Below are 57671 nucleotides of genomic sequence, written 5' to 3'. Positions count from 1 at the left end.
CTTCACAGTATAACCAGATTGCTTGGGGTTATATGGTCAAGTGAAGAAGCGCATACGGTGGATGCCTTGGCAGTCAGAGGCGATGAAAGACGTGGTAGCCTGCGAAAAGCTTCGGGGAGTCGGCAAACAGACTTTGATCCGGAGATGTCTGAATGGGGGAACCCAGCCATCATAAGATGGTTATCTTAAGCTGAATACATAGGCTTAAGAAGCGAACCAGGGGAACTGAAACATCTAAGTACCCTGAGGAAAAGAAATCAACCGAGATTCCCTTAGTAGTGGCGAGCGAACGGGGACTAGCCCTTAAGTGGCTTTGAGATTAGCGGAACGCTCTGGAAAGTGCGGCCATAGTGGGTGATAGCCCTGTACGCGAAAATCTCTTGGTCATGAAATCGAGTAGGACGGAGCACGAGAAACTTTGTCTGAATATGGGGGGACCATCCTCCAAGGCTAAATACTACTGACTGACCGATAGTGAACTAGTACCGTGAGGGAAAGGCGAAAAGAACCCCGGAGAGGGGAGTGAAATAGATCCTGAAACCGTATGCGTACAAGCAGTGGGAGCCCACTTTGTTGGGTGACTGCGTACCTTTTGTATAATGGGTCAGCGACTTATTTTCAGTGGCGAGCTTAACCGAATAGGGGAGGCGTAGCGAAAGCGAGTCTTAATAGGGCGTCTAGTCGCTGGGAATAGACCCGAAACCGGGCGATCTATCCATGGGCAGGTTGAAGGTTGGGTAACACTAACTGGAGGACCGAACCGACTACCGTTGAAAAGTTAGCGGATGACCTGTGGATCGGAGTGAAAGGCTAATCAAGCTCGGAGATAGCTGGTTCTCCTCGAAAGCTATTTAGGTAGCGCCTCATGTATCACTGTAGGGGGTAGAGCACTGTTTCGGCTAGGGGGTCATCCCGACTTACCAAACCGATGCAAACTCCGAATACCTACAAGTGCCGAGCATGGGAGACACACGGCGGGTGCTAACGTCCGTCGTGAAAAGGGAAACAACCCAGACCGTCAGCTAAGGTCCCAAAGTTATGGTTAAGTGGGAAACGATGTGGGAAGGCTTAGACAGCTAGGAGGTTGGCTTAGAAGCAGCCACCCTTTAAAGAAAGCGTAATAGCTCACTAGTCGAGTCGGCCTGCGCGGAAGATGTAACGGGGCTCAAACCATACACCGAAGCTACGGGTATCACTTAGGTGATGCGGTAGAGGAGCGTTCTGTAAGCCTGTGAAGGTGAGTTGAGAAGCTTGCTGGAGGTATCAGAAGTGCGAATGCTGACATGAGTAACGACAATGGGTGTGAAAAACACCCACGCCGAAAGACCAAGGTTTCCTGCGCAACGTTAATCGACGCAGGGTTAGTCGGTCCCTAAGGCGAGGCTGAAAAGCGTAGTCGATGGAAAACAGGTTAATATTCCTGTACTTCTGGTTATTGCGATGGAGGGACGGAGAAGGCTAGGCCAGCTTGGCGTTGGTTGTCCAAGTTTAAGGTGGTAGGCTGGAATCTTAGGTAAATCCGGGATTCTAAGGCCGAGAGCTGATGACGAGTGTTCTTTTAGAACACGAAGTGGTTGATGCCATGCTTCCAAGAAAAGCTTCTAAGCTTCAGGTAACCAGGAACCGTACCCCAAACCGACACAGGTGGTTGGGTAGAGAATACCAAGGCGCTTGAGAGAACTCGGGTGAAGGAACTAGGCAAAATGGCACCGTAACTTCGGGAGAAGGTGCGCCGGTGAGGGTGAAGCATTTACTGCGTAAGCCCATGCCGGTCGAAGATACCAGGCCGCTGCGACTGTTTATTAAAAACACAGCACTCTGCAAACACGAAAGTGGACGTATAGGGTGTGACGCCTGCCCGGTGCCGGAAGGTTAATTGATGGGGTTAGCTAACGCGAAGCTCTTGATCGAAGCCCCGGTAAACGGCGGCCGTAACTATAACGGTCCTAAGGTAGCGAAATTCCTTGTCGGGTAAGTTCCGACCTGCACGAATGGCGTAACGATGGCGGCGCTGTCTCCACCCGAGACTCAGTGAAATTGAAATCGCTGTGAAGATGCAGTGTATCCGCGGCTAGACGGAAAGACCCCGTGAACCTTTACTATAGCTTTGCACTGGACTTTGAATTTGCTTGTGTAGGATAGGTGGGAGGCTTTGAAGCGTGGACGCCAGTTCGCGTGGAGCCAACCTTGAAATACCACCCTGGCAACTTTGAGGTTCTAACTCAGGTCCGTTATCCGGATCGAGGACAGTGTATGGTGGGTAGTTTGACTGGGGCGGTCTCCTCCTAAAGAGTAACGGAGGAGTACGAAGGTGCGCTCAGACCGGTCGGAAATCGGTCGTAGAGTATAAAGGCAAAAGCGCGCTTGACTGCGAGACAGACACGTCGAGCAGGTACGAAAGTAGGTCTTAGTGATCCGGTGGTTCTGTATGGAAGGGCCATCGCTCAACGGATAAAAGGTACTCCGGGGATAACAGGCTGATACCGCCCAAGAGTTCATATCGACGGCGGTGTTTGGCACCTCGATGTCGGCTCATCACATCCTGGGGCTGAAGCCGGTCCCAAGGGTATGGCTGTTCGCCATTTAAAGTGGTACGCGAGCTGGGTTTAGAACGTCGTGAGACAGTTCGGTCCCTATCTGCCGTGGACGTTTGAGATTTGAGAGGGGCTGCTCCTAGTACGAGAGGACCGGAGTGGACGAACCTCTGGTGTTCCGGTTGTCACGCCAGTGGCATTGCCGGGTAGCTATGTTCGGAATAGATAACCGCTGAAAGCATCTAAGCGGGAAACTAGCCTCAAGATGAGATCTCACTGGGACCTTGAGTCCCCTGAAGGGCCGTCGAAGACTACGACGTTGATAGGTTGGGTGTGTAAGCGCTGTGAGGCGTTGAGCTAACCAATACTAATTGCCCGTGAGGCTTGACCATATAACACCCAAGCAATTTGACTACTCGAACGAGCATCAGATTGTGGTGTGTGAAGACGAAATGAACCGAAAGTTCGACGCTCACAAAACACCGAAAGCTGTCACATACCCAATTTGCTGAAGCGCGGCCAACTGGCCACGACTCAGTACCCGAATTTCTTGACGACCATAGAGCATTGGAACCACCTGATCCCATCCCGAACTCAGCAGTGAAACGATGCATCGCCGATGGTAGTGTGGGGTTTCCCCATGTGAGAGTAGGTCATCGTCAAGATTAAATTCCGAAACCCCTATCTGCGTATGCAGGTAGGGGTTTTGTTTTAGTAGAAGTCACCATTTTTTGCTGGCACGTTACGGCTGTAACGGGCTGGTCACAGAATTTCTTGACGACCATAGAGCATTGGAACCACCTGATCCCATCCCGAACTCAGCAGTGAAACGATGCATCGCCGATGGTAGTGTGGGGTTTCCCCATGTGAGAGTAGGTCATCGTCAAGATTGAATTCCGAAACCCCTGTCTGTTAACGCAGACAGGGGTTTTGTCGTTTCAGGCCAACCCAATGTCGACGAACAAAAAAGCCAGCCCTGCAAATCAGGGCCGGCTTTCTCAGCAGGTGAGCCGACAGTTGATAACCGCTACAAGATCAGATTCAACCTGCGTTATCGATCAAACTCAGACTTATACAAACAGCTTCAATACATTACTCATCGCATCATCAGCAAACCCCTGCACAAACGCCTTGAACCCTGGCAGAGCCTCCACACCTCCCTGTGCCGGTTCAGCGATGATGGTCCAAGTCGCACGGGACTTGCCCACTCCCAGCGGCTCAACACTCATCGCCGCCCACAAATTGCCCACACCCAAGGTGTTGTAGATCGTGGTCCAGCTCATGTTCAACGCGCTGTCATCCCGCGAGTTGAGTTGCTCGACCACCAGGTTGCCGTCCTTGAAGAATTTCTTGCGCAAGGACGACACACCTTCGCCTGTCATCTCAATGTGCGACAGCGCCGGAATGAATTGATCGAAGCCGGCAAAGTTGCCGACAATCGCCCAGACTTTCGCAGCCTCGGCCGGTACGTCCACCGAGGACACCACGTGGCAGCCTTGAGGATTTTTGATCAGGGTATCGGGTTGCAGAGTGCTCATGGTTTTGCTCCGTTTGGGTTGAATCAGATGAAGTTGATTTCTTTCAGGTAGTCGCAGCCACGACGTAACAGCGCCGGGGTTTTTTCCGGGTAGTGCGCGCCCATCTGCCGCACGCCGGCCTGGGCGTTGGCGTGGCCGATCATCGAGATGTCGCCGATGTCTTCCTCAAAGCCATTGAGGTAAAAACCGAGTACGCCGAACAGCGCGTTGTCGGTGTCGACCCGGTTCAATTGCTGCTGCCAGTCCGCAACGCTGACCATCGAGAATTCCCGCCCAGCCTCGCGAAAGGACGCCACGTAGTCGTCCCAACTCAGTGGCTCGGGGTTATGCAGGTTGAACACCGCTTTTTCAGGCTGATAGCGACTGGCATGGAAGGCGATGAAGCGGGCGAGAAAGTCCACCGGCATCAGGTCGAAATTCAGCGCAAATTCCGGCACCTGGCCGAGCTGGATCGAGCCTTTGAGCATCAGCATCAAACGGTTTTTGTGTGGCTGGCAGACGCCGGTAAGACTGTTGAAACTGATGTTGCCGGGGCGATAGAGATTGACCCGCACCCCACGCTCGCGCGCCCTTTCAAGAATTCGTTCGCCGACCCACTTGGAGAGGTTGTAGCCATTCTTGATATAGATCGGCGGTGTCTGCGCCGCGGGCAATTCCAGCACTTGGCCATCTTCGGCAATCGTGCTGGAAGCCGAGAGCGTCGAGACAAAATTGAAGACCTTCTTGCTGCGCCCTTCACACAACCGAAGGCATTCGAAAATCGGCTCGACGTTGTCCCTCGCCAGTGATTCGTAATCGAGTACGTGATTGACGTTGGCAGCGTTGTGCACCAGCGCGCCGAACTCTCGATCGAGGCGTTCGTAAGCTTCAGCGGACAGTCCTAGAGATGGACGAGTGATGTCCGCCGCATACACCCGCACCCGGCTCTGGTCCAGATGCTCCAGACGGTTCTCGCGCAACGCATGAGCAAAGCGTTCAGACGCCGATTGCCCGCCGCCATCGCGCACCAGGCACGCGACTTCAGTGGCACCCCAACCCAGCAGTGCCTCGACGATATGCACACCGACAAAACTGTTGGCGCCGGTGACAATCACCTTATGCACATCGCCCATTTGGCTGACAGACAGCGGCTGAATATCCAACTCACGGAAGGCATCCGCCAAAGCCTTTTCGCTGAGCACTTCTTCAGTGCCAGAGCCGCGCACCAAGGTCGCCAACTTCGTAATGGTCGGCAGTTCAATGAAGCGGTTGATCGAAATACTGCGCCCGAACTTCTCACGCAATTGCAGCAACATGCGTGACAGCAGTATCGAGTGACCGCCCAGATTAAAGAAACTTTCATCGGTTGAAATGTCGCTGGCCGGCAGCTCCAGCAACTCGGCCCAGATCTCCAGCAGCAAGGCCTCATCGGCACTGACAGGCAAGCGCCGAGCGGTGGTTTTCAGGACGTTGACCGGCATGGCCAGTAACGCCTTGCGATCGACTTTGCCATTACTGGCAAAGGGCATGCTGTGCAGTTCGGTCCACGCACTGGGCTGCATGTAGTCCGGTAAAAACTGCAACGCGTGTGCCTTCAACGCCTCGCATGCGGCACCGGGCTGTACTTCCTGCGGCTGCGCGACGAAGGCCAGAATGCGTCGCTGACTGTCGATGACCACCGCCACCTGACGGTACAACTGGCTGTCGCGCAGGCAACGTTCGATCTCTTCCGGTTCTACCCTAAAGCCGCGAATCTTTACCTGGTTATCCCGCCGCCCACATAGCTCGATGCCGTCGCCGGTCCACTTCGCCATATCGCCGGTCCGATAGGCACGCAGGTGTTGGCCGCCTGGCAAACTCAGGTTCAGATAGCGTTCGGCCGTCTGCTGCGGGTTATTCAGATACCCCAGGCACACCCCCGGCCCGACAATGTACAACTCACCGACGGTATGGTCGGTAACGGGTAGAAAGTCCTCATCGAGAATCAGCACCTGACTGTTGGCAATGGGTGCGCCGAGGGACCGATTGTTGTCGCCGGGACGCAATTGTCGCGCGGTTATCAGCACCGTGGCTTCGGTGGGGCCATACAGGTTGTAGAGCTTGCCTTGGCGCGTCAGTTGCTCGATCACGTACGGTTCGCAAACGTCGCCGCCGGTCATCACGTGATCCAGACCCTGAAGCTGATCCAGCGGCAGAATGCTCAGCAGTGCCGGCGGCAAAAACCCGTGGCTGAGTCGCTGGTGGCATATCAGTTCGATCAGTTGTAAAGGGTCGCGGCGTTGGTCGTCGCTGGGCACGATCAGCTCGGCACCCTGCAGCAGGGTCGGGAAAATGTCGATCACCGACGAGTCAAAACTCAGCGATGAAAACTGCAGCACCCGACTCTGCCCGGTGAGTTGTACGTAGTCGGAATACCACGCGGTGAAGTGTGCAAGGTTGGCCTGACTGAGCAACACGCCTTTGGGATGCCCGGTGGTGCCCGAGGTATAGAGCGCCATGCACGGTGCATCAAGATCGGGCCGCAGATGCATCAAGGGTTGTTCGAGGTCCACGTCTTCGATGCCGATGCAGCTGATGTCCAGCCCCGGCATGTCCTCGGCGAGCGGATGATGGCCGTCATGCAGCAACAACACGGCCCCGGCATTTGAAAGTATGTACTGCTGACGTTGCAGCGGATGGCTGGGTTCCAGCGGCAGATACACCGCCCCGCTGCCGAGAATCGCCAGAATCCCTGCATACAGCGCATGGCATTTCGGCAGGCAGATCCCGACCACCAACGGCCCTTGATGCTGATCGAGCAGCGGCTGTAACTGCTGCTGGATAGCACGGCTCTGGGCATGCAGTTGGCGATAGCTCAGCGTCGCGCCGTCGATGGTCAGCGCGGGTCTTTCGGCGGATTGAACAAGGCGCTGTTCCAGGCGCTCGATCATCGGGATCTGCCCCAGTTCCAGCAGCCAGGGCTGAGCGGTGACGTTGAGTTGATGGACGAACGCCAAGTGTTCAAGCCGGACCAGATTGTCCACACGCTCAAAGTGAGCCGGCGCGGCCGGTTGTGCGTGCAGAAAATACTCGGCATCCCGGGAGAAGCGGCTGACCAGCAGCGCGACGTGATCCACCAGTTCCGCTACCGCTCGCAGGCGCAATGCCTGGCCATTGCCTGAAGGCTCGTCGGCGATCGGCACGCGCGTGAACAATTCGGAATTGTACGAGCACAACAGGTCCAGCGACGGCAAGCCACCAGCCTCCGTTCCGCCGATACCCAGTTGCAGCGTCAGTCGCGGTGTCTCATCAGAATGACCGAAAGGCATCGACGCGTCGTCGATCAGCAAATCAAACGACGGGTGCTCATCTACTGTGTCGAAAACCCTCATCAGCGAATGACCGTGTTGTTCAAGTTCCAGCGCCAGGTCGGTCAAGGCCTGGCTTTGCCCAATGAGCAAAATGTCGAGACGTCTCATGAATGTGTTCCTCGTTAAACCAGGTAGTCGCTGAGGGCGTCTTGCACGCACGGCGAATCGAGCAGAGAACTGCTGCGAAAAAACCGCACGATGTTGGCGACCAGTGGGTGATGGCGATTGATCGGGAAGGCCAGCCCCGAGACTTCGCTCTTGAGTGCCTGACGCGTCGAGTCGCTGATCTGCAAAGACTCAATCAACCGGAAGTCAAAGGACTTCTGAATGTCGTTGGTCAAGTAATGGCCGATGAACACCGGCAGGATCTGCGCGATGCAATGGCGGTCTTCTTCGCTCGCGGTGTGCCAGTAGATGCGTACCAGGCGCGCCCAGAAGCTGGAGTGGCGACCTTCGTCCAGCAAGTGATCGGCCATCAGGCCTTTGATCGATTGCTTGACTGTGTCGTCCTTGGCGAACGCCGCGACATCGCCGGTCACGGTGTTCTCGGCAATGGCCACGCAGATCAATTCGACGGCACTGCGCAAGTGTTCCGGTGCCAGCGCCACAGCCGTCGGGATGGCTCGGCTGAGCTCGATCTCGTCCGGCAACGCGATCGGTGTGATGCCGGTCATGGCGATGGTCTGCTGCATGAAGTCCATGGCCACCAAGGCGTGGTAATCCTCGTCCACTACCACGGTCATGGCGTCGTAACGACAGGCGAACGGGAACGTCACGGCGAAGCGATTCTTGGCGATACTGCGCGCGGTCTTGTCGACGATCTCGGTTTCGAAAATCACCACGTCGTTGATGAACTTGTAGAGCGTCTGCACCAGCGCGTAATCCCGTTGCTCGGGGCATTCGCGCAGGAAGGTTTCGCTCAGCACCAGTGGTTGGCGGCTCAAGGGATAAATCAGCTTGTTATCGTTTTCCACCACCCGCCGGGGGCGAGTGCGGATGGTCGCCCGGCTCTCCCAGGCGTCGGCGAAGGATTGGTAGTCGGCGGCGTTCATGCGGTCACCTCACGCAATGGCTCGCCCATGCTCTGGCGCAGGCCGTCCCACAGGGCGATGCGGCTTTCCACGGCGGCAATCGCGCTGGTGTAGACGTCTTCTTCGCGTTGCGGATCGCGATCGACCAACCGTGCGAGGAGTTGTTCCGCCGCCGGGCCGTGGTCTTCGGAGTCGACTTCGATGTGCCGTTCCAGGTAGTAACGGAAGGTCGGCGCTTGCTCGATGCCGATGCCCCAATCGTCGAGAATCCGCTGGAACATCTGCGGAATCACACTCTCACGGCCGTGCAAAAATGCCGCAGCAACGCTGTGTCCCGGCGCATGCAACGCCGTGTGCAAGGTGTGCCGCACGAACTGTGCGGCGGCCGGGTCGACGTCCACGCTTTGCAACGCGACGTCATAGCTCACGCCTTCTTGTTGCAACGCGACAAAGCGCTCTACGGCGACCGTGCTGGCCCCCACTTCGCGCATCGCATCCAGATACAACTCAAAGTGACTGTAATGGCCCTGGGCCGGACGATCATCGGATTCTTCACCCAGCACGATTTCGTTGATCAGTCGCGCAGCCTGCGGGTCTCGAGGCGGCAGCCAGGGCAGTTGAACGCAGGTCAGTTCCTGTTGCAGGCGCTTGGTCAGCGACATGAAATCCCACACTGCAAATACATGGGTTTCCATGAAACGTTGAAGTACCGATAGCGAATGTATTTCAGAAAAGATCGGATGAGCACTAAGTTCTGCTTTCTTCTGGGCGAGACAGTCTTTATACGTTTTCATGAGTGAGCCTATAAGTGATCTGATATGCCGTTAACGAAGTGGCGATCAATCAATGCATGGCATTTAAACTTTTCAGTGGGCATGCCAGTGCCTCAATCTAATTGATCGGTTCGCGCAGTGATGAATCCGCAGAGTAAGCCTTGCAGGCCTTTGTAAGTGCGGCGAACAAAAACTAATACACGAATAAAGTTTCCGGCAAGTCATTTTTTAATTAAATAAACGCTCAGGTTTTATTCGGCATGACAAGTTTCAATAAAACATTAACTTGAAGTTTTATTTGGGCGTAGTTGCTCCTTCCGACTAAGTAGAGTCAGAATTTATATGAAGAGTGAATGCCTCACTCGAAGCAACTTTCTTGGTGAAATCAGTGACATGACTTTAGAGGGCGGAAGTTGGCTGGGATCAACGCCGATGCTTCCTTTCCCGTGACAAGACTCCTTCCGTAGGTTCTTGTTGCGGGGACTGTTGCGCAGGTGCGCAGCGTCGCCCGTTCATTGGTTATTGGCAGTCCAAGAGTGAGCGTACATCACGACAGCCGCTATCACCGGAGCGTCATCTGCTCGGTGAAATTATTGGGCTCGGGAGGGGAAAATCGAGGGCACGGCTAATAGAGAGGGGCTGAGCGTCGTCGTGACCAGCGAAAACGAGCAGTCCGATCTGCTCGTTCTGGCTTGCCGGCATGGTTTACCGGGCGGTTTTCTTGTTCAGTGCTTCGGGGCTGGCGAGGTAGCGCGTAATGACTTCGACACCCCGGTTGAGGTGGTTCGCAAGCAGCCTTACCGCGCGCTCGATGTCGCGATCTTCCACGGCCAGCAACAGCGCCCGGTGATCATCCTGAGACAGTTTGCCCAAGCCCATCGCCTCCAGGTTGAAACGCAGGAAGCGCTCCTCCTCGATCAACCCTTCTTCGACCAGGCTCAACAGGCGACGGTTAGTTGCCTTGCAGTACAGCGACATGTGGAACAAGCGATTGAGACGGCCGATCTCGCTGTAGTCCTGCTCTGTTTCCATCTCATCGATATGACGGGCAGCGGCTTCCAGGTCTTCTTTTTCGAGCAATGGAATCGACAATCGCAGGGCTTCGGACTCCAGGAGAATCCGCAGCGTATAGGTTTCCACGGCATCGCCCTGAACCAAAGGGGCGACGACGGCTCCTTTATGGGCGACAACGTTGAGCAGCGCCTGGGCTTCGAGCTGGCGCAAAGCTTCGCGCACGGGCATGCGGCTGACGCCGAACAGGTCGGCCAGGTCTTGCTGGCGCAACGCGGTGCCGCAAGGGATGCGCCCATCGAGAATCGCCGAGCGCAGCGTTTCTTCGATCACGGAACGTGCGAGGTGAGCGGGAATCGGTCCGCTGACCTTGATACTGCTGAGAGGGTTGGTCTTGTGTTGCACTACTCGCACCCTATTGACTGAAATATTTGGATCCAAATGGACACTAGTGACTGCGATGAAGCTTGTCAAACGACTCAGGTTCTCAATCGCAAGCTTTTCATGTCATTCACAATACAAAGTCTAGCGCGTCGCCCGTGATTGCACCGTGCCATTGTCTTTTGCCGGGGTAACCGGCACCATCGGCCGAATTCCATTTGCCTGCTCTGGATGCTTCGCATTGGCGGTACGTTTCGCAATCCCACGGATATTTCGCTGGCTGTGCTGCGGACTGCTGCTAGCCGGCGTCATGCTGGGCGCCTTGCAGGCCGATTGGGACTTTTCGCTGATCAGCCGTCGCGCTCAAGCCCTGTACGGGCCATTGGGTGCAGGGCAGCAGCGGATAGACGCCTGGCAGCATTTGCTGGCCACGCAGAAGCAGGTGAGCGAGCTGGAACAGCTCAAAGTGGTCAACCTGTTCTTCAACAATCAGGTGCGCTACGTCGAGGATATCGACCTGTGGCACGAAGTCGACTATTGGGAAACGCCCATCGAAGCGCTGTGGAAGGGCGCCGGCGATTGCGAAGACTATGCGATTGCCAAGTATTTCAGCCTGCGCCACCTCGGCGTGTCCAGCGACAAGCTGCGCATCACCTACGTCAAAGCCTTGCGCCAGAATCGGGCGCACATGGTGTTGACCTACTATTCGAGCCCCGAGACCATGCCGCTGGTGCTCGACAGCCTGATCAACGAGATTAAACCGGCCAATCAACGAACCGATCTGTTACCGGTCTACTCTTTCAATGCGGAAGGTTTGTATTTGCCGGGCGCCAAGGGCAACAAAAAGGTGGGTGACACTAAACGCCTGTCCCGCTGGCAGGACGTGTTGAAGAAAATGCAGGCCGAAGGTTTCCCGGTCGAAACGACAAACTAGGAGCACGCGCTCAGATGTCTTTGTTCAAACAGCTGTTGATCGCTATCTGTCTGTTCCTCGTGGTCGCCTTCACCGGCAGCTTTATGGTCAGCCTGGAAAGCTCGCGGACCCAGTACGTCAACCAGTTGCGTTCCCATGCCCAGGACGCCGCGACGGCGTTGGCGCTGTCTCTGACTCCCAACATCGACGACCCGGCGATGGTCGAGTTGCTGGTCAGTTCGATTTTCGACAGCGGCTACTACGCCAGCATCCGGGTCGTTGACCTGAGCAACGACAAAACCATCGTCGAGCGCAGCGGGATTCCGGCGGTGAACAACGTGCCGGACTGGTTCGTCAAAATGATTGGCCTCGAAGCCGCCGGTGGCGATGCGATTGTCAGCCGTGGCTGGGAGCAGGCGGCGCGGGTCGAGGTGGTCAGCCACCCGATGTTTGCGTTGGCCAAGCTGTGGCAAAGCGCGCTGGGCAGTCTCGGCTGGTTGCTGGTCTGTGGCGCAGTGAGCGCGGTGCTGGGCGCGCTGTTGTTGCGTCGGCAATTGAAACCGTTGGACTACATGGTCAAGCAATCCCACGCTATCGCTCGTCGTGAATTTCTCAGCCTGCCGGAGCTGCCACGCACCCCGGAACTGCGCCGCGTGGTGCAGGCGATGAATCAGATGGTCGAGAAGCTCAAGGCACTCTTCCAGGAGCAAGCCGAACGCAGTGAAAAACTGCGGGTCGAGTCCTATCAGGACAACCTCACCGGGCTCGCCAACCGTCGTTATTTCGAGATGCAATTGAACGCCCGAGTGAGCAATCCGGAGCAGGCCAGTTCCGGTTATCTCCTGTTGCTGCGGGTCAAGGACCTGGCCGGTTTGAACCAACGCCTGGGCGGCCAGCGCACCGACCAGTTGTTGAAAGCGGTGGGAGAGCAGTTGTCCCGCGAGTGTGCCAAGTACCCGGAAACCCAGAACCTCGTCACGCGGATTCGCGGCGGCGAGTTTGCTGTATTGGCGCCGGGGCTGGTGCGCGAAGAAGCGTTGCAACTGGCGCGGAACCTCGACAGCGCCTTGTCCAGTCTGCATGCGACGGGCGCCACCGATGTGGCTTCGGTGGCTTCGATCGGGCTGGCGCCGTTCGTTCATGGCGACTTACCGCAGGCGGTGCTCAGCCTGGGCGACCAGGCGCTGGCGCAGGCCGAAAGTCAGGGCGAGCCGAGTTGGGCGTGCCTGGATCACAGTGCGTCGGCCAGTGTCGGCGATGACCATCACGCCTGGAACAACTTGCTGGATCAGGCGTTGAATCAGCGGCGGTTCCAGCTGTATTTCCAACCGGTGGTGGCCAGCCAGGACACGCAACTGGTACTGCATTACAAAGTGCTCTCGCGCTTGGTCGATGAGCAGGGTCAGACCATTCCTGCCGGGCGTTTCCTGCCGTGGCTGGAACGTTTTGGCTGGACCGCGCGACTGGATCGGCTGATGTTGGAGTTGGTGCTGGAGCAGATGGCGGGTCACGAAGAATCGCTGGCGCTGAACCTGTCGTCGGCGACGTTGGGCGATCCGCAAATGCTGAATAAAATCTTCGAAATTTTGCGCGCGAACTCCAATCTGGGGCCGCGCCTGACCCTGGAAATCGGCGAGGAACAGTTGCCCGAGCAAGCGATGCTGGAAGAGCTGACGCGGCGCCTGCGAGAACTCGGTTTCTCCCTGAGCCTGCAACGCTTTGGCGGGCGTTTCAGCATGATCGGCAACCTGGCTCGGCTTGGGTTGGCGTACCTGAAGATTGATGGCGGCTACATTCGGGCGATTGATCAGGAGAGCGACAAGCGCCTGTTCATCGAGGCGATCCAGCGCGCGGCGCACAGCATCGATTTGCCGCTGATTGCCGAGCGAGTCGAGACTGAAGGGGAGTTGTCGGTGATTCGGGAAATGGGGATCTATGGGGTTCAGGGGCAATTGTTTGGTGAGCCCAAGCCTTGGCAGTGATGCTCGCGAAGGCGTCAGTGCAGTCACCAAAAAATCTGAAGGAAGATTCCTGGGAGATTTCCTGCCATTGTTTTATGGCGGCTGTGCGTGGGAGATCTTTCTTCCAGGAATGATCTGCCGGGGGGGCGTCTGCCCGGTCTTGCACACTCGCGCGCAGCTGCCAACCCATTCGTGTGCGTTTTCACTGAAGATCAACGGTGGAAGCGAGCTTGCTCGCGATGGCGTTAACGCAGGCACCCACAATGACGGGACTTTAGATCAACCCCGTCTCTTCATCATTGATCAAATGACTCAACCCGCCCAACGCCTCACGTGCCTGGGTCCGGTCCATCAATTTGGCTTGTGCCGCCGGCGGCAGGTCGGTGACGCGGATCACGCCTTTGCTGGTCAGCACCTGAATCAAGTCGTCGAGTACCCGGATCATTTCCAGGTCGCTCTGCTTGAGCTGTTTGAGGCTGGTTTCCATCACCTCGTTGGCATACCAAGCCTGGATTTCATGGTGGTCGGCGGGTAGTGTTTCCGTGGCCTCGGCGTAGGCCGTGGCTTCCACACGCACTAACTGACCTTGCGCATCGCGTTGCACGTAGAACATGTGAGCATCCCTCAGAAATGAACCAGCCTCATGCTGTCAGCAGCATAGGCCAACTGGACGCGAGTATGCGGTGCGGCGACGAAATCGTCACCGTGGAGAAAGGCACAAACGTGACGGCCGCCCCATAAGGGCGGCCGTTTTTCGTGGGATCAGCTGTTGTTGTGGTCGACTTTGATGGTCGGGTCGCTGCCGGCAATCAACGTGTGGATGTTGGCGCTGGACCAATTGTTGCCTTCCAGTTTGATCGTCACGTCCGGAGTCGCGGCTGCCGCGTCGCCGGAGTTGAACTTGCCGCCGGAGCTGACTTGCAGCGACGACACGCCATCCACCGTGCTGATCTTCAGGAAGTTGTCGATGGTGCTGCCGGTCTCGCCCTGCAACAGATCACGCAGGTCGATGCGGTCGCCTTCGCTGGCCTTGAAGTCCTTGATCACATCGTTGCCGGTGTCGCCCGACTTCCACACAAAGGTATCCGCACCCGAACCGCCCATCAGGATGTCGTTGCCCGAGCCACCCATCAGCGTGTCGTTACCGGTGCCACCGAGCAGGATGTCATTGCCCTTGCCGCCGTCGAGACTGTCGTTGCCACCGGAGCCGAAGAGAATGTCATTGCCCGTACCACCCAACAGCGTGTCGTTGCCGTCATGGGCGCCGGACACGTCAAACGCGGTGTAATGCTCAGTGATGAACTGATGCACGTTGCTGGTGGTGACCTTGCTGACGTCCACACCGGTCTGCTGGGAGACGAACGCCTGCATCGCCTGATAACCCTCACCGGCAATGCCGTTGAAACTCACCAGGTCGCCGAACAGGATGTCGTTGCCGTCGCCGCCATTGACCGTGTCGGAGCCCGGTTGTGTCGCTTCGGTATGACCGACGATCGAGTTGGCCAGGTCTTTCGGATCGATGTTGGTTTGCGGCGCATGGTTCGAGTCGTATGGGCTCAAGTCGGCGAGGGTGACGCCCTTGTTCAGGCCAATGGCTTCAACGTTGGACACATTGCTCAGCAGCGCGAAACTGGAAGTGGAGTTATCAACAATCGTCTGATCACTGCCGCTGCCCGTCGTGTAGGACAACTCGTAAGTACCGTCGCCCTGCGCGTGTACGGTTCCCACGTCGCTGGCTTTCCAATTCTTGGAGCCGTTCAAGGTGTACAGCGTCGCGTTCCCGTCACTGTCGATGGTCAGTTTGTGAGTGCTGTCGATGGTCGTGGAGAAGGTATCCCCCGGTTTGTAATTGCTGGTTTTCACCACGTCATCGAGCTTCACGCTGCCGTACAGCGTCGGGTTGGCCTGTTCGCCACTCTGGTAATAGTTCGGCTGGCCGTCGGTGATGAAGTACGTGAGGTTCTTCGCCCCGGTGTTGGCCACCGCGTCAGCGCTCTGGAACCAGTTGGCCGTGGTTTTGAATACATCTTCGTAGTTGGTCACACCGCCGGACGACATCGAGTCCAGTACCGATTTGAGCGCGGTCAGGGCATTCGGATCGTTCAGGTTGACCGATACCGACTTGTTGACCTGGGTATCGAAGTCCACCAGGAAGATATTCACGGTGCCCGAGTTGCCACCCATGCTCTGCTTGAGGGTGTTGAACACCGACGTCAGCGAGTCTTTGGCGGCGCTGATCGACGACGAGCTCATGCTGCCCGAACTGTCGACCATGAACGCGATGTTGTAATTGGTACCCGGAATCACCGTCAGGCCACCGATATCAGCAATCATGATGTCGTTGCCGTCGGTGCCAGAGAAGGTGTCATTACCGGACGTTGCGGTAACGGCGTTGTAAGCCGCCGGGTAAACCGTGACCGGAATCGTCGCAGTGCTGACTGCCGATCCGCCCAGCGCCTCGGTGGATGTTGAGGTCACGGTCAGGTTGAACTGGCCGTTGTAGTACGGCGGCGGGGTCACGGTCAGGGTGCCGAGGTTCCAGCCGGTGACGTTGGCTTCGCCGGAGGTCGCGGTGGCGGTGAAGGTGTGGCCGGCGCCATCGGTGAGCACCGAGCCCGCCGGGATGCCGCTGATCTTCACACTCAGGCTTTCAGAGCCGTCGGTGTCGGTCAGCGCCGTGTTGATCGCGGTCAGGTGAACGCTGGTGCCTTCGGCGCCGGTGTTGAGTGTGTAACCGTCGTAGTAGCCTTCGCCGTTGGTGCCATGCAAATCGGACACGGTCACGCCGGCAGCGGCCAGGTCCGCCACGCCGGTGTACAGCGGCACGCCAGCGCTGCTCAGGTCGACTGCCGCACCGCCGTTGACCGACAGGTTGACGTCATAGCTGCCCGGGCCGCTCTGGTTGTGGTGGTAGATGTCCAGTGTGTAGTAACCACTGGTGGTCGGGATGAACGAACCGTTCAAATTACCGCCCGCGCCCCAGGTGATCGCCGCAACATTCTTGCCGCCGATGGTCACCAGCAGGCTGTCATCGCCGGTACCGCTGAAGGTGTAAGTCTTGCCCGCTTCGAGGTAGATCAGGCCGGAGGTTTTCGATGCCGTGCCCGCCGTGACGCTGCCGTCGGACTGCACGTTGGTCACGGTGCTACTGGAGTTCGGTGTGCCCGCGCCATCGATGATGCTTTTCAGCGTGCCCGTAGATGCGCCATTGCCATCGGTGCCGAGGCCCGACAGACCGGTCCAGACTTCCTTGATTAATCCTGTCGAGGTGACGTTGTTGCTCGCGACGTTCAGCGTTGGCGCGTCAGCCACCGGGGTGATGTCGATTTTGATCGTGCCGGTGTTGCCCTGCAGCGAGCCGTCGGTTGGCTGGAACTGGATCTGTGCGTAGTCCGCCTTGTTGTTGCCCATGCCGGCGCTATTGCCGTTGGCGCCAGACTCGTTGGCATCTGGCATAAAACGTACCTTACCGGCGTCGATATCCGTCTTGCTGAGGGTCTGGTTGGCCGTTACGTCGGTCCAGGTCGAACCGTTCAGGTACTGCAATTTGCCTTCGCCGGGCAGGCCGGTGATTTTCACACCGAGGCTGGCAGCCGGGCTGTCGACATCGCTGACGCCAAAGGTAGACCAGCTCAGGATCAGCGGGGTGTCTTCGGTGCCGGTGACGTTGACCGGTGCGGCGGTCGGTGCGTCATTCACCCCAACCACGGTCACCGTGGTGGTCGCGGTGTTGGAGTAGTTGCTGCCATCGGTCACGGTCACGGTGATGATCCGCGGCACGGTGCTCGGGTCTTCACTGCTGTTGGTGAAGCTGATGTTCTTGATCTGCTGCATGTAGTCGGCGAGCGTCGCATTGCCGGACAACGTCAGCGTGACCGTGCCATTCGTGCTGTTGGCATTGATGGTGATGCCGTTGACGCTGTTGCCCAGGTTCAGCGCATCGCCCGGCTGACGGTTGGTCAGCACGATGGTCGCGCCGGTCAGCATTGTGCTGTCCGGGTCGGTGATTTTCAGGTCAGTGTCGCCGATCGATACACCCTGGCCGGTGGTGCCTTCGGTGAACGTCACGTTGTAGTTGGCACCGGTGGCGCCGCTGGAGTTGTTGGCGTCGAGGTCGAGCACTGGTGGCGCATCGTTGTCGATGATCGAGGTGCTGACGCTGCCGTTGGTCGCACTGACCGCCAGCGTCTCGAAGTTGCCGCCGGTGGCCGAGTCGATCTTGACCACGAAGTTTTCAGTGCCTTCGGTGATCCGGTCGTCCAGCGTCGCGACATTGAAATTGGCGCTGCTGGCGCCGGCCGGAATCTTCACGGTGTACACACCGGTGAAATCCGAACCGTCCGCGGCGGTGCCGCTGTAGACGATTTTCAGCGTCACTTCGGTCTGCGCCGGGTTAGTCAGGCTGACCGTGTAGCTGGCGGTCTGCCCTTCGGTCACCGAGCTGCTGCCGCTGATACTGACCGTGGTGGTGTCCTTGAAGTCGCCGACTGTGGTCGAGACGCCGGTCTTGTCAGCGCCGAGGGCTTCAAGGTTGCCACCGCTGGCGCTCTTGATCGATTCCGTGATGGTTGGCGCGCCGTTGTAAACGTCGTTGCCTGCGGTTACCAGCAAGGTGCCGGAGCTTTGGCCGACGGCAATGGTGATGGTTTTGCCGCTGTCCAACGTCACGGTGACCGGCGCATCGTGCGCGGTGACCAGCGCGCCGTTTTTGTCGGTCAGTGTCGCGGTGTAGGTGATGGTGCCGTTTTCGTTGACGCTCGGGGTGGCAGTCAGTTTTACCGTGGTGGTGTCGTTGACGTCGTTGACCGAGGTGCTGACTTTGTCGGTGTTTGGCGAAATCAGTTCCAGGTTGCCACCGGCCGCCGATTTGATGCCTTCGGTAACCGTGGTCGGACCTTTGTAGACGTCGTTGCCTGCGCTCACGGCCAAGGTGCCGGAGCTCTGGCCGACGGCGATGGTGATGGTTTTGCCGCTGTCGAGCGTGACGGTGACCGGCGCATCGTGAGCGGTGACCAAGGCGCCTTTGGCATCGGTCAGGGTCGCGGTGTAAGTGATGGTGCCGTTTTCATCGACGCTTGGGGTGGCGGTCAACTTCACGGTGGTCGCGTCGTTGACGTCGTTAACCGTGGTGGTGACTTTGTCGGTGTTTGGCGCAATCAGTTCCAGGTTGCCACCGGCCGCCGATTTGATGCCTTCGGTAACCGTGGTCGGACCTTTGTAGACGTCGTTGCCTGCGCTCACGGCCAAGGTGCCGGAGCTCTGGCCGACGGCGATGGTGATGGTTTTGCCGCTGTCGAGCGTGACGGTGACCGGCGCATCGTGCGCGGTGACCAAGGCACCTTTGGCATCAGTCAGGGTCGCGGTGTAGGTGATGGTGCCGTTTTCGTTGACGCTCGGGGTCGCGGTCAGCTTCACCGTAGTGGCGTCGTTGACGTCATTGACCGTGGTACTGACTTTGTCGGTGTTTGGCGCAATCAGTTCCAGGTTGCCACCGGCCGCCGATTTGATGCCTTCGGTGACGGTGGTCTGGCCTTTGTAGACATCGTTATCCGCCGTCACCAGCAAAGTGCCGGAGCTCTGGCCGACGGCGATAGTGATGGTCTTGCCGCTGTCGAGGGTGACGGTCACTGGCACATCGTGAGCGGTGACCAAGGCGCCTTTGGCATCGGTCAGGGTCGCGGTGTAGGTGATGGTGCCGTTTTCATTCACGCTCGGGGTCGCGGTCAACTTGACGACGACTTCGCTGAGGGTGTCGGTGATGACCACCGACGCCGGGTTACCCAGCACCAGATTTTCCAGCGCAGTACCACCGGAAGTCGCGCCGCTGATGCCCAGGGTCGCAGTGCCGGCGTCTTTGTAGACGTCTTCGCCTTGCGGCGACAGGGTGTGGACTTTTTCCGTTTCGCCCGCGGCGAAGGTCACGGTCTGGCCGTCGCTCAACTTCACGGTCAGGGCAACATCCTGGGCCTTGTCGAGCTTGATGGTGAAGCTTGGCGCCTGGTTTTCCAGCACTGCGCCGTTGCCGACGATAGTGATGCCGACCTTGTCGCCCTGGTTGTTGGTTGTGGTACCTGAACCTGCTTCGTCAGTAACGGCGGTTTGTACCGAATTCTGAGCCAGGGTCAGAGGTCCGGGGGTATCCGCGCCGCTGACGCTTTCGAGTTTGTTGACGATGGTCGGTTGACCGCCCATCAGGATGTCGTCCGGGGCAGTGACAGTGAACGAGCCGGTCGTCTTGTCGGCCGGCACCGTGATGACGGTGCCGTCGGTCAACTTGAAGGTCAGCGCATCGTGACTCTCGATTGCAATGCCGTCTTTGTTCGACAGGGTCACGGTGTAAGTAATCTGGCCGCCTTCCGCCACGGTGGTTTTATCCACCGTGAGGGTGGCGACCATCTCGCTGATGGCGGCCGGCGGGTAAACCGTGACCGGGATCGTTGCGGTGCTTGGCGCCGAACCGCCGAGGGTCTCGGTGGACGTCGAGGTCACGGTCAGGTTGAACTGGCCGTTGAAGCCTGCAGGCGGGGTCACGGTCAGGGAACCGAGGCTCCAGCCGGTGACATTGGCTTCGCCTGAGGTCGCAGTCGCGGTGAAGGTATGGCCCGCGCCGTCAGTGAGCACCGAGCCCGCCGGGATGCCGCTGATCTTCACGCTCAGGCTTTCGGAGCCGTCGGTATCGGTCAGCGCCGTGCTGATGGCGGACAGGTGAATGCTGGTGCCTTCGGCGCCGGTGTTGAGTTTGTAGCCGTCGTAGTAGCCTTCGCCGTTGATGCCGTGCAAATCGGAAACCGTCACGCCGGAAGCGGCCAGATCCGCGACGCCGGTATACAGCGGAACGCCAGCGCTGCTCAGGTCGACAGCCGGGCCGCCGTTAACCGACAGGTTGACGTCATAGTTGCCCGGGCCGTTCTGATTGTGGTGGTAGATGTCCAGGGTGTAGTAACCGCTGGTGGACGGGGTGAACGAACCGTTCAGGTTGGCCCCGGCGCCCCACGTAGTGGCCGCGACGTTCTTGCCACCGATGGTCACCAGCAGGCTGTCATCGCCGGTGCCACTGAAGGTGTACGTCTTGCCGGCTTCGAGGTAGATCAGGCCGGAGGTTTTCGACGCCGTGCCTTGGGCCACATCGCCACCGGACTGCACATTGCTGACCGTGCTGCTGGAATTCGGCGTGCCCGCGCCATCGATGACACTTTTCAGCGTGTTCGTCGCTGCGCCACTGCCATCGGTGCCGAGGCCCGACAGGCCGGTCCAGACTTCCTTTATCAACCCCGTTGACGTGACGTCGTTCCCGGCGACATTCAGCGTTGGCGCATCCGCCACCGGAGTAATGTCGACTTTCAGGGTCGCTTCAGTGCCCTGGTTGAAGCCGTCGGTAGGCTTGAACTGAATCTGCGCGTAATCCGACGCTTTGTTGCCAACGCAGGTTCCGCCATAACCATCGGACCCCGATTCATTGGCGGCGGGTACAAAGGTCAGTTTGCCCAGCGCGATATCCGCCTGGCTGATGGTCTGGCCCAAGGTGACCTGCACGCCGTTGAACAGCAGGGTGCCACCGCCCGATACCTGGGTGATGGTGATGCCGAGCGGGCTGTCGTTATCGAGGTCGGTGACCTTGAAGTCGTTCCAGCTCAAGGTGATGGTCGAATCTTCGAGACCCGTGACCGCACCGCCGGCGGACACCGGCGCGTGGTCGTTGTCGGTGACGGTGACGCTGGTCTTGTCGGTGCTCAGTACCAGGTTTTCAAAGGTGTTGGTGCCCGAGACGCCCGTCAGTTGATTAACCACCGTCACCGGCTGGTTGATGACGTGATTGTCCTGGGTGGTCACCAAGGTGCTGCCGCTGATTTGGTTGGCCGCAACCTTGACCACGGTGCCGTCAGTCAACGTAAAGGACAGGTCGCCATGGTTATTGACCGGCAGGCCATCGGCGTTGGTCAGGGTCACGGTGTAGGTGACTTTGCCGCCTTCGGTGACGCTGGCGTTATCCACCGTCAGTTTGGCGACCACGTCGTTGATGGTGTCAGTGATGTCCGTGGACACCAGCGATTTGTCCGGCACCAGGCTTTCAAATTTGCCGCCGCTGACCTCGTCGATGCTGGCGGTGACTTTGCCGGCGTCCAGGTTCACGTCGTCTTTCGGCGCGTCCACGCTGACGTGGCCGGACACGGCATCCTTGAGGATGGTGATGATCGCGCCGTTGCTCAGTTTCACGGTCATGTCGCTGCCGGCGGCATGGGACAAGGTCGCGGTGTAGACGATTTGCCCGCCTTCCTGCACCGAACCGCTGGCGCTGAGGGTCAGGCTGGTGGTGTCGGCGGTGTCGGTCACTTGGGTGACGACGGCGGAGCGGTCGGTGTCGAGTTTTTCGAAGTTGCCGCCGGTGCTGTCCGCGATCGCTGCGCGGACGTCCGGTGCGCCGGTGTAGATGTCATTCGGCACGGTGTACGGCGCCGAACCGCTGGACTCGCCGGCCTTGATGTTGATCACCAGGCCGTTGTTCAGCGTCACGGTCATCGCCGTGTCGGCCGGGTGGTTCAGGGTAGCGGTGTAGATGATCTGGCCACCTTCGCCGACGGTGCTCACGTCTGCGCTGAGCTTCAGCGTCGTGGTGTCGATGGTGTCATTGACGGTGGTCGTGTGCGTGGTCTGGCTGACGTCGAGCTTTTCGAAGTTGCCGCCGCTGGTGCCGGCGATGCCGACGGTGATCTTGCTGCCGTCCTTGTAGACGTCATCGCCCGGCGCCGGGACGGTGATGGAACCCGACTTGTCGCCGGCCTTGATCACGACGCTCTCGCCGTTGCTCAACTTGACCGTCATGTCAGTGCCGGCGGCGTTGCTGAGGTTGACGGTGTACGTGATGTTGCCGCCTTCGACCACGTAGTCGCTGGCGGTCATGGTCACCTTGGTGGTGTCCACGGTATCGCTGATGGCGGTCGAGGTCGGGGTTTTGTCGGCGACCAGATTCTCGTAGTTGCCGCCGGTCACCTTTGTGATGGAGTTGGTCAGCGGTTCATGACCGACCAGCGCATCGTTCGGCGCCTTGACGGTGATCGAACCGGTGCTTTCACCGACCGCGATAGTGATTTTTTCACCATTGGCCAAGGTGACGACGACCGCTTGGCCAGTGACCGGTGCAGTGACGGACGCGGTGTACACCACGTTGCCGCCTTCGGCCGTGGCAGGCGTGGCGGTCAGGCTGACCGTCGAAGTATCGAGGGTGTCGCTGACGCTGGTCACGGCGGCTGCCGGGTCTTTGACCAGGTTTTCGAAGTTGCCGCCGCTGGCGTCCTTGATGGTCGCTTCGACTTTACCGGCGTCCTTGTAGACGTCATCGGCCGGTGCCTTGACGGTCACCGAGCCGGTGGTCGCCCCCGCCGCGATGTTGATCACCGCGCCGTTGCTCAGGGTGACGGTCACGGGGGTACCGGCAGCGTTGGTCAGTTTGGCGGTGTAAACGATCGAGCCGCCTTCAGCGACGGAATCGGTCGCGGTCAGGCTGACGGTGGTGGTGTCTTTGACATCGGTCACTGAGGTGACCGCCGGGGTTTTATTGGCCACTAGGTTTTCGTAGTTGCCACCGGTGGTGCCGTCGATTTTTACGCTCAGCGTTGCACCGCCAGCCAGGGCATCGTTCGGTGCTTTGAAATTGACGCTGGCACTGCTGGCGCCGACCGGAATGGTGATGGTCTGGCCGTTGGACAAGGTCACGACGACCGGCGAACCGGTGACGGGCGCGGTGACGGACGCGGTGTAGACCACGGTCCCGCCTTCGACGGTATGGGCCGTAGCGGTCAGGGATACGGTGCTGTTGTTGATCGTATCGGTCACGTTGGTGACGGCGGGCGTCTTGTCGGCGACCAGGTTTTCGAAGTCGCCACCGGTGGTTTTGGTGATGCTGGCGTCGACTTTGCCGGCGTCCTTGTACACATCATCCTTGGGCGCGGCGACATTCACCGAACCGGTGGTGGCGCCCTTGGCAATGTTGATCACGGCGCCGTTGCTCAGCGTCACGGTCATGGCGGAGCCCGCGGCATTCGTCAGGGTCGCGGTGTAGACAATCGAGCCGCCCTCGGCGACCGAACCAGTGGCGCTCAGGCTCAGGCCGGTGGTGTCTTTCGTATCGGTAACGGTGGTGACCGCCGGCGCGTAGTTGACCGCAACGTTTTCGAAGTTGCCACCGCTTTGACCGACGATGATCGCCGCAACTTTGCCGCCATCGACGTACGGAGTGTCAGCCGGTGCAGCGAAGTCGACCGAACCGCTGGAAGCGCCAGCAGCGATCTGGATGACCGCACCGTTGCTCAACTTCACGGTCATGGCCGTGTCTGTCGGGTTGCTCAGGGTGGCGGTGTAGGTGATCTGGCCCCCTTCACTGACGGTGTGGCTGGCTGACAGAGACAGTAACGTAGTGTTGATGGTGTCAAAGACGATGGTGATGGCGGGTGCCGGGCTGACGACGAGGTTCTCGAAGTTGCCGCCGGTGGCATCGGTCACCTTCACGGTGAGCAAACCGGTGTCTCTGTAGACGTCGTCGCTTGGCGCCGCGATGGTCACCGAACCGCTGGTTTTGCCCGCGGCAATGGTGATGGTCTCACCGTTGCTCAGCGTGACGGTGACCGGGGTTTGCGCGGCGTGGCTCAGGGTCGCGGTGTAAGTAATGTGCGAACCTTCAAGTACCGCGGTGTCCGCGCTGAGGGTCAGGCGTGTGGTGTTGGTGGTATCCGCCACGTTGGTCACGGCTGGCGCCGGGTTGGTGACCAGGTTTTCAAAGTTGCCGCCAGCAGCGTCTTTGATGGTGACTTCTACTTTGCCGGCGTCCTTGTAGACGTCGTCCTTCGGCGCATCGACTTTGACAGTACCGGTGGTTTTACCGGCATCGATGGTGATGGTCGCGCCGTTGCTCAGGGTCACAGTCACCGGCGTGCCGGCCGGGTTGGTCAAGGTCGCGGTATAAACGATCGAGCCACCCTCGTTGACGTTGCCGGTGGCCGTCAGTGACAGGGTGGTGGTGTCAACGGTGTCGGTCACGCTGGTACTGACCGGTGTTTTATCGGCCACCAGATTTTCGTAGTTGCCGCCGCTGACGTTGGTGATCGAGTTGGTGACCGGTGCGTGACCATTGACCACATCGTTCGAGACCACGGCATTGACGGTGCCGCTGCTTTTGCCAATATCGATGGTGATGGTCTGACCGTTGGCCAGGGTCACGATCACGGGCGAACCGGTAACCGGAGCACCGACCGATGCGGTGTAAACCACGGTGCCGCCTTCGGCCACGCTGCTGGTGGCGGTCAGGCTGACGGTCGAGGTGTCGAGGGTGTCAGTGACGCTGGTTACAGCGGCAGTCGGGTCTTTGACCAGATTTTCGAAATTGCCGCCGGTGGCGTCCTTGATGGTTGCTTCGACTGTGCCGGCGTCTTTGTAGACGTCATCGGCCGGAGCCTTGACGCTAACGCTGCCGGTGGTCGCGCCCGCCGCGATGGTAATGACCGCACCGTTGCTCAGGGTGACGGTGACTGGCGTGTCGGCAGCGTTGGTCAGGGTTGCGGTGTAGACGATCGAGCCACCTTCAGCGACGGAATCGGTCGCGGTCAGGCTAACGGTGGTCGTGTCCTGGGTATCGGTGATCGCGGTGTCTGCCGACTTGCCGTCAACGTCCAGCTTCTCGTAGTTGCCGCCCGTGGCGTCGTCGATTTTTACGCTCAGCGAACCGCCGCCAGCCAAGGCATCGTTCGGTGCGGTGAAGTTCACGCTGGCGCTGCTGTCGCCGACCGGAATGGTAATGGTCTGGCCGTTGGACAAGGTCACGACGACCGGCGAACCGGTGACGGGTGCGGTGACGGAGGCGGTGTAAACCACGGTGCCGCCTTCGGCCACGCTGTCGGTGGCGGTCAGGCTGACGGTCGAGGTGTCGAGGGTGTCAGTGACGTCAGTCACCGCCGCTGCTGGATCTGTGACCAGATTTTCGAAATTGCCGCCGGTGGCGTCCTTGATGGTTGCTTCGACTGTGCCGGCGTCTTTGTAAACGTCATCGGCCGGTGCCTTGACGGTCACCGAGCCAGTGCTCGCCCCCGCCGCGATGTTGATCACCGCGCCATTGCTCAGGGTGACGGTCACTGGCGTGTCGGCAGCGTTGGTCAGGGTCGCGGTGTAAACGATCGAGCCACCTTCAGCGACGGAATCGGTCGCGGTCAGGCTAACGGTGGTCGTGTCCTGGGTATCGGTGATCGCGGTGTCTGCCGACTTGCCGTCAACGTCCAGCTTCTCGTAGTTGCCGCCCGTGGCGTCGTCGATTTTTACGCTCAGCGAACCGCCGCCAGCCAAGGCATCGTTCGGTGCGGTGAAGTTCACGCTGGCGCTGCTGTCGCCGACCGGAATGGTAATGGTCTGGCCGTTGGACAAGGTCACGACGACCGGCGAACCGGTGACGGGTGCGGTGACGGAGGCGGTGTAAACCACGGTGCCGCCTTCGGCCACGCTGCTGGTGGCGGTCAGGCTGACGGTCGAGGTGTCGAGGGTGTCAGTGACGTCAGTCACCGCCGCTGCTGGATCTGTGACCAGATTTTCGAAATTGCCGCCGGTGGCGTCCTTGATGGTCGCTTCGACTGTGCCGGCGTCTTTGTAGACGTCATCGGCCGGTGCCTTGACGGTCACCGAGCCAGTGCTCGCCCCCGCCGCGATGTTGATCACTGCGCCATTGCTCAGGGTGACGGTGACTGGCGTGTCGGCAGCGTTGGTCAGGGTTGCGGTGTAGACGATCGAGCCGCCTTCGGCGACGGAATCGGTCGCGGTCAGGCTAATGGTGGTCGTGTCCTGGGTATCGGTGATCGAGGTGTCCGCCGATTTGCCGTCAACGTCCAGCTTCTCGTAGTTGCCGCCCTTGGCGTCGTCGATTTTTACGCTCAGCGAACCGCCGCCAGCCAAGGCATCGTTCGGTGCGGTGAAGTTCACGCTGGCGCTGCTGTCGCCGACCGGAATGGTAATGGTCTGGCCGTTGGACAAGGTCACGACGACCGGCGAACCGGTGACGGGTGCGGTGACGGACGCGGTGTAAACCACGGTGCCGCCTTCGGCCACGCTGCTGGTGGCGGTCAGGCTGACGGTCGAGGTGTCGAGGGTGTCAGTGACGTCAGTCACCGCCGCTGCTGGATCTTTGACCAGATTTTCGAAATTGCCGCCGGTGGCGTCCTTGATGGTCGCTTCGACTGTGCCGGCGTCTTTGTAGACGTCATCGGCCGGTGCCTTGACGGTCACCGAGCCAGTGCTCGCCCCCGCCGCGATGTTGATCACTGCGCCATTGCTCAGGGTGACGGTCACTGGCGTGTCGGCAGCGTTGGTCAGGGTCGCGGTGTAAACGATCGAGCCACCTTCAGCGACGGAATCGGTCGCGGTCAGGCTAACGGTGGTCGTGTCCGGGGTATCGGTGATCGCGGTGTCCGCCGATTTGCCGTCAACGTCCAGCTTCTCGTAGTTGCCGCCCGTGGCGTCGTCGATTTTTACGCTCAGCGAACCGCCGCCAGCCAAGGCATCGTTCGGTGCGGTGAAATTCACGCTGGCGCTGCTGTCGCCGACCGGAATGGTAATGGTCTGGCCGTTGGACAAGGTCACGATCACGGGTGAACCGGTAACCGGAGCACCGACCGATGCGGTGTAAACCACGGTGCCGCCTTCGGCCACGCTGCTGGTGGCGGTCAGGCTGACGGTCGAGGTGTCCAGGGTGTCAGTGACGTCAGTCACCGCCGCTGCTGGATCTGTGACCAGATTTTCGAAATTGCCGCCGGTGGCGTCCTTGATGGTCGCTTCGACTGTGCCGGCGTCTTTGTAGACGTCATCGGCCGGTGCCGGGACGCTAACGCTGCCGGTGGTCGCGCCCGCCGCGATGGTAATGACCGCACCGTTGCTCAAGGTCACGATGACTGGCGTGCCGGCCGGATTGGTCAGGGTCGCGGTGTACAAAATCTGTCCGCCTTCGGCCACTTCAGTGGACGCCGACAGGCTCAGGCCCGTGTCATCGCGGGAGTCGGTGATGGTGGTGACCGCCGGGGTGGTGCTCGGGACCAGGTTTTCGAAGTTGCCGCCCGTGGCACCGGTAATCGTGGTGGTGACGGTGCTGCCATTGTTATAGACGTCGTTGGCCGCGGTCGGCACGTTAACGGTGCCCGTGGTGTTGCCGGCGTCGATGGTGATGGTCGAGCCGTTGGACAGGGTGATGGTCACCGGGGTCTGAGCCGGGTTGGTCAGCGTCGCGGTGTACGTGATCACGCCGCCTTCGGTCACGCTGGCGCCTGCGGTCAGGGTAACGGTGGTGGCGTCGACGGTGTCGGTGACTTGAGTCACGGCCGGAGTCGTCGGGGAGGTGACGATGATGCCGTTGCCGCCCGTGGTGCCGGTGACGGTCACATCGATCTGGGTCGGGTCGTTATAAACGGTGTCGTTCGGTGCCAGCGGCACGCTGACAGTGCCGGTCAGTTGGCCAGCCTGGATCACGATCACCGAGCCGTTGGACAAGGTGATGCTCAGGTCGGTCAGCGGCGCCTGGGTCAGGGTCGCGGTGTAAACCAGTACGCCGCCGGCTTCGGTGATGGTCGGCGTGGCGGTCAGGCTCAGGGTCGACTCACGTTGCAGGTTCGGGTTGTTGTTGGCTGTTTGCCCGTTGGTGATGTCCTCTGCCACCAAGCCTGCAGTGCTGAAGCCCGCGGTCGGGAAACCCACGGTCGGGTCCACCCGGCCAGCGGTGGCATCCAGCATCACGAAGCTGTGACCGCCCCCTGCTGCGCCGCCGGTGCCGGCAGCCGTGGGGCCGGCCGCAGTGGCTTCAAGGTCTTTGGTCGGGTCGGCACCGGCGACGATGGCTTGCTGCAGTTCTTCAACCGATGGCGCGGCCTGTGCGGTGGCCTCTGCCAGGTCGGTGCTGGAGTCCGGAGCGCTGGCGCTCCACTGAGTATCGCGGCCCAGGTCCAGAGTCCGGCCGTCAGCCAGTTCGAGCGTGACGGCGCCGGCGGCGCCCGTGTCTACCTGATCGCCTGCGAGTAACCGATCGCCTTCAACGAGTACACGTCGGACGCCCTCTGGGGACACCGCGAACACTTGACCGACAATGCTTTTGACGATGGCAACAACACTGCTCATTGAAGACTCTCCGGGTGGCGCATTCAGTTGACTTGCAGGGGACCTGACAACACTCGGCCAGCCTTGGCCGGGTGTACGTTTAAAACAAGAGTAGACGCAAGTTTGACGCGGATATTCGTCAATAAATTGTCTATGCTTTTTCGCTATTGACTATATGCCAAACTATTGACCTTGCAGGTGCCATCCTAAACACTCGTCCCAGTAATGTCACATTGATATTTCTATAACAGAGGGTCTTGCCGAGTGCGATTCGGTTCCAGTTTTCAACTTTCCGACATACGGTAATGCGCACGTTCATTTTCCGACGCATTTGCATGTTTCGCAGCGAGTCTCTGCAAGTCACTCAGGGAAATCGACATCGCTCGTCTACAGTGATACATGGCGTTATTCATCGCTCCAGGCACCGGTTTAGTTAAGGTACAGAGCGTTGCGCAGGCTATGAGACAGGCACTGGAAGTCCATCCGGAAATCCAGGCAGGGGTTAATAGTCGGTGGGGCGCGGATTATCAGTTAAAGGCGGCCAAAGGGGGATACTTCGAGGGGGCGATCTGCTGGACGGTAATTGTTATAAAGACGCTGATAGCGTCACCAGGCGAACAGCATCGACCCATAATCTCCGGGAAAATTTTGCTCCGCAGGGGTCGCGCCAGCACCTCTCGCCAATGGCTTTTGACGGTTTTTCGACGTGCAGCAAACGGGTGCGTCAACAAGCTGCCGAGATCAACAACATTCAGTTATTTACTCAATACCGATTCAAGGCGACCATGAGCAGTTGCTCAAAAGCCAGGGAGTGGTCGCACCGTTGGCATCCGTTGTGCAGAACGACGTGAAGCAAGGTTCAGCTCCCCGGGATGAATTGAGTCCTCCCTTTTACCGTTAGCCAAGAGTGTCGAGCGTGGAATCAGAAGTCAGTCGGGTTCAGCACATCCATGATCCACGCGCGCAGCATGACGATCCGTTACTGGATGGGCTGCTAGCCCTGTGCACTCTGCACCAGAAACCGGCCAGCGCCGCGATGTTGACCACGGGCCTGCCGTTGCCCAAGCAACGCCTGAGCATTGAACTGCTGCCTCGCGCCGCCGCTCGCGCCGGTCTTCAAGGCCGGGTGCTGCAACGCAAGCTTGAGCAGATCCCTGCGATTGCGCTGCCGGCTCTGTTGCTGCTCAAGGATGGCCGCAGCGCGGTCCTGCTTGGCTGGCACGGTGACGACCAGGCGCGCGTGCTGCTGAGCGAAAGCGATGGCGGCGAAAGCGTAGTCAGTCGCGAGCTGCTCGCCGACGACTACACCGGCAAAGTGTTTTTCGCTCAACCCCAGCACAAATTCGACGTCAACCACGGCACGCTGATCCCGCGTGCGCGCTCGTGGTTCCGCGACACCCTCAAGCGTTCGCGCTGGCTGTACGCCGACGCCATTGCCGCCAGTTTCCTGATCAACATCATTGCCATGGCCGCGCCGCTGTTCGTGATGAACGTCTACGATCGCGTGGTGCCGAACCAGGCCGAATCGACCCTGTGGGTCCTGGCCATCGGCATTACCGGCGCCTACCTGTTCGACTTGATCCTCAAGAGCCTGCGCAGTCTGTGCCTGGACCTGGCCGGCAAGAAAACCGACCTGATCATCTCCGCCACCTTGTTCGAGCGCATTGTCGGCATGGCGATGAAGTACCGTCCGGCGCGGGTCGGCAGCTTCGCCCAGAACATCCACGAGTTTCAGAGCCTGCGCGACTTCCTCGCCTCGCTGACCCTGACCAGTCTGATCGACCTGCCGTTTACGCTGCTGATCTTCCTGGTCATCGCGATCCTCGGCGGGCACCTGGTGTGGATTCCGGTGCTGGCGTTCCCGATTGCCTTGCTGATCGGCTACGCGTTGCAGAAGCCTTTGGTGGCGACCATGGAACGAACCATGGCCCTTGGCGCCGAGCGGCAGTCGAGCCTGATCGAAACCCTCGCCGGCCTCGACGCGGTGAAGGTCAACAATGCTGAAAGCGAACGCCAGTATCAGTGGGAACAGACCATCGGCACCCTCAGCCGCCTCGAACTGCGGGTAAAAATGCTCTCCGGCCTGGCGATGAACATCACCTTGCTGATCCAGCAACTGGCCGGGGTGATCATGATCGTCTTCGGTGTGTACCAGATCATCGACGGTCACCTGAGCATGGGCGGCCTGATTGCCTGCTACATGCTCAGCGGACGCGCGCTGAGTCCGCTGGCCTCGCTGTCCGGCCTGTTGACCCGTTATCAGCAAGCGCGGGTGACCATGACCTCGGTCGATCAAATGATGGAACTGCCGCAAGAGCGCAATTTCGAAGAGCGTCCGCTGAGCCGCAAAGTGCTGCAAGGCGCCATCGAGTGCCGGCAGATGAACTTCACCTACCCGAACCAGCAGAACCTGGCGCTGAAGAACATCAACCTGACCATCAAGCCGGGCGAGAAAATCGGCATTATCGGTCGCAGCGGCTCGGGCAAAAGCTCTCTGGCCAAACTGCTGGTGGGCCTGTACCAACCGGACGACGGCGCTCTGTTAGTGGATGGCGTCGACATCCGTCAGATCGACGTCAGTGAGTTGCGCCACAACATCGGCTACGTGGCTCAGGACATCCAGCTGCTGGCGGGCACGCTGCGCGATAACCTGGTGTCGGGCGCACGTTATGTAGAAGACGAATTGGTCCTGCAAGCCGCCGAACTGGCTGGCGTGCACGAGTTCGCCCGTCTGCACCCGCAAGGTTACGAACTGCAAGTCGGTGAGCGTGGGCAGAACCTGTCCGGCGGTCAGCGCCAGAACGTCGCACTGGCCCGAGCGTTGTTGCTCGATCCACCAATCCTGCTGCTCGACGAACCGACCAGCGCTATGGACAACACCGGTGAAGAACGCCTCAAGCAGCGCCTCGCGGCGGTCGTAGAAAGTAAAACCATGGTGCTGGTCACGCACCGGGCTTCGCTGTTGTCGCTGGTGGATCGCTTGATCGTCATCGACCGTGGACAAATTCTTGCCGATGGCCCGAAAGCCGCCGTGATGGAAGCGTTGAAGAAGGGGCAGATCAGTGTTGCTTAAGTCGGGTTTCAAGGGTGCGATCGGCCGTTACTTCAAAGGCTCCGAGTCGCTGCATGGCCAGCCACTGCCCGAGGTCAACAAAGCCCTCATCGAAGACGCCCCGCGCGTGGTGCGGCTGACGATCTGGGCGATCATCGCCTTCTTCGTGTTCCTCATGCTCTGGGCCAACTACGCGGTGATCGACGAGGTCACCAAGGGCGATGGCAAGGCGATTCCGTCGTCGAAGATCCAGAAAATCCAGAACCTCGAGGGCGGTATCGTCTCCGAGCTGTTCGTAAAGGAAGGGCAAATCGTTGAGGCCGGTGCGCCGCTGATTCGTCTGGACGACACGCGCTTCGCCTCCAATGTCGGCGAGACCGAAGCGGATCGATTGTCGATGTTGCTGCGCGTCGAACGCCTGAGCGCGGAAGTCGACGACCGTCCGCTGAATTTCCCGGCGGACGTACTCAAAGCCGTGCCCGTTCAGGCGGCCAGCGAAGAGTCGCTGTACACCAGCCGTCGACAGCAACTGCACGATGAAATCGGTGGTTTGCAGGAGCAATTGATCCAGCGTCAGCAAGAGCTGCGTGAGTTCACCTCCAAACAGTCGCAGTATCGCCAGCAACTGAGTATGCAACGCCAGGAAATCAACATGTCCGAGCCATTAGTGGCCCAGGGCGCGGTATCGCCGGTTGAAGTGCTGCGCCTGCGGCGTGCCGAAGTCGAAACGCGTGGACAATTGGATGCCACGACACTGGCGATCCCTCGCGCCGAATCGGCGATCAAGGAAGTGCAGCGCAAGATTGACGAGACGCGCGGTAAATTCCGCAGCGAAGCCCTGACTCAACTCAACGAAGCGCGCACCGACCTGAACAAGGCCCAGGCCACCGGCAAAGCGCTGGAAGACCGGGTCAGCCGGACGCTGGTGGCATCGCCAGTCCGCGGGATCGTCAACAAGCTATTGGTGAACACCATTGGCGGCGTGATTCAGCCGGGCAGTGACCTGGTGGAAATCGTGCCGCTGGACGACACCTTGCTGGTCGAGGCAAAGATTCGCCCGCAAGACATCGCCTTCCTGCACCCGGGGCAAGAGGCGACGGTGAAGTTCACGGCGTACGACTACACGATCTACGGTGGGTTGAAGGCCAAGCTTGAACAGATCGGCGCGGACACCATCACCGATGAAGACAAGAAAACCACGTACTACATCATCAAGCTGCGCACCGATCGCAGCCATCTGGGGACGGATGAAAAGCCGTTGCTGATCATTCCTGGAATGGTGGCGTCGGTGGATATCATCACCGGCAAGAAGTCAGTGCTCAGCTATTTGCTCAAGCCGATTATTCGGGCGCGGGCTGAGGCGTTGCACGAGCGGTAGTTCTCGGCTCCGTTACAGGCGCTGCGATTCAAAAGCCATATCGTTATTCATTAACGGTATTTAAATTCCAATTCTTATACCTATAAAGTTACTCCCCTGCGTACCTGCCGACCAATCGGCGCGCCGCACGACACGAACCAACACGGGACCTCCGTGAGTTTCTTGATCGACGCGCGCGCCCTTGAGCGTGCCGTGCGTGGGAGTGATTTTTATGTCAGCTGTCTCTGCTACCAACCGCATCGCGCCACAAACCTTCGACATCCGCCCGTTCAGCGGCGCCGTCGGTGCTGAAATCATCGGCCTTGACCTGTCTCAGCCGATCAATGACCAGGACTTCGCCCGCATCCATCGCGCGCACCTGGATCATCACGTCGTGGTGTTCCGCGACCAGCGCATTACCCCCGAGCAGCAGATTGCCTTCAGCCGTCGATTCGGCGTGCTGCAGATCCACGTGCTCAAGCAATTCCTGCTGGCCGACCACCCGGAAATCCTCATCGTTTCCAATATCATCGAAAACGGCCAATCCATCGGCCTCGGTGACGCCGGCAAGTTCTGGCACTCCGACCTTTCCTATAAAGAACTGCCCAGCCTGGGCTCGATGTTGCACGCCCAGGAATTGCCATCCGAGGGCGGCGACACCCTGTTTGCCGACATGCACAAAGCCTGGGACAGCCTGCCCGACGCGTTACGCAAAGCGGTTGAAGGCCGATCCGCTGCGCACTCGTACACGGCGCGCTACAGCGAAACCAAATTCGAAGGCAACTGGCGCCCGACCCTGACGCCGGAGCAACTGGCGCAAGTCGCCGAAGTGGTTCACCCAATCGTGCGCACGCACCCGGAAAACGGCCGCAAGGCGTTGTTCGTCAGCGAAGGCTTTACCACCCGCATTGTCGGTTTGCCGGAAGACGAGAGCCAGCAACTGCTCGCCGAGCTCTACGCCCACAGCGTGCTGCCACAAAACATTTACCGCCATCAGTGGCAGCCCCATGACCTGGTGTTCTGGGACAACCGCTCGCTGATCCACCTCGCCGCCGGATGCCCAAGCCATCTGCGCCGCAAGCTGTATCGAACCACCATTCAGGGCGACGCGCCTTTTTGATTTGTCGGAGATTTGATCATGTCCAAACGTCTTCCCTTTGCACCGCTGACGGCCGCCATCGGCCTGGGTTTCAGTTTGATCGCCGGCAGCCTGTTGACGCCGACCGTGGTCCACGCCGAAGGTGAAATCCGCATCGCCGAGCAGTTCGGCATTGTTTACCTGTTGCTCAACGTGGTGCGCGATCAGAACCTGATCGAGAAGTACGGCAAGCAGGAAGGCATCGACATCAAGGTCGACTGGACCCAGCTGTCGGGCGGCGCGGCGGTCAACGATGCGCTGCTCTCGGGCTCGATTGATATCGCTGGCGCGGGCGTCGGCCCGTTGCTGACCATTTGGGACCGCACCCACGGCAAGCAGAACGTCAAAGCCGTGGCCTCCCTCGGCAACTTCCCTTACTACCTGGTGAGCAACAATCCGAAGGTTAAAACCATCGCCGATTTCACCGAGAACGACCGCATCGCGGTGCCGGCGGTGGGCGTGTCGGTGCAGTCACGTTTCTTGCAATACGCGGCCGCCAAGCAGTGGGGCGACAAGGAATTCAATCGCCTCGACAAGTACACCATCGCGGTCCCGCACCCTGATGCAACGGCCGCGCTGGTGGCTGGCGGCACCGAATTGTCCGGGCACTTCTCCAACCCGCCGTTCCAGGATCAGGAGCTGGCCAACCCCAACGTCCACGTGGTGTTGAACTCCTATGACGTGCTCGGCCCGAACTCGCCGACGGTGCTGTTCGCCACCGAGAAATTCCGTGACGAGAACCCGAAAACCTATAAAGCCTTCATCGCGGCGCTGACTGAGGCGGCGGAGTTTGCCCAGAACGATAAAGGCGCTGCCGCCGACACCTACATCCGCGTCACCAAAGCAAAAATCGACCGCGCCGCGTTGCTGAAAATCATCGACAACCCGCAGTTTGAATTCAGCGTCACCCCGAAGAATACGTATCCACTGGCCGAGTTCCTCTACCGCGTTGGCGCGATCAAAAACAAACCGGATTCGTGGAAGGACTACTTCTTCCAGGACACCAAACCGCTGCAAGGGAGCTAACTGAAATGAACGCCCCTTTGCAAGGCCACACGGTCAGCAAACCGAACGTCGCAGCCCGGGCGCTGCTGTCGGTCGACAACGTCAGCCTCGAATACCGCACGCCGCAGCGTGTGGTTCGGGCGACCCATCAAGTCAGTTTTGAAATCGATCCGGCGGACCGCTTTGTGCTGCTCGGTCCGTCCGGTTGCGGCAAATCAACGTTGCTCAAAGCGGTAGCCGGGTTCATTCAGCCTTGCGAAGGTGAAATCCGACTTCAAGGGCAAACCGTGCATGCGCCGGGGCCGGACCGGATCGTGGTGTTCCAGGAGTTCGATCAACTGCCGCCGTGGAAAACCGTGAAACAGAACGTCATGTTTCCGCTGCTGGCGTCCAAAACCCTGAAGCGCAAAGAAGCTGAAGAGCGCGCGCTGCACTACCTCGAAAAAGTCGGACTGGCGGCGTTTGCCGACGCTTATCCGCACACCTTGTCCGGTGGCATGAAAGCGCGAGTCGCCATCGCTCGCGCCTTGGCGATGCAACCGAAAATCCTCCTGATGGACGAACCCTTCGCCGCGCTCGATGCGCTGACCCGCCGCAAAATGCAGGAAGAATTGCTGCTGCTGTGGGAAGAGGTGCGTTTCACGCTGCTGTTCGTCACGCACTCCATCGAAGAGGCGCTGGTGGTGGGCAATCGCATTTTGCTGTTGTCGCCGCATCCGGGCCGGGTGCGGGCGGAAGTCCACAGCCATCAATACGATTTGCATAGCTTGGGCGGCGTGGCGTTTCAGGAATCGGCGCGCCGGATTCATCGATTGTTGTTCGATGAAGGCCAGTCGCCAGAAGCCGAGCGTGAGCTGGATTTCTCCGACATTCGCATCGCTTATTGAGCCATTGAGAGGAGTGCCTGATGAGCCATTTATCATCTGCACGAGAAGAGTTTGAAACCGTTTTGCAGCCGCTGACCAGCGTACCGCTGGAGCGTGAATTACCCCTCGGTCAGCGCCTCTGGCAACAGGCTTGGATTCGTAAAAGCCTGATCCTGATTTTGCTCGCTGTGTTGTGGGAGGTGGTGGCCCGTGTGCAGAACAACGACCTGTTGCTGCCGAGCTTTCTGCAAACCGCCAGCGCGCTCTACGACGGCCTGCTGAGTGGTGAATTGTTGGGCAAGGTCTGGATTTCGCTGGTGGTGTTGCTCAAGGGTTACCTGATCGGCATCGTCCTGGCGTTTGCCTTGACCACGCTGGCGGTGTCGACCCAGTTCGGTCGGGATCTGCTGAGCACATTGACCTCGATGTTCAACCCGTTGCCGGCGATTGCCTTATTGCCGTTGGCACTGCTGTGGTTCGGCCTGGGGCAGAACAGTTTGATTTTTGTGTTGGTGCATTCGGTGCTGTGGGCGTTGGCCTTGAACACCTATGCCGGGTTTCTCGGGGTGTCGGAAACGTTGCGCATGGCCGGGCGTAATTACGGGCTCAAGGGCATGCGGTTTGTGCTGTTTATCCTGATTCCGGCGGCGTTGCCTTCAATTCTTGCCGGGTTGAAAATTGGTTGGGCCTTTGCCTGGCGTACGTTGATTGCTGCGGAGTTGGTGTTTGGTGCGACCAGCGGCAAGGGCGGATTGGGGTGGTACATCTTTCAGAACCGTAATGAGCTGTATACCGACAAGGTGTTTGCCGGGTTGGCGGTGGTGATCTTGATTGGATTGCTGGTGGAGAACCTGGTGTTTGATTCGTTGGAGCGGGTGACCGTTAAGCGGTGGGGGATGCAGCGGTAGGATTTGTGGTGTCTGGATTGGCCCCTTCGCGAGCAAGCCCGCTCCCACACTGGATTTAGGCTGAGCACAAACCCTGTGTTCACAGCTGACCTAATGTGGGAGCGGGCTTGCTCGCGAAGGCGTCAGACCTGTCACCACCTAATCCAAGGATGTTTGCTAGCATTGCGTCTGAATCAATCCAGATCAGTCACGAGTGCTCAGCATGCAACTCCCAGACATGAACCTGTTGGTCGCCCTCGACGCCTTGCTCGACGAGGGCAGCGTGGTTGGCGCTGCGCGGCGGATGAACCTCAGCCCGGCGGCCATGAGCCGAACGCTGACGCGCATACGCGAAGCCATCGGCGATCCGATCCTGGTGCGCGCCGGTCGCGGTCTGGTGCCAACGCCCAAGGCGCTGGAACTGCGCGAACAAGTGCGCGACGTGGTCGAGCAGGCTGCCTTGCTGTTTCGTTCAGCCGATGAGGTGGACCTCGGTTCGTTGCGCCGCCGGTTCAGCATCCGCGCCAATGATTTTTTCGTCGGCGTCTATGGCGGCAAGCTGTTCGACACTATGGAGCGCCGGGCGCCGCACTGTGAATTGCGCTTTGTACCGGAAGGCGATGGCGATGATGAAGCGCTGCGCGAGGGGCGGATTGATTTAAGTGTCAGCAACAATCGTCCCGTCATGCCGGAAGTGAAGGTGCAAAACCTGTTCTCAACGCACTTCGTCGGTCTGGTGCGCGAGGACCATCCGCTGTTCGACGACGAGATTACCGCCGACCGCTACGCCGGCTTTTCCCATATCAGCATGTCGCGCCGAGGCATTGCTCGCGGGCCGATCGACACGGCCCTCAACGCTTTGGGGCTGGAGCGACGGGTGGCGGTGATTGCGCCGAGCTTCCATGCGGCAATGTTCGCGCTGCCGGATTCCAATCTGATTTTGCCGGTGCCAAAGGAGGCGTTGCTAAGCGTCCGCCGCCTGGGCTTGAAACTGCGCTCGTTCACCCTGCCGATTCCGCTGCCTACCCTGATGCTGACCCAGGCCTGGCACCCACGGTTTGACAACGACCCGGCTCACCGCTGGCTGCGTGAAACCCTGAAAGCCTGCTGCGACGAAACGTGGCAGGCCGCACAACTCACCTGAAGCAACCCTCATCCCCTGTGGGAGTGGCCTTGCTCGCGAAAGCGGTGCGTCAGTCAGCGTCGATGTTGGATGTAATGTCCTCTTCGCCAGCAAGCCGCTCCCACAAGAAGGAGTTTTTGTATTGTTGCGTCTAGCGCACTTATAACCTGTCGATAAGTCAGTTTTCGTCAGGCCCCACGCTTTTTAAAATGCCCCGGTACTTAACCCCCGGAGCAAGCTGTAATGACTTCTCTCACAGTCACGGCCCCCCTCGCCGCGCCCCCTCCAGCCGCCGTCACGCCACCGGTCTTCGGTCCGCGGATCATCATCGGTCTGGTGGGCGTATTGCTGGCGGTGCTGGTGTCGGGCCTGAACGAGATGGTGACCAAGGTGGCGCTGGCGGACATTCGCGGCGCGTTGGCCATCGGCTACGACGAAGGCAGCTGGCTGGTTGCCAGCTACACCGCGACCTCGGTGGCGGCCATGGCGTTTGCGCCGTGGTGCGCGGTGACGTTCTCGTTGCGGCGATTCACCCTTTGCGCCATCGCCGTCTTCACGCTGTTGGGGCTGTTGTGCCCGTTCGCCCCGAACTACGAAAGCCTGCTGGTCATGCGTACGTTGCAAGGCCTGGCCGGCGGTGCATTGCCGCCGATGCTGATGACCGTGGCACTGCGCTTCCTGCCAGCCAATGTGAAGCTCTATGGCCTGGCCGGTTATGCATTGACCGCCACGTTCGGGCCCGGTCTCGGGACGCCATTGGCCGGGTTGTGGACCGAGTATGTCGGCTGGCAGTGGACGTTTTGGCAAATCATCGTGCCATGCCTGCTGGCGCTGGCAGCGGTGTCTTATGGTTTGCCGCAGGACCCGCTGCGCCTTGAGCGCTTCAAGCACTTCAACTGGCGCGGTCTGCTGCTGGGTTTTCCGGCGATCTGCATGTTGGTGATCGGCATCTTGCAAGGCAATCGGCTGGACTGGTTCGAGTCGAGCCTGATCGGCGGATTGCTCGGCGGTGGCCTGGTGTTGCTGGTGTTGTTTCTGATCAATGAATGGTCGCAACCAACGCCGTTTTTCAAGATGCAGATGCTCGGCATCCGCAACCTCTCGTTTGCTTTGCTCACCTTGGCCGGGGTGCTGGTGGTGTTGCTGGCGGTGATCATCATTCCGTCCTCTTATCTCGCTCAGGTGCAGGGTTATCGCCCCGTGCAGACGGCGCCGATCACGCTGTTGGCGGCGTTGCCACAATTGATTGCGCTGCCGTTGGTGGCGGCGTTGTGCAACCTGCGCTGGGTCGATTGTCGCTGGGTGCTGGGCGCGGGTTTGAGCATGTTGGCGCTGTCGTGCATCGATGGCGCGCAGCTGACGTCGGCGTGGATTCGCGACGATTTCTACGCGCTGCAACTGCTGCAGATCTTCGGTCAGCCCATGGCAGTCCTGCCGCTGCTGATGCTGGCGACCGGCAGCATCTCGCCGATGGAAGGGCCATTCGCTTCGGCCTGGTTCAACACCGTGAAAGGCCTGTCAGCGGTGATTGCTACCGGCGTCATCGAGGCATTGACCACCGCCAGGCTGCATTTTCACTCGACGATGCTGGTGGACAACCTCGGCAACTCGCCCCTGGCCGAACGCGACAGCGCGGGCCTCGCCCACCGCCTGCATGAGCAGGCCGTGGTGCTGACGTCTTCCGATCTTTACCTGTGCATGGCGGGCGTCGCGCTGGCGTTGATCCTGCTGATTTTCTGGCTGCCGACGCGGATGTATCCACCGCGCGCGCCGACTTGAACGCTTCACTGAAACAGAAGGTTTTTATGACGACTCAAACCAAGCAAAAAATAGCTGTCGGTGTCGCCGTAGTGGTGGCGGTCGGTGTGCTGATTTGTCTGCTGACACCCGGCCTTTTCGGTCAGCGCACGCAGCAAAAAACCAACGACGCGTTTGTCTCGGCGGACTTCACGCTGGTGGTCCCGCGCGTGGCCGGGTTTATCAAGGAGGTGCTGGTGGAAGACAACCAGCAGGTCAAGGCCGGGCAGTTGCTGGCACTGATCGACGATCGTGATCTGCGCGCCGCGGCCCAGGCGGCGGACGCCGAAACCCTGGTAGCCAGGGCGCAGCTGCAAAATGCCCGCGCGACCCTTGAGCGCCAAGTCTCAGTGATCGCTCAGGCTCAAGCCTCGGTGGTGTCGGCCAAGGCTGAAATGGCTTTCGCCGAGCATGAGTTGAATCGCTACGACCACCTGGCCGGCGTCGGGGCTGGCACGGTGCAGAATGCTCAGCAAGCGCGCACGCGCATCGATCAGGCCAATGCGCGGTTGGCCAACGCGATGGCGGTGCTGGCGGCGGAGCGCAAGCAAGTGGACATCCTGACCGCCCAGCGCGATGCGGCGCAAGGCGGACTGAAACGGGCGCAAGCCGCGCTGGAAATCGCCAGCTATGAACTGTCTTACACGCGCATCGTGGCACCACAGGACGGCATGGTCGGCGAGCGCGCCGTGCGAGTCGGCGCTTATGTGACGCCGGGTAGCAAGATACTGGCGGTGGTGCCGCTGGCGCAGGCTTACGTAGTGGCCAACTTTCAAGAGACGCAACTGGCCAACGTTCAGCCTGGGCAGGACGTGCAGGTGCGGGTCGACAGTCTCGGCGGTGAGGCGCTGATCGGTCGCGTCGAGAGCATCGCTCCGGCGACGGGCGTGACGTTTGCCTCGATCAAACCGGACAACGCTACGGGAAACTTCACCAAGGTGGTGCAGCGGATTCCGGTGAAAATCGTCCTGGAACCTGGACAGGCATTGGCTTCGCGGTTGCGCGTGGGGATGTCGGTGGAGGCGAGTATTGATACGGCGAGTGCGGTGTCTCATGAGGTGGCCAAGCGATGAAGATTTTTGTTGGCCGGGCAGACGTCATCGCGAGCCAGCTCGCTCCCACATGGGATCTGTGCACCAAAGGAGATCCCCTGTGGAAGCGAGCTTGCTCGCGAAGAGGCCGGTGGCCTCAACTGACCTTTTGCACCTTGCTGATCATGAGCCTGTCGGCCTGCACCGTCGGCCCCGACTTCCAGAAACCTCAAGCCCGACAAATCATCGAGTGGTCAAAACCCGCCAAACCCGCCGCCAGTGAAGCGATCACTGCCGACATGAACGAACACTGGTGGGAGGTCTTCAACGACCCAAAACTTTCGTCCCTGACCCAGCGCGCCTTGACTGACAACCTCGACCTGAAACTCGCCAGCAGCCGCTTGCAGCAAAGCCGCGCCGCGCGCCAGGTGATCACCGCCAACCGTTACCCCTCAACCGCAGCGACTGGCAGTTATGGACGCAAACGCAACAGCGGCGAAGGCTTGAACGATCCCTCGGGTCACAACGGTGATTCGGCATTCAACTTGTGGGACGCCGGCTTCTCCGCGTCCTGGGAGCTGGATTTCTGGGGGCGCGTGCGCCGCGAAACCGAAGCTGCCGACGCTACGCTTGAGGTGGCCGAAAACGATCGTCGGGGTGTGTTGTTATCGGTGTTGGCGGAAACCGCTCAGGACTACATTCAACTGCGCGGCGTCCAAAGCACTCGGGCCGTCACCGAGCAGAACCTCGAGGTCGCCCGCCACAGTTTGAAACTCTCGCAATTGCGTCTGGCTGACGGCGTTGCCACCGACCTGGACGTCGCCGAGGCCGCCGCCCAAGTCGCCGCCATCGAATCGCGGCTGCCTGCGCTGGAGCAGCGGCAGTCGCAACTGATCAACGCCTTGAGCTTGCTGATGGGAGAACCGCCGCAAGCGCTGCACGCCGAGTTATCCACAGGCGCGGCCGTACCGCAAACCCCGCGTCAGGTCGCGATCGGGCTGCCATCGCAACTGGCCGAACGGCGTCCGGATATTCGCCAGGCTGAAGCGCAACTGCATGCTGCTACCGCAGATATCGGCGTGGCCAAGGGTAACTTCTACCCGCGGATTACGCTGTCGGGCAATATCGGGTCGCAAGCCATGCAGCTCAGCGATTTTGGTTCGTGGGGCTCGCGTTCATTCGGCATCGGCCCGCAATTCAGCTTGCCGCTGTTTGATGGCGGTCGCCTGCGCGGCGTGCTGAACCTGCGTGAAGCCCAGCAACAGGAGGCCGCCATTGCCTACCAGCAAACCGTGCTGCGCGCCTGGCATGAAATCGACGATCAACTGACCGCCTACAACGCCAGCCAATTGCGCCGCGACAGCCTCGCCGAAGCCGTCCGCCAAAACCAGATCGCCCTGCGCACTGCGCAGCAGCAATACACGGAAGGCGTGGTGGACTTCGTTAATGTGCTGACAGTGCAAGGTGCATTACTGGCGACGCAGGAGCAATTTGTGGAGAGTTCGACCGGTGTATCGCTGGCGATGGTCGGGTTGTACAAGGCGTTGGGCGGGGGATGGGAGTCGGTGTATCCGTTGGCGGAGTCGGTGAAGCGTTGATTCGCTCTGTAAATCAAAAAAATACCGGCAGATGCCGGTTTCTTCACCCTGACGGCCAACGAAGCGAATAGCAGAGGTCACTGGTCGCAAAGCCAGCATCGACGAAGAACCTGCGCCGCCTTAAAGTGATCCATAGGCTTCGTGATGTCGGGCCGGTTGCAGGGGGAGGCAATGGAAGCGCGCAGAGAAACTTCGCTTGGCGGCACCCAGGATCCGCACGCGGTGCCCGGCGGCTGGGCGGTGGTGCAGCGTTGGTTGCGGTGGGCGCAGGAGCATCGGCTGTTACCGATCCTGGCGTTGGCTGCCTTGGTGCGTTTCTACGACCTGACGGCGGCGGCCATTTGGGGCGACGAAGGGTCAAGCCTGCTGATGAGCCACTACTCATTGGCTGAAATATGGGTGCATGCCGCCCATGACGTGCACCCGCCGCTGTATTTCATGCTGCTGCATGGCTGGATCGAGGTGTTCGGCGACGGCATTTTTTCGATTCGCTGTCTGAGTGCTCTGCCCGGGATCGTCACGGTATGGCTCGGCGTCTGGTTGGTGGACTTGATCGCCACCCGGCGTGCTGCGTTGCTGGCCGGTTTTCTCCTGGCGCTGTTGCCGACGGCGGTGCGTTATAGCCAGGAAGTGCGGATGTACTCGCTGCTGGGCCTGTGGCTGATCGGCGCGACGATTGCGCTGGTCTACTGGATCAGGTATCCCCGGCGTACACGCTATCTGGTGGCGTATGTGCTGCTGATGAGCGCAGCGTTCTATACCCATTACTTCACCGCCCTGTGCGTAGTGTGTCACTGGCTGTATCTGGGATTGATTCGTGTCCTGCCGGACTATCGCTTGCGCACCATTCAACGCCCCGGTTGGTGGCTGGCGAACGTGGCAATCGTGCTGATCTACCTGCCTTGGGTGCCCAACCTGATTGATCTGATCCAGCACATGGATCTGCTCAAAGCCAATGGTGATGTGGGATGGGAGCTGCCGGTCACGTTCGGCTCATTGCCGTCGATGATCTGGTCGTTGCTGACCCAGGACGATGGTGAAAACCTGCCGACGCTGATTTTTATCGCGCTGCCGCTGGCGTTGCTGGCGATTGCTGGCGTGGCGCTGGCACGGGACCGCAGCGTCATTCGCGGCAGTATCTTGCTGGTGATCTATACGGCGTTGCCGATGTTGTTGGTGTTCGGCGTGTCGTTTATCTCGCCGGTGTTCATCGAGCGTTACCTGACGGCCTATGCACTGGGGTTGCCGCTGATTGTCGCGTTAGCCATTGATCGCCTGTATTCAGGCTTTCGAGTGCTGGCGCTGGCGGTGCTGGTGTTGTTTGTCGGCGTCGAACTGGTCGGCTTGAAAAACAACGCCACGGTCGATACCCACGATCAGATCAACGTGATGGTCGATTACGTTAACCAGCACTTCGTTGCCGGCGACCAGATTGTCACCAGCGATATGCTCTGGTACCTCGCCTACGTTTATTACAACCGCACCGACGCTAAACCGTTGCTGTACACCCCGCCGCTGGCCAATGGCGGGTCGAGCCGGCCAAATGCGTATGGATTCGGCACGCTGGTCACCCAGGACATTTATCTGGACCGCCTCGACAGCTTGCCCAAGGGCACCGGTCGGGTGTGGCTGATCGGCACCGTCGGTGTGCCGGACGAGTTCGCACCGCTGCCCGTGGGCTGGAAGAGCGCCGGCATTACCCAGGCGGGCGGGGCTAATGCGCGCTTGTTTGTGCTGCATTGAAAGTCTTGTTATCAAGGCTTTGACGACAAATCCGCCATCCCCTTGAGCAGTTCAATTGGCAGCGGGAAGACAATGGTCGAGCTCTTGTCCCCGGCAATCGAGCTCAGCGTCTGCATGTAACGCAACTGCATGGCCCCAGGCTGACGGCCGAGCATTTCCGCGGCCTGCATGAGTTTTTCCGAGGCCTGTAATTCACCTTCGGCGTGGATCACTTTGGCCCGGCGTTCCCGTTCGGCTTCGGCCTGTTTGGCGATGGCGCGGACCATCGATTCATTGAGGTCCACGTGTTTGATCTCGACATTGGCGACCTTGATGCCCCAGGCATCGGTCTGGGCGTCGAGCACTTGCTGGATGTCGATGTTCAGCCGTTCGCGCTCGGCCAGCAGTTCATCGAGCTCATGTTTACCCAGCACAGCCCGCAGGGTGGTCTGTGCCAGTTGGCTGGTGGCTGCCAGAAAGTCTTCGACCTGGATAATCGCTTTCTGTGGATCGAGCACACGGAAATACAGCACCGCGTTGACCTTGACCGAGACGTTGTCGCGAGTGATCACGTCTTGTGGGGGAACGTCGAGGACGATGGTTCGCAGGTCGACACGGACCATTTGCTGGACCACCGGGATCAGCAGGATCAAACCGGGCCCCTTGACCTGCCAGAAGCGTCCAAGCTGGAACACCACGCCGCGCTCGTATTCGCGCAGGATGCGGAAGGTCGCCCCCGCCAGTGCAATCACCAATAGCAGCAGTGCGGCGAAACCTACTTGCAGGCCCATGTCTATTCTCCAACCGGCGCCGCATCAGCCGCGGCCACTTGCAACAGTAATCCTTTGCGCGCCACCACCCGGACGTGTTGCCCCGGCTGCAGCGGTGTCGGGCTTGAAACCTGCCAGCGCTCCCCTTGCAGATGCACCCAGCCGTTGCAGGCATTGTCGGGCAGCAACGACAGGACCGGCGTTACGCTGCCCAGCAGTTCGGCATCGCCGCTGACGTTGCGCCGTGGTCGGGTTTTCAGGGCGCGGATCAGCAAGAAAATCAGCAACAGGGCACTCACCAGCCCCAGGCCGATCATCAAGGGAACAGGTATTTCGGTATTGGTCAGAATCACTGCACCGATCACGAACATCACAATGCCGCCCAAACCGACCACACCGTAGTTGGGCAACGCGGCCTCGGCGATCAGAAAGGCGATGCCGAAGGTAATCAACCAGATCCCGATGGGGTTTGGTGTGAGCAACACAACGGTTTCGGCGGCGAACACCGATCCGCTCAACGCCAACAGCAGCGCAACGGCACAGCAACGAATATTCACGTGACCCTCCGCGAGAGTCATCAGGTGGCTCTGCATACAGTTTAGTTGAGCCTTGGCCTATCTGAATTCTGCTCACTTTACGCTGGCGTCCGATGAGCGGATTTCCCGCCGGAACGCACCGGCAGGCCTAGACTTTCAGTACGAAGAAAAGCATCAACCACCGTCCGCTCCCCATTGTTGCGGACACCGAGGTGCATCATGCGTATGGCAAGAACCGTGCAGAAAAGCCTGGAAACGGCTCACTGCGAATATGACATCGTCACCCATCCCCATTCGGCCAGCAGCCTTGAGACGGCGCGGCTCGCGGGCGTTCCGGCCGAACGGGTGGCCAAGTCGGTCATCCTCGACGATCACCATGGGCATTACCTGATGGCCGTGCTGCCTGCCAGTCGTCACCTGGACCTGAGCAAAGTCCGTAGCAGCGGTGAATGGCAGGTTTCGCGGGAAAGCAATCTGCCGCACCTGTTCGATGATTGCGAACGCGGTGCCGTGCCGGCGCTGGGTGAAGCCTATGGGCTGGATGTGGTCATCGACCCGTTGGTAACCCGGCAGAAAGACATCTATCTGGAAGCCGGCAACCACATCAACCTGCTGCACATGGACATGCCGCAGTTCCTGAAAATGGTGCCGCATGCCGAGGTGCGGGAATTGAGTCAGTGAGTGCTGTGTTTTAAGTGATACCGCCATCTACGGAACGCCGCCCGGAGCAGGCTCGCTCCCACCCTTTGACCGGGTATTTATGTAAGAGCGAGCCTGCTCGCGATTGATTTTTAATGTCTCAAGGAACCCGACATGGAATCCCCAACCCATACCTTACCCAACCTGTTCAAACAACTCGGCCTGGCGGATGACGCCGAGAGCATCGATAAATTCATCGCCACCCACTCACCGCTCAAGCCCGAACTGCACCTTGCAGATGCGTTTTTCTGGAGCAGGAGCCAGGCGCAGTTTTTGCGTGACGATATTTTGGATGATGCGGATTGGGCGGAGGTGGTGGATCAGTTGGATGTGTTGTTGAGGAAGGGGCGGGGTGTGTAGGGGAGCAAGAGTTTATGTTTTTTCAGGTTGTCCATAAGCCGTTAATAGACCAATTTGTTTCAAAACTTGACCACCTTTCCCCCCAAATGCGATATTGATAGTTAGCAAACTAACAGTGTGTGTTTTCCCTCGTGCCGAAGAACCTCGACGCTCTCCAGATGAACATCAGCAGCTCCATGGTGGTGGCCGCCAGGCACTGGCGGAAGATTTGCCAGACCACGCTGGTCAACTATGGAATCTCCGAAGCCTGCGCCGTCCCGTTGTTGATGATCGGGCGCTTGGGCGAGGGTGTGCGTCAGGTGACGGTGGCACAGGCGGCGGGGATGGAGAGTCCGTCTCTGGTGCGTTTGCTCGATCAGTTGTGTCATTCGGGCTACGTCTGCCGGACGGAAGACGCTCATGACCGACGCGCCAAGTGCCTGAGCCTGACCGCCACCGGTCGCGAATTGGTGCAGGCCGTCGAAATCGAGCTGGTGCGTTTGCGCCATGAAGTGCTTGAAGGCATCGACCAAAGCGATCTGGAAGCTACGCTTCGGGTACTGAAAGCCTTTGAAGCGGCGAACGCGCCGTCGGTGGTCAACCCTTGAGCGGATTTTTCAGCGGTATGCCCGCGGCGCGAGACTGGTTCTACGGCGTGCGTACTTTTGCCGCCTCGATGATTGCGTTGTACATCGCCCTGCTCATGCAAATGCCGCGTCCGTATTGGGCGATGGCCACGGTCTACATCGTGTCCAGCCCGTTTGTCGGCCCTACCAGTTCCAAGGCGCTCTACCGCGCCATCGGGACCTTTTTCGGTGCGGCGGCAGCGGTTCTTTTCGTGCCGATGTTTGTCCAGAGTCCCTACGTATTGGTGGTGGTCATCGCGCTGTGGACCGGGACGCTGCTGTTCTTGTCCTTGCACCTGCGTACCGCCAATAACTACGCCTTGATGCTGGCCGGTTACACCTTGCCGCTGATCGCCCTGCCGGTGGTGAACAACCCGCTGGGGGTCTGGGACGTGGCGGAAGCGCGCACTGAGGAAATCTTCCTCGGCATTGCCGTGGCGGCGGTGGTCGGTGCCATGTTCTGGCCTCGAAGGCTGGCGCCGGTGTTCAACGATGCGGTGAGCAAGTGGTTTGCCGATGCCTCCACCTATAGCCTGCGTTTCCTCAGCCGTCAGGTGCAGCCGGACGAAGTCAGCGCGCTGCGCTCCGCCATGGTCACGACCTTCAACACTTTGGAGTTGATGATCGGCCAATTGCCACACGAGGGCGCGCACCGGCAAACCGTGCGCAACACCAAGGAACTGCGTGGGCGGATGATTCACTTGTTGCCGGTGATCGATGCCCTCGACGACGCGCTGTATGCCCTTGAGCGGCGCACGCCCGAGCTGGTGGAAAAATTCGCACCGTTACTGGCGGCCACCACCGAATGGCTCAATCACAAAGACGCTGACCTCGCACGCTGGCAGGCGCTGAAGGATCAGCTTGAAGTGTTGCAACCGTCCGCCGAAGCCCTGAACGATCGCAAACAACTGCTGTTCTCCAACGCGTTGTATCGCCTCGGCGAGTGGATCGACGTGTGGCAAGACTGCCGCAGCCTGCAATACGCCATCCAGTGCGAAAGCCCGAACAGCTGGCGCGCCGTGTATCGCCACTGGCGCCTCGGTCGCCTGTCACCGTTTCTCGACCGTGGGCTGATGCTCTACTCGGCGGCTTCGACGGTCACCGCGATCATCGTTGCCTCAGTGCTGTGGATTCTGCTCGGCTGGACCGATGGAGGCTCGGCGGTGATTCTGGCCGCCGTGTCGTGCAGCTTTTTCGCCTCGATGGATGACCCGGCGCCGCAGATTTACCGGTTCTTCTTCTGGACCGCGATGTCGGTGGTGCTGGCCAGTCTGTACCTGTTTCTGGTGCTGCCCAACCTGCACGATTTCCCGATGCTGGTGCTGGCGTTTGCCGTGCCGTTTATCTGCATCGGCACCCTGACGGTCAAGCCGCAGTTTTACCTGGGCATGCTCCTGACCCTCGTCAACACCTCGTCGTTTATCAGTATTCAGGGCGCCTACGATGCGGATTTCCTCAGTTTCGCCAACTCCAACCTGGCCGGCCCCATCGGGCTATTGTTTGCCTTCATCTGGACCCTGATCGCCCGGCCGTTTGGTGCAGAACTGGCAGCCAAGCGGCTGACCCGCTTCAGTTGGCGCGACATCGTCAATCTCAGCAAACCGGCGAATCTGGCCGAACACCGGCAATTGGGCGTACACGTGCTTGATCGTCTGATGCAGCACTTGCCGCGTCTGGCCATGACTGGCCAGGACACCGGCATTGCGTTGCGTGAGGTGCGTGTGGCGCTGAACGTGCTCGATCTGCTGGCTTACACCCCGCGAGTGGACGGTGTACCGCGCGCGCTGCTGCATCAGGTGGTAGCGGAAGTCGGTGAGTATTTCAGGGCCTGCCTGAAGGCGGATGAGCGTCTGCCGGCCCCCGGTCCGTTGCTGATGACCCTCGACCGCGCCCGCCGGGCACTGGACACGAATTGTGATGAGGATGCCCGTCTGAATTTGTTGCACGCCCTGAGCGGCCTGCGCTTGGCGTTGTTGCCGGGCGTGGAATTCGTAAGCTCGGGCGAACTCGAAGAACCGCTGCCCCATGGCATCGATGGAGCGCCTTTATGATCGGTGATGTGGACATCAGCGGGGTGTTTCTGCCCACGCTGCTGGTATTGATGGGCATTACGTATGTGTTGTTTCTGTTGGTGCACGGGGTGTTGATGCGCTTGCACTTTTACCGTCTGGTCTGGCACCGGGCATTGTTCAACGTGGCCCTCTACGCTTTGCTGCTCGGCGCCGTGGACTCACTCAGTCGATACCTGATGACATGAAAAAACCTTTTTTAACCCTGGGTCGCGTGATGCTGACCCTGTTGATCGTGACCTTTGCCGTCGTCGTGGTCTGGCGCATGGTGATGTATTACATGTTTGCGCCGTGGACCCGCGACGGGCATATCCGTGCCGACATCGTGCAAATCGCTCCGGATGTGTCCGGGCTGATTCAGCAAGTGGACGTGCGCGACAACCAATTGGTGAAACGCGGCCAGGTGTTGTTCAGCATCGATCAGGACCGTTTCAAACTGGCCCTGCGCCAGGCCAAAGCGGCGGTCGCCGACCGTCAGGAAACCCTGGCTCAGGCGCAACGCGAAGCCAAGCGTAACCGTGGCCTGGGCAATCTGGTGCCGGGCGAGCAGCTGGAAGAAAGTCAGTCCCGGGTCGCTCGCGCCGAAGTGGCGTTGATGGAAGCGCAAGTGGCGGTGGACAGCGCCCAGTTGAACCTCGACCGTTCGACCATCCGCAGCCCGGTCGACGGCTACGTCAACGACCGTGCACCGCGTGCGCAGGAATTCGTGACAGCCGGTCGGCCGGTGTTGTCGGTCGTCGACAGCAATTCATTCCACATCGACGGTTATTTCGAAGAAACCAAACTGAACGGCATTCATGTCGGCCAAAGCGTCGACATCCGGGTGATCGGCGACCGTGCGCGGTTGCGCGGTCATGTGGAAAGCATCGTCGCCGGCATCGAAGATCGCGACCGTACGATCGGCAACAACCTGCTGCCCAACGTCAACCCGGCATTCAGCTGGGTGCGCCTGGCACAGCGGATTCCGGTGCGGATTGTCTTTGACGATGTACCGGCAGATTTCCGCATGATCGCCGGGCGAACCGCGACCGTGTCGATCCTCGACGATCAACCGCAGGAGCCGGCGAAATGAGCAAGGCGTCGGGTTTGGCGGTTGCCGGGTTAGGTTTGCTGCTGTCGGCCTGTCAGGTGGTTGGCCCGGATTACCATTTGCCCGACGAAGCGGCTGTCCATCGACCCGATTTGCAGGGCGATCTGGCGGTCGACGGCAAAACGGTGGTGTCCGCACCGGTGCCGGTCGATTGGTGGCGCCTGTACAAGGACCCTAGACTCGACCAGTTGGTGCAACAGGCCATGGCGACCAATACCGATTTGCGCGTTGCGGCGGCCAGTCTGTCGCGGTCCCGGGCTCAGGTCGATGAGGCAGAAGCGGCGGGTGGCTGGAGCGGCGGTGTGAAGATGGGCGCCCAGCGATTGCAGGAGTCTGGCCAAGCGTTCCTGCTTCCGGAAAAAGTGCCGGTGGCCAACGTCGGTGATATCGGCATCAGCGCGTCGTACCAGTTCGATCTGTTTGGCACATTGCAGCGCGGCATCGAAGCGGCCAAGGCCAACGCCGATGCGGCACAGGCAGCGGCCGATACGGCTCGCATCACCGTGGTGGCCGACGTCGTCCGAGCCTACACCCAGGTGTGCGCGGCCAATGAGGAGCGCGAGATTGCCCAGCACTCCCTCGACCTGCAGGCCCAGAGCACCACCCTGATACAGCGCCTGCGCGATGCCGGCCGTGGCGACGAAACCCAAGTCACCCGTTCGCAAACCCAGTTCAAATCCCTGCGCGCCGACATGCCGCGCTATGAGGCCTCGCGTCAGGCAGGGCTGTATCGCCTGTCGATGTTGCTGGCCAAGCCAGTGGATCAACTGCCGGCCGGCACCGCCACCTGCGACGAGTTGCCGAAAATCGCGCAATTGATTCCGGTGGGCGATGGCGCCGCCTTGCTCAGGCGTCGTCCCGATGTGCGGCAGGCCGAGCGCCGGCTGGCGACTGCGACGGCCGGGATTGGCGTCGCCACGGGTGAGCTGTACCCGAACATCAGCATCGGCGCGACCATTGGCACCGTCGGTATCCTCGACGATCTCGGCGACCCGTCCACCAACCGTTGGGGCTTTGGTCCGTCGCTGACCTGGAACGTGCCGACCAACGGCGCCCGGGCACGCATCCGCGAAGCCGAAGCGGTGACCCAGGCGACGCTGGCGCATTTCGATGGAGTGGTGCTCAACGCCATTCGCGAAACCCAGACCAGCCTGGCCCAGTACGCCGCGTTGTTGCAACGTCGTGACGCCCTGGCAGATGCCGAGCAATCGGCAAGACTGGCAGCGGACCAGACGCATCGCTTCTTCCAGGCCGGGCGCGAATCATTCCTGGCGGACCTGCAAGCGACCCGCACCTACACGGATGTCACGGCGCAACTGGCCGCTGCCAACACCCAGGTTGCCGCCAGCCAGATCGATTTGTTCCTCGCTTTGGGCGGCGGTTGGGAAAGCGGACGAACGCAAGGCACGAACACCAGCAAACCCTGAGGCCGTTGCTATGCTTTGATTTGATGGAGTCGCGCGGCGACTTCATCGATCAAGCTCGCGTTGGTCATGGGGATTAAAAATAATGAAAAACCCTTATGCTCCTGGCTTTTGGTGCGCTATTGCAGCGTTGGTTTTGCTGTCGGCCACCTATTTCTACGGCATCATGCTGGCCCACCAGATCGACAAGGCGCTGGTGTTTCTCGACAGCGCTACTGCGCTCATTGCCGTGATGGCAATCGTGGTGGTGGCCTGGGCTTCCATCCAGGGTCAGCGCATCAAAAAAAGACAACTCGAACAAGGCAAGACCCTGGTGCTGATCTGGGACACCAAGGTGGCGCTGCGTCGTGTCGAAACGGTGTTTGACCAATATTTTTGGGGCAGCTACTGGCAACCGGGGCGCACGTTCCAGGAAGTCATGGGCGAGCTCACCGGCACACCGCTGGAAAAAAGCCTCGAAACCTTGAAGAAGCAATGCCTGGCGCTGGACAAACAGGTGTCCGAGGAGGACGGCTGGCACTGGCTCAACAATGCCCGCGAGCTGTCGGACGTCGCTACCAAGATGGCGCGGGAGCGTTATCAGCTGGACGTTTGTGATCCGCGCTCGGAAGTGACCGGCGGGGCGGTGATCAACCGGGACTTTGAGGTGCTGGTGTATACGTGGACGGCACGGCTCAAGAGCTTTGATCATCAGCTGGATGAGATGGAAGTGCAGTATTCCTGATTTGTACTGGCTGGATTGACGCCATCGCGAGCAGGCTTACTCCTGAAAGGGGGCCGTGGATGACACACAACCTTTGTAGGAGTGAGCCTGCTCGCGATGGCGATTTTATATCCGCCGAAACCCTCACGCCCCCGGCGCAGTCCATAGACACTCTTTAACCTTTAAACATTGGGCCGCCCGATGCGCCTAGTGCTAATCTCCACCCCACTTTTAGCGGAGTCGAGCCGCAACCCCTCAAGGGTTCAGGGAAGACGACGACACCTTCAAACAACGGACATTGACTGGGTCATTCATGAATAAATCAGCAGGCGTGCTTCTTGGAATCGTCCTTGCCATCGGTGCAATCAGCGCAGGCGGTGCCTGGTACACCGGGACCAAAATCGAAGGCGTGTTGAATACCTCTATCGCCGATGCCAACAAAGAGCTGAAGGCCGCGCTGGTCGGTTCCAATGGCACGGCCTCGCTGGAACTGGTTTCGCTTGAGCGTCATGTATTCAGCAGCACCGCGCACTACCGCCTCAAGGGCGAAGGCGAGATGTTCGGTGAATCCCCGGTTGAATTGCTCTTCGTCGACCACATCGAACATGGCCCGCTGCCGTTCTCGCGCCTGATCTCGCTGAAATTGTTGCCGGTCATGGCCACCAGTCACTACGAACTGGAACGTACCCCGCTCACCGAGAAATGGTTTGCTGCGGCCAAAGACAAATCGCCGCTCACCGGCGTGGTCAACATCGGTTACGACAACGCCACCAACGGCACTCTCGAATTCTTGCCACTGGACGTCGCGCTGGATGAAAAATCCAACCTGAAATTCTCCGGTCTGAACCTCGAAGTCGCCGCCAGCGCCCAGGCCCAGAAGGTCAAGGCCAACGGCTACATGGACAGTCTGACGCTGACCACCGTGGCTGAAGATCAAACCCCGGTGAAGGTCGAGCTCAATGGCCTGACCATGGCCAGTAACTTGGTAAAAAGCACTTATGGCTACTACACCGGCGAGAACACCCTCGAGCTGACCGACAGCAAATCCACCTTCGGGCCCAAGCAATCAGTGCTGGGTTTGAAGAAGTTTGAAATGAAAAACCAGACGGAGGAATCGGGCACCAGCGCTTCGGGGCGTGCCGATTACAAAGTGGGTGAAGTGTCGGTGAACGGCAAGGCGGTCGGTTCCGCGCAAATGGCCATGAGCCTGAAAAACCTCGATATCCCGGCGACCATGTCGCTGATGCAGGTCTACCAGACCAAACTGCAGCCCTACGAGAAAGCCGCCGCCGAAGCCGCTGCTGCCGGTCAGCCGTCTCCAGAACTGGTCTTGACCCCGGCCGAAGAGGCGCAGGTGAAAACCGGCCTCGAAAAACTGCTGGCGGCCGGCCCGCAGGTGGCGTTGGAAAACCTGTCGTTCAACACCACCAATGGCGAAAGCCGCGCCAACCTGGTGCTCGACCTGACCAAACCACCGACCATGGACCTGCCGCCCGATCAACTGACCCAACAGTTGATTGCACTGCTGGATATCAATGTTCAAGTGTCCAAGCCAATGCTCGTCGACGTGTTCACGGTTCAAAGCCAGCTTGATGGTCAGACCGACGCCAAGCTCATCGCCGACCAGGCGACCGCGACGGCCGACATGTTCGGCAGCATGGCGGTCGGTTCACAATTCGCCACACTGGACGGCAACAACATCGTCAGCAAGTTTCACTACGCCAACAATCAGGTGGTATTCAATGGCCAGAAGATGACCGTTGAAGAGTTTGCAGGCTTCGTGATGAGCAAAATCGGTGGCGGTGGCGAAGTCCAGGAATAAAACCTGGTGTTAAAAACAACGCCCGGCTTTTGTTGCATGCAGAGGTCGGGCGTTTTGCTGTCCAGCTAACCAATGTCCCGAATCAGTTGCCACGCTTCGTCCACTGACAGCGGTTGCTTCATCCTTTCGGCTAGCAGCGCCATGGTCCGTTGCTCGTCGCAGGCAACCGCGGCCGCCACCACGCCGTTCTTGCCGAACAGGCCTATAAAGGGTGGATGGTAGGGATCACCCTTGAACTCGACTTCGTCCCAGGCTTCAGCATGGCCGAGATAGTCGTAGTTCTTGCCGAAGTGCCAGGTCCAGAAATACGGTACGTCGAGGTAATGCTCGTCAGCGCCCAGCATATTCGCGGCGGCGATCCGCGCCTGTTGCTGAGCCAGGCGCCAATGCTCGATACGCTGAGGCTGGCCGTTGAGCGGGAAGGTCGCGATATCGCCGACTGCCCACACCCCGTCGGTGACGCGCATGGCGCTGTCGACCTTCAGCGAGCGGTCTTTTTCCTTGGGCAAATCGGTAAACGGATCGGTTGCGGGAGTGACGCCGATGGCGGCCAGCACCAGATCCGCCGGCAGGCGTTCGCCGTTGTCCAGGCACACCGCTTCGACGTTTTCCGTTCCTTCTATATAGGAGGCTTCGCCTTCGGTGTGAAACACCACGCCATTGGCCACATACAACGCGCGGATCGACTTGCCGACGGTTTCGCCAAATTGTGTGGCGAAGGGGATGGCATGCCGGGCTACGACAGTCACGTCCAACCCGCATGCACGCAGGGCTGAAGCGGACTCCAAGGCTATAAAGCTGTCGCCGATGATCACCGCTCGCTGGCCGGGCTTTGCCGCCTGCAGAATCTGCCGCGCCTGCTCTTTTGAACGCAACAGGAACACTTGCGGCAAATCGGAGCCCTGCAGGGTGAGCGGATTGGGGGTGCCGCCCGTGGCAAGCAGCGCGGCGTCATAGGTCAGCGATCGCCCATCAGTCAGCCGCAGGGTTTTGCTCGACGAATCCAGGCTGGCGACTTCACCGCTGATGCGTTCGATTCGCTGGTCGCGATAAAACGCGTCATCCCTTAGCGGAGGGACTTCTTCGGGAGGCATTTCCCCGGCAATGACAAATTTGCTCAGGACGGTGCGGTCGTAGCCGGCGTCGACTTCGCGGTCGATCAGCAGCACTTGGCCGCCGAAGCCCTTTTCCCGCAGCGCTGCCGCACACGCCGTACCGGCCGCCCCGGCACCGACGATGACAAATGTTCGCTCGTCGTCAGCCGGCGGTGTATGAGCATCGGCTAATGGCTGGTCGTCGACCCAGATCTCGCCATCGCGTACTTCCAGCGGATAGCGCTTGAGACTGTCCAGAGCCGGTGGTTCGCACAATGCCCCGTCCTCAATCCGATACGCCGCTTTGTGCCACGGGCAGATCAAGCGTCCATGGCACAGCGCACCTTCCGCCAGCGGTGCCCCGGCATGCGGGCATTCGCCCTGATAGGCGCGTAATTGATCGCCCACTCGCAACAAAACAATTTTGGTGTCTGCAATCCGGACCTCAAGGCCCCGGTTTTCGGACACATCGGCGAAATGCGCAACGCGGTGCAGTGCCATGACGGCTCTCCTGACAAACGTTTCACTTAAGAGTTTGGCGCTTTACGCGAGGTTCAGCCAATTCCCACTGCCACCGCACGAACGGTACAGCTATAGTTCGCAAGCCGACGACGGCCCTATCCGCACAAGGTGCTCCGGAATGACCCGATTGACCTCTCTGAACCCTTGGCTGGCGGCCGTTGCAGTCGCCCTTTGTGTGCAATTTCCGGCGCAGGCCCAGGAACGTTTCACCCTGAACATCCCCGGTGTCACGGATGACCGGCTGTTTACCTCGGCGGCTGCCAGCGATGCGCCGGGTTGTGGCGGACACAATGCGTCACCGGCGCTGAACTGGAACACCGGGCCGGCGGGGACGCTGAGTTATGCCATCGTCATGCACGACCCGGATGGTCAGAGGGGCCAGGGCGTCGATCATTGGGTGCATTACGGCATCAAAGCCGCCACCCACCAGATCCCGGCCGGTGTCGGGGCAAAATCAGCCCTTGAGGGTGTCGGTGGCACCAACACCAAAGGCACCACGGGTTATATCGGGCCTTGCCCGCCGGTTGGCGACAGCGCGCATCACTACATTATTCAGCTGTATGCGCTGGACCTCGCGCCCGACGCCTTGCCTGCCGGTCTGACACGCGCGCAACTGCTGGAAAAAATCAAAGGTCATGTGCTCAGGAACAGCAGCGTGGTGCGCCGTTACCACCGCTGACATTAATTTTCAGCCGGTTTAACCCGAACCTGAACGGGGGCTCGTCTCAGAGGATGAATGGATCATTTTCCTCTTGAGGTCAGCCCCCATGTCCCTTCCTCTGCATTTTCTCCGCCCGGCCGCCCAGGGTTTCACCACCGGGTTGCTGCTGGCCATTGCCGGTTGCGGCGTTTCCTCCACACCCGATTCCGCGCAAGAGTCGCCACCAGCTCAAAACGAGATGAAGACGGCGGGGGTGGTACGCAGCGAAGCGGCCATGGCGGATACGTCGATGGCCAAACGCAGTGTACGCCCGGCGCCGGTTGCGAGTTTGGCGCCTGAGTCGTTTCCGTCGGGGTATCGGGATGAACAGCGAGAGCAATACCAGACGCTGGCGGACAACCCCGTCCACAGCGTGGCCGAGGCGCCGGTCTCAACCTTCAGCGCCGATGTGGATACTGGCGCCTACGCCAACGTCCGACGGTTACTCAATCAGGGACGCTTGCCCCCCGACGGTGCGGTACGGCTGGAGGAGATGGTCAACTACTTTCCCTACGACTATGCGTTACCCTCCGACGGCTCACCATTCGGGCTGACCACTGAACTGGCACCGTCACCCTGGAACCCGCATACCCGCCTGCTGCGCATCGGCATCAAGGCCTCTGACCGTGCGATAGCGGAACTGGCCCCTGCGAACCTGGTGTTTCTGGTGGACGTGTCCGGTTCAATGGATCGCCGCGAAGGTCTGCCGCTGGTCAAAAGCACCCTGAAATTGCTGGTTGATCAATTGCGCGAACAGGATCGTGTTTCGTTGGTGGTCTACGCTGGCGATTCGCGTGTGGTGCTCGAGCCAACTTCGGGACGCGAAAAGGCGAAAATTCGTACAGCAATCGATCAATTGACTGCCGGCGGTTCGACCGCAGGCGCGTCGGGCATCGAACTGGCCTATCAAATGGCGCAGCAGGCGTTTATTCCCAAGGGGATCAACCGCATTCTGCTGGCCACCGACGGTGACTTCAATGTCGGTATCAGCGACTTCGATAGCCTCAAGCAAATGGCAGTGGATAAACGCAAGACTGGCGTTTCCCTGACAACCCTGGGCTTCGGGGTGGATAACTTCAATGAACACCTGATGGAGCAACTGGCAGACGCGGGCGACGG

Annotated in this window: 34 protein-coding genes, 3 rRNA genes and 1 pseudogene (1 of these 38 cut by a window edge); 28 read left to right on the top strand and 10 right to left on the bottom strand. The window is 59.7% G+C overall.

The window, feature by feature from the left end:
• The first annotated feature begins 34 nt into the window (after nt 1-34).
• The 3 genes from NL116_RS26880 to rrf (NL116_RS26870) all read left to right on the top strand — a co-directional run bounded on the left by NL116_RS26880 (nt 35) and on the right by rrf (NL116_RS26870) (nt 3423).
• Nucleotides 35-2926 (top strand): 23S ribosomal RNA (locus tag NL116_RS26880).
• 157 nt (nt 2927-3083) lie between these two features.
• Nucleotides 3084-3199 (top strand): 5S ribosomal RNA (rrf, locus tag NL116_RS26875).
• Nucleotides 3200-3307: 108 nt separating this feature from the next.
• Nucleotides 3308-3423: ribosomal RNA gene (gene rrf / locus NL116_RS26870) — 5S ribosomal RNA — on the top strand.
• A 181-nt stretch (nt 3424-3604) separates the two neighbouring features.
• On the opposite strand, the gene NL116_RS26865 is transcribed toward rrf (NL116_RS26870), so the two are convergent.
• The 5 genes from NL116_RS26865 to NL116_RS26845 all read right to left on the bottom strand — a co-directional run bounded on the left by NL116_RS26865 (nt 3605) and on the right by NL116_RS26845 (nt 10621).
• Entirely contained in the window at nt 3605-4072 is a 468-nt protein-coding gene (locus NL116_RS26865) for an SRPBCC family protein (RefSeq protein ID WP_494374773.1), read from the bottom strand.
• 23 nt (nt 4073-4095) lie between these two features.
• Nucleotides 4096-7509 carry a non-ribosomal peptide synthetase gene (locus tag NL116_RS26860; protein WP_494374772.1) on the bottom strand — a complete coding sequence of 1138 codons (3414 nt, stop codon included), beginning with the start codon at nt 7507-7509 and terminating at the stop codon, nt 4096-4098.
• A 14-nt stretch (nt 7510-7523) separates the two neighbouring features.
• On the bottom strand, nt 7524-8453 hold the full coding sequence (locus NL116_RS26855; RefSeq protein ID WP_494374771.1) for a diiron oxygenase: 930 nt from the start codon (nt 8451-8453) through the stop codon (nt 7524-7526).
• The gene (locus NL116_RS26850; RefSeq protein WP_494374770.1) at nt 8450-9226 is read right to left on the bottom strand and encodes a DUF3050 domain-containing protein; all 777 of its coding nucleotides are present in this window, start codon (nt 9224-9226) and stop codon (nt 8450-8452) included. Before NL116_RS26850 ends, NL116_RS26855 begins: the two co-directional genes overlap by 4 nt.
• A gap of 684 nt (nt 9227-9910) precedes the next feature.
• Nucleotides 9911-10621: a GntR family transcriptional regulator gene (locus tag NL116_RS26845; protein WP_494374769.1), complete on the bottom strand. Its 711-nt coding sequence runs from the start codon at nt 10619-10621 to the stop codon at nt 9911-9913.
• A gap of 217 nt (nt 10622-10838) precedes the next feature.
• Between NL116_RS26845 and lapG the strand changes: the two genes are divergently transcribed.
• Together lapG and lapD are read left to right on the top strand one after the other, a co-directional pair.
• Nucleotides 10839-11531, top strand: coding sequence for a cysteine protease LapG (gene lapG, locus NL116_RS26840; RefSeq protein ID WP_494378142.1), 693 nt, complete (start codon nt 10839-10841; stop codon nt 11529-11531).
• Nucleotides 11532-11545: 14 nt separating this feature from the next.
• Nucleotides 11546-13492: a cyclic di-GMP receptor LapD gene (gene lapD / locus NL116_RS26835; protein ID WP_494374768.1), complete on the top strand. Its 1947-nt coding sequence runs from the start codon at nt 11546-11548 to the stop codon at nt 13490-13492.
• 253 nt (nt 13493-13745) lie between these two features.
• Here lapD and NL116_RS26830 read toward each other — a convergent pair whose 3' ends face one another.
• Nucleotides 13746-14084 (bottom strand): tryptophan synthase subunit beta, encoded by a 339-nt coding sequence (locus NL116_RS26830; protein WP_494374767.1) that lies wholly within the window; start codon nt 14082-14084, stop codon nt 13746-13748.
• A gap of 149 nt (nt 14085-14233) precedes the next feature.
• Nucleotides 14234-28603 (bottom strand): retention module-containing protein, encoded by a 14370-nt coding sequence (locus NL116_RS26825; RefSeq protein ID WP_494374766.1) that lies wholly within the window; start codon nt 28601-28603, stop codon nt 14234-14236.
• 713 nt (nt 28604-29316) lie between these two features.
• Between NL116_RS26825 and NL116_RS26820 the strand changes: the two are divergent.
• The 12 genes and pseudogenes from NL116_RS26820 to NL116_RS26765 form a co-directional block, all read left to right on the top strand.
• A pseudogene (locus NL116_RS26820) lies at nt 29317-29463 on the top strand (TolC family outer membrane protein); the annotation flags it as partial.
• A 35-nt stretch (nt 29464-29498) separates the two neighbouring features.
• Complete coding sequence (locus NL116_RS26815; RefSeq protein WP_494374765.1) at nt 29499-31655, top strand: type I secretion system permease/ATPase; 2157 nt, start codon at nt 29499-29501, stop codon at nt 31653-31655.
• Complete coding sequence (locus NL116_RS26810) at nt 31645-33012, top strand: HlyD family type I secretion periplasmic adaptor subunit (RefSeq protein WP_494374764.1); 1368 nt, start codon at nt 31645-31647, stop codon at nt 33010-33012. Before NL116_RS26815 ends, NL116_RS26810 begins: the two co-directional genes overlap by 11 nt.
• 211 nt (nt 33013-33223) lie before the next feature.
• Nucleotides 33224-34111: a TauD/TfdA dioxygenase family protein gene (locus NL116_RS26805; RefSeq protein WP_494374763.1), complete on the top strand. Its 888-nt coding sequence runs from the start codon at nt 33224-33226 to the stop codon at nt 34109-34111.
• Between the two features lie 18 nt (nt 34112-34129).
• A complete protein-coding gene (locus NL116_RS26800; protein WP_494374762.1) occupies nt 34130-35155 on the top strand; it encodes an ABC transporter substrate-binding protein in 1026 nt (341 codons plus the stop codon).
• A 5-nt stretch (nt 35156-35160) separates the two neighbouring features.
• A complete protein-coding gene (locus NL116_RS26795) occupies nt 35161-36021 on the top strand; it encodes an ABC transporter ATP-binding protein (protein WP_494374761.1) in 861 nt (286 codons plus the stop codon).
• Between the two features lie 20 nt (nt 36022-36041).
• Nucleotides 36042-36908 (top strand): ABC transporter permease, encoded by an 867-nt coding sequence (locus tag NL116_RS26790; protein ID WP_494374760.1) that lies wholly within the window; start codon nt 36042-36044, stop codon nt 36906-36908.
• A gap of 202 nt (nt 36909-37110) precedes the next feature.
• Entirely contained in the window at nt 37111-38031 is a 921-nt protein-coding gene (locus NL116_RS26785) for a LysR family transcriptional regulator (RefSeq protein WP_494374759.1), read from the top strand.
• A gap of 222 nt (nt 38032-38253) precedes the next feature.
• Nucleotides 38254-39789 (top strand): MFS transporter, encoded by a 1536-nt coding sequence (locus NL116_RS26780; protein WP_494374758.1) that lies wholly within the window; start codon nt 38254-38256, stop codon nt 39787-39789.
• 26 nt (nt 39790-39815) lie between these two features.
• Nucleotides 39816-40880, top strand: coding sequence for an HlyD family secretion protein (locus tag NL116_RS26775; protein ID WP_494374757.1), 1065 nt, complete (start codon nt 39816-39818; stop codon nt 40878-40880).
• Nucleotides 40877-42436 carry an efflux transporter outer membrane subunit gene (locus NL116_RS26770; protein WP_494374756.1) on the top strand — a complete coding sequence of 520 codons (1560 nt, stop codon included), beginning with the start codon at nt 40877-40879 and terminating at the stop codon, nt 42434-42436. The genes NL116_RS26775 and NL116_RS26770 overlap by 4 nt, the downstream gene beginning before the upstream one ends.
• 171 nt (nt 42437-42607) lie before the next feature.
• The gene (locus NL116_RS26765; protein ID WP_494374755.1) at nt 42608-44179 is read left to right on the top strand and encodes a glycosyltransferase family 39 protein; all 1572 of its coding nucleotides are present in this window, start codon (nt 42608-42610) and stop codon (nt 44177-44179) included.
• Between the two features lie 11 nt (nt 44180-44190).
• Here the strand turns inward: NL116_RS26765 and NL116_RS26760 are convergent, their stop codons facing one another.
• Entirely contained in the window at nt 44191-44949 is a 759-nt protein-coding gene (locus tag NL116_RS26760) for a slipin family protein (protein WP_494374754.1), read from the bottom strand.
• Between the two features lie 2 nt (nt 44950-44951).
• Nucleotides 44952-45485 (bottom strand): NfeD family protein, encoded by a 534-nt coding sequence (locus tag NL116_RS26755; protein WP_494374753.1) that lies wholly within the window; start codon nt 45483-45485, stop codon nt 44952-44954.
• A gap of 198 nt (nt 45486-45683) precedes the next feature.
• On the opposite strand from NL116_RS26755, the gene NL116_RS26750 reads away from it, so the two are divergent.
• From NL116_RS26750 to NL116_RS26710, 9 genes are all read left to right on the top strand, one after another.
• A complete protein-coding gene (locus NL116_RS26750) occupies nt 45684-46145 on the top strand; it encodes an aminoacyl-tRNA deacylase (RefSeq protein ID WP_494374752.1) in 462 nt (153 codons plus the stop codon).
• Nucleotides 46146-46277: 132 nt separating this feature from the next.
• Entirely contained in the window at nt 46278-46523 is a 246-nt protein-coding gene (locus NL116_RS26745; RefSeq protein WP_494374751.1) for a DUF2789 domain-containing protein, read from the top strand.
• Nucleotides 46524-46681: 158 nt separating this feature from the next.
• Nucleotides 46682-47110, top strand: coding sequence for a MarR family winged helix-turn-helix transcriptional regulator (locus tag NL116_RS26740; protein WP_123436297.1), 429 nt, complete (start codon nt 46682-46684; stop codon nt 47108-47110).
• Nucleotides 47107-49179, top strand: a complete 2073-nt coding sequence (locus tag NL116_RS26735; protein ID WP_494374750.1) for an FUSC family protein — start codon at nt 47107-47109, stop codon at nt 49177-49179. Before NL116_RS26740 ends, NL116_RS26735 begins: the two co-directional genes overlap by 4 nt.
• A complete protein-coding gene (locus NL116_RS26730) occupies nt 49176-49385 on the top strand; it encodes a DUF1656 domain-containing protein (protein WP_494374749.1) in 210 nt (69 codons plus the stop codon). Before NL116_RS26735 ends, NL116_RS26730 begins: the two co-directional genes overlap by 4 nt.
• On the top strand, nt 49382-50269 hold the full coding sequence (locus NL116_RS26725; protein ID WP_494374748.1) for an efflux RND transporter periplasmic adaptor subunit: 888 nt from the start codon (nt 49382-49384) through the stop codon (nt 50267-50269). Before NL116_RS26730 ends, NL116_RS26725 begins: the two co-directional genes overlap by 4 nt.
• Entirely contained in the window at nt 50266-51714 is a 1449-nt protein-coding gene (locus tag NL116_RS26720; protein WP_494374747.1) for an efflux transporter outer membrane subunit, read from the top strand. Before NL116_RS26725 ends, NL116_RS26720 begins: the two co-directional genes overlap by 4 nt.
• A gap of 82 nt (nt 51715-51796) precedes the next feature.
• Nucleotides 51797-52435: an NADH:ubiquinone oxidoreductase subunit N gene (locus NL116_RS26715; protein ID WP_494374746.1), complete on the top strand. Its 639-nt coding sequence runs from the start codon at nt 51797-51799 to the stop codon at nt 52433-52435.
• Between the two features lie 292 nt (nt 52436-52727).
• On the top strand, nt 52728-54236 hold the full coding sequence (locus NL116_RS26710) for a YdgA family protein (RefSeq protein ID WP_494374745.1): 1509 nt from the start codon (nt 52728-52730) through the stop codon (nt 54234-54236).
• 65 nt (nt 54237-54301) lie between these two features.
• On the opposite strand, the gene NL116_RS26705 is transcribed toward NL116_RS26710, so the two are convergent.
• A complete protein-coding gene (locus NL116_RS26705; RefSeq protein ID WP_494374744.1) occupies nt 54302-55831 on the bottom strand; it encodes an FAD-dependent oxidoreductase in 1530 nt (509 codons plus the stop codon).
• 139 nt (nt 55832-55970) lie between these two features.
• Here NL116_RS26705 and NL116_RS26700 point away from each other — a divergent pair, with 139 nt between their 5' ends.
• Nucleotides 55971-56531, top strand: a complete 561-nt coding sequence (locus tag NL116_RS26700) for a YbhB/YbcL family Raf kinase inhibitor-like protein (protein ID WP_494374743.1) — start codon at nt 55971-55973, stop codon at nt 56529-56531.
• A gap of 88 nt (nt 56532-56619) precedes the next feature.
• Nucleotides 56620-57671, top strand: the 5' portion of a protein-coding gene (locus NL116_RS26695; RefSeq protein WP_494374742.1) for a vWA domain-containing protein. It continues 652 nt past the right edge of the window; the window shows 1052 of its 1704 coding nt (coding positions 1-1052); it begins with the start codon at nt 56620-56622; its stop codon lies beyond the right edge, outside the window.

The organism is Pseudomonas sp. FBCC-B1667 (assembly GCF_059133255.1).
This window is presented reverse-complemented; position numbering and strand designations above follow the sequence as displayed.

Bases quoted from the DNA above. Each gene is read 5' to 3' on its own strand.
- NL116_RS26715 (WP_494374746.1), top strand. From the start codon at position 51,797: ATGAAAAACCCTTATGCTCCTGGCTTTTGGTGCGCTATTGCAGCGTTG.
- NL116_RS26805 (WP_494374763.1), top strand. From the start codon at position 33,224: ATGTCAGCTGTCTCTGCTACCAACCGCATCGCGCCACAAACCTTCGAC.
- NL116_RS26745 (WP_494374751.1), top strand. From the start codon at position 46,278: ATGGAATCCCCAACCCATACCTTACCCAACCTGTTCAAACAACTCGGC.
- NL116_RS26705 (WP_494374744.1), bottom strand. From the start codon at position 55,831: ATGGCACTGCACCGCGTTGCGCATTTCGCCGATGTGTCCGAAAACCGG.
- NL116_RS26850 (WP_494374770.1), bottom strand. From the start codon at position 9,226: ATGAAAACGTATAAAGACTGTCTCGCCCAGAAGAAAGCAGAACTTAGT.
- NL116_RS26725 (WP_494374748.1), top strand. From the start codon at position 49,382: ATGAAAAAACCTTTTTTAACCCTGGGTCGCGTGATGCTGACCCTGTTG.
- NL116_RS26720 (WP_494374747.1), top strand. From the start codon at position 50,266: ATGAGCAAGGCGTCGGGTTTGGCGGTTGCCGGGTTAGGTTTGCTGCTG.
- NL116_RS26790 (WP_494374760.1), top strand. From the start codon at position 36,042: ATGAGCCATTTATCATCTGCACGAGAAGAGTTTGAAACCGTTTTGCAG.
- NL116_RS26730 (WP_494374749.1), top strand. From the start codon at position 49,176: ATGATCGGTGATGTGGACATCAGCGGGGTGTTTCTGCCCACGCTGCTG.
- NL116_RS26860 (WP_494374772.1), bottom strand. From the start codon at position 7,509: ATGAGACGTCTCGACATTTTGCTCATTGGGCAAAGCCAGGCCTTGACC.
- NL116_RS26700 (WP_494374743.1), top strand. From the start codon at position 55,971: ATGACCCGATTGACCTCTCTGAACCCTTGGCTGGCGGCCGTTGCAGTC.
- NL116_RS26775 (WP_494374757.1), top strand. From the start codon at position 39,816: ATGACGACTCAAACCAAGCAAAAAATAGCTGTCGGTGTCGCCGTAGTG.
- NL116_RS26825 (WP_494374766.1), bottom strand. From the start codon at position 28,603: ATGAGCAGTGTTGTTGCCATCGTCAAAAGCATTGTCGGTCAAGTGTTC.
- NL116_RS26785 (WP_494374759.1), top strand. From the start codon at position 37,111: ATGCAACTCCCAGACATGAACCTGTTGGTCGCCCTCGACGCCTTGCTC.
- NL116_RS26770 (WP_494374756.1), top strand. From the start codon at position 40,877: ATGAAGATTTTTGTTGGCCGGGCAGACGTCATCGCGAGCCAGCTCGCT.
- NL116_RS26760 (WP_494374754.1), bottom strand. From the start codon at position 44,949: ATGGGCCTGCAAGTAGGTTTCGCCGCACTGCTGCTATTGGTGATTGCA.
- NL116_RS26740 (WP_123436297.1), top strand. From the start codon at position 46,682: ATGAACATCAGCAGCTCCATGGTGGTGGCCGCCAGGCACTGGCGGAAG.
- NL116_RS26830 (WP_494374767.1), bottom strand. From the start codon at position 14,084: ATGTTCTACGTGCAACGCGATGCGCAAGGTCAGTTAGTGCGTGTGGAA.
- NL116_RS26780 (WP_494374758.1), top strand. From the start codon at position 38,254: ATGACTTCTCTCACAGTCACGGCCCCCCTCGCCGCGCCCCCTCCAGCC.
- NL116_RS26750 (WP_494374752.1), top strand. From the start codon at position 45,684: ATGCGTATGGCAAGAACCGTGCAGAAAAGCCTGGAAACGGCTCACTGC.
- NL116_RS26765 (WP_494374755.1), top strand. From the start codon at position 42,608: ATGGAAGCGCGCAGAGAAACTTCGCTTGGCGGCACCCAGGATCCGCAC.
- NL116_RS26710 (WP_494374745.1), top strand. From the start codon at position 52,728: ATGAATAAATCAGCAGGCGTGCTTCTTGGAATCGTCCTTGCCATCGGT.
- NL116_RS26795 (WP_494374761.1), top strand. From the start codon at position 35,161: ATGAACGCCCCTTTGCAAGGCCACACGGTCAGCAAACCGAACGTCGCA.
- lapD (WP_494374768.1), top strand. From the start codon at position 11,546: ATGTCTTTGTTCAAACAGCTGTTGATCGCTATCTGTCTGTTCCTCGTG.
- NL116_RS26800 (WP_494374762.1), top strand. From the start codon at position 34,130: ATGTCCAAACGTCTTCCCTTTGCACCGCTGACGGCCGCCATCGGCCTG.
- NL116_RS26855 (WP_494374771.1), bottom strand. From the start codon at position 8,453: ATGAACGCCGCCGACTACCAATCCTTCGCCGACGCCTGGGAGAGCCGG.
- NL116_RS26865 (WP_494374773.1), bottom strand. From the start codon at position 4,072: ATGAGCACTCTGCAACCCGATACCCTGATCAAAAATCCTCAAGGCTGC.